The 57,509-nt window shown below is 63.7% G+C and carries 52 protein-coding genes and 1 pseudogene (1 of these 53 running past the window's edge); 31 read left to right on the top strand and 22 right to left on the bottom strand.

The window, feature by feature from the left end; translation table 11 throughout:
- A protein-coding gene (locus tag AWB79_RS27620; protein WP_061170636.1) for a LysR substrate-binding domain-containing protein crosses the window boundary here: on the top strand, positions 1–441 show its 3' end. It extends 441 nt beyond the left edge of the window; 441 of the gene's 882 nt are visible here — the last part of the coding sequence; its start codon lies beyond the left edge, outside the window; it ends in the stop codon at positions 439–441.
- Between the two features lie 230 nt (positions 442–671).
- Complete coding sequence (locus AWB79_RS27615; protein ID WP_061170635.1) at positions 672–2,942, top strand: multicopper oxidase family protein; 2,271 nt, start codon at positions 672–674, stop codon at positions 2,940–2,942.
- A gap of 57 nt (positions 2,943–2,999) precedes the next feature.
- Here AWB79_RS27615 and AWB79_RS27610 read toward each other — a convergent pair whose 3' ends face one another.
- From AWB79_RS27610 to fae (AWB79_RS27595), 4 genes are all read right to left on the bottom strand, one after another.
- A complete protein-coding gene (locus AWB79_RS27610) occupies positions 3,000–4,376 on the bottom strand; it encodes an MFS transporter (protein ID WP_232471049.1) in 1,377 nt (458 codons plus the stop codon).
- Between the two features lie 108 nt (positions 4,377–4,484).
- Entirely contained in the window at positions 4,485–5,924 is a 1,440-nt protein-coding gene (locus tag AWB79_RS27605; RefSeq protein ID WP_061170634.1) for an NAD-dependent succinate-semialdehyde dehydrogenase, read from the bottom strand.
- Entirely contained in the window at positions 5,921–6,955 is a 1,035-nt protein-coding gene (locus AWB79_RS27600) for an aldo/keto reductase (RefSeq protein ID WP_061170633.1), read from the bottom strand. Before AWB79_RS27600 ends, AWB79_RS27605 begins: the two co-directional genes overlap by 4 nt.
- A 12-nt stretch (positions 6,956–6,967) precedes the next feature.
- Positions 6,968–7,480, bottom strand: coding sequence for a formaldehyde-activating enzyme (fae, locus tag AWB79_RS27595; RefSeq protein WP_061170632.1), 513 nt, complete (start codon positions 7,478–7,480; stop codon positions 6,968–6,970).
- A 271-nt stretch (positions 7,481–7,751) separates the two neighbouring features.
- Here fae (AWB79_RS27595) and AWB79_RS27590 point away from each other — a divergent pair, with 271 nt between their 5' ends.
- Genes AWB79_RS27590 through AWB79_RS27580 form a run of 3 tightly spaced genes read left to right on the top strand, consistent with a single transcriptional unit; the run spans position 7,752 to position 9,635 of the window.
- Positions 7,752–8,444: a hypothetical protein gene (locus AWB79_RS27590; RefSeq protein ID WP_232471048.1), complete on the top strand. Its 693-nt coding sequence runs from the start codon at positions 7,752–7,754 to the stop codon at positions 8,442–8,444.
- A 46-nt stretch (positions 8,445–8,490) separates the two neighbouring features.
- Entirely contained in the window at positions 8,491–9,252 is a 762-nt protein-coding gene (locus AWB79_RS27585; RefSeq protein WP_061170630.1) for a phosphatase PAP2 family protein, read from the top strand.
- Positions 9,253–9,311: 59 nt separating this feature from the next.
- Positions 9,312–9,635, top strand: coding sequence for a hypothetical protein (locus tag AWB79_RS27580; protein WP_061170629.1), 324 nt, complete (start codon positions 9,312–9,314; stop codon positions 9,633–9,635).
- A gap of 66 nt (positions 9,636–9,701) precedes the next feature.
- Here the strand turns inward: AWB79_RS27580 and AWB79_RS27575 are convergent, their stop codons facing one another.
- The 3 genes from AWB79_RS27575 to AWB79_RS27565 are packed head-to-tail and all read right to left on the bottom strand — an operon-like array spanning position 9,702 to position 12,406.
- Entirely contained in the window at positions 9,702–10,562 is an 861-nt protein-coding gene (locus AWB79_RS27575; RefSeq protein ID WP_061170628.1) for an ABC transporter permease, read from the bottom strand.
- 22 nt (positions 10,563–10,584) lie between these two features.
- A complete protein-coding gene (locus AWB79_RS27570; protein WP_061170627.1) occupies positions 10,585–11,379 on the bottom strand; it encodes an ABC transporter ATP-binding protein in 795 nt (264 codons plus the stop codon).
- A 10-nt stretch (positions 11,380–11,389) separates the two neighbouring features.
- On the bottom strand, positions 11,390–12,406 hold the full coding sequence (locus AWB79_RS27565; RefSeq protein WP_061170626.1) for an ABC transporter substrate-binding protein: 1,017 nt from the start codon (positions 12,404–12,406) through the stop codon (positions 11,390–11,392).
- Positions 12,407–12,574: 168 nt separating this feature from the next.
- On the opposite strand from AWB79_RS27565, the gene AWB79_RS27560 reads away from it, so the two are divergent.
- The 3 genes from AWB79_RS27560 to AWB79_RS27550 all read left to right on the top strand — a co-directional run bounded on the left by AWB79_RS27560 (position 12,575) and on the right by AWB79_RS27550 (position 16,514).
- Positions 12,575–13,252 carry a response regulator gene (locus AWB79_RS27560; protein ID WP_061170625.1) on the top strand — a complete coding sequence of 226 codons (678 nt, stop codon included), beginning with the start codon at positions 12,575–12,577 and terminating at the stop codon, positions 13,250–13,252.
- The gene (locus AWB79_RS27555) at positions 13,242–14,615 is read left to right on the top strand and encodes a sensor histidine kinase (protein ID WP_061170624.1); all 1,374 of its coding nucleotides are present in this window, start codon (positions 13,242–13,244) and stop codon (positions 14,613–14,615) included. Before AWB79_RS27560 ends, AWB79_RS27555 begins: the two co-directional genes overlap by 11 nt.
- A gap of 171 nt (positions 14,616–14,786) precedes the next feature.
- Positions 14,787–16,514: an ATPase gene (locus AWB79_RS27550; protein ID WP_082862489.1), complete on the top strand. Its 1,728-nt coding sequence runs from the start codon at positions 14,787–14,789 to the stop codon at positions 16,512–16,514.
- Between the two features lie 135 nt (positions 16,515–16,649).
- On the opposite strand, the gene AWB79_RS39730 is transcribed toward AWB79_RS27550, so the two are convergent.
- A complete protein-coding gene (locus tag AWB79_RS39730; RefSeq protein ID WP_157695868.1) occupies positions 16,650–17,027 on the bottom strand; it encodes a hypothetical protein in 378 nt (125 codons plus the stop codon).
- A gap of 259 nt (positions 17,028–17,286) precedes the next feature.
- Between AWB79_RS39730 and AWB79_RS27540 the strand changes: the two genes are divergently transcribed.
- Genes AWB79_RS27540 through AWB79_RS27515 form a run of 6 tightly spaced genes read left to right on the top strand, consistent with a single transcriptional unit; the run spans position 17,287 to position 23,766 of the window.
- Entirely contained in the window at positions 17,287–18,597 is a 1,311-nt protein-coding gene (locus AWB79_RS27540; RefSeq protein ID WP_061170622.1) for an MFS transporter, read from the top strand.
- Entirely contained in the window at positions 18,594–19,838 is a 1,245-nt protein-coding gene (locus tag AWB79_RS27535; RefSeq protein ID WP_232471047.1) for an NAD(P)/FAD-dependent oxidoreductase, read from the top strand. Before AWB79_RS27540 ends, AWB79_RS27535 begins: the two co-directional genes overlap by 4 nt.
- 19 nt (positions 19,839–19,857) lie before the next feature.
- Entirely contained in the window at positions 19,858–20,760 is a 903-nt protein-coding gene (locus AWB79_RS27530; RefSeq protein WP_061170621.1) for a dihydrodipicolinate synthase family protein, read from the top strand.
- Positions 20,757–21,755: a 4-hydroxyproline epimerase gene (locus tag AWB79_RS27525; RefSeq protein ID WP_061170620.1), complete on the top strand. Its 999-nt coding sequence runs from the start codon at positions 20,757–20,759 to the stop codon at positions 21,753–21,755. Before AWB79_RS27530 ends, AWB79_RS27525 begins: the two co-directional genes overlap by 4 nt.
- A gap of 16 nt (positions 21,756–21,771) precedes the next feature.
- Positions 21,772–23,007: a metal-dependent hydrolase family protein gene (locus tag AWB79_RS27520; RefSeq protein ID WP_061170619.1), complete on the top strand. Its 1,236-nt coding sequence runs from the start codon at positions 21,772–21,774 to the stop codon at positions 23,005–23,007.
- A 48-nt stretch (positions 23,008–23,055) separates the two neighbouring features.
- A complete protein-coding gene (locus AWB79_RS27515; RefSeq protein ID WP_061170618.1) occupies positions 23,056–23,766 on the top strand; it encodes a GntR family transcriptional regulator in 711 nt (236 codons plus the stop codon).
- Here AWB79_RS27515 and AWB79_RS27510 read toward each other — a convergent pair.
- The 4 genes from AWB79_RS27510 to AWB79_RS27495 all read right to left on the bottom strand — a co-directional run bounded on the left by AWB79_RS27510 (position 23,753) and on the right by AWB79_RS27495 (position 28,396).
- Positions 23,753–24,187, bottom strand: coding sequence for an aconitase X swivel domain-containing protein (locus tag AWB79_RS27510; protein ID WP_061170617.1), 435 nt, complete (start codon positions 24,185–24,187; stop codon positions 23,753–23,755). The genes AWB79_RS27515 and AWB79_RS27510 overlap by 14 nt on opposite strands.
- Entirely contained in the window at positions 24,174–25,427 is a 1,254-nt protein-coding gene (locus AWB79_RS27505) for an aconitase X (protein WP_061170616.1), read from the bottom strand. Before AWB79_RS27505 ends, AWB79_RS27510 begins: the two co-directional genes overlap by 14 nt.
- A 65-nt stretch (positions 25,428–25,492) precedes the next feature.
- Entirely contained in the window at positions 25,493–27,082 is a 1,590-nt protein-coding gene (locus AWB79_RS27500) for a D-alanyl-D-alanine carboxypeptidase/D-alanyl-D-alanine-endopeptidase (protein ID WP_198399111.1), read from the bottom strand.
- A 138-nt stretch (positions 27,083–27,220) separates the two neighbouring features.
- On the bottom strand, positions 27,221–28,396 hold the full coding sequence (locus tag AWB79_RS27495) for a GNAT family N-acetyltransferase (RefSeq protein WP_061170614.1): 1,176 nt from the start codon (positions 28,394–28,396) through the stop codon (positions 27,221–27,223).
- Positions 28,397–28,773: 377 nt separating this feature from the next.
- Here AWB79_RS27495 and fae (AWB79_RS27490) point away from each other — a divergent pair, with 377 nt between their 5' ends.
- Both fae (AWB79_RS27490) and AWB79_RS27485 read left to right on the top strand, forming a co-directional pair.
- Positions 28,774–29,307: a formaldehyde-activating enzyme gene (fae, locus tag AWB79_RS27490; RefSeq protein WP_061170613.1), complete on the top strand. Its 534-nt coding sequence runs from the start codon at positions 28,774–28,776 to the stop codon at positions 29,305–29,307.
- Positions 29,308–29,313: 6 nt separating this feature from the next.
- On the top strand, positions 29,314–29,703 hold the full coding sequence (locus AWB79_RS27485; protein WP_061170612.1) for an SRPBCC family protein: 390 nt from the start codon (positions 29,314–29,316) through the stop codon (positions 29,701–29,703).
- On the opposite strand, the gene AWB79_RS27480 is transcribed toward AWB79_RS27485, so the two are convergent.
- Positions 29,612–30,094: an HVO_A0114 family putative DNA-binding protein gene (locus AWB79_RS27480; protein WP_232471046.1), complete on the bottom strand. Its 483-nt coding sequence runs from the start codon at positions 30,092–30,094 to the stop codon at positions 29,612–29,614. The genes AWB79_RS27485 and AWB79_RS27480 overlap by 92 nt on opposite strands.
- Positions 30,091–30,432 carry a toxin-antitoxin system TumE family protein gene (locus AWB79_RS38520; RefSeq protein WP_198399110.1) on the bottom strand — a complete coding sequence of 114 codons (342 nt, stop codon included), beginning with the start codon at positions 30,430–30,432 and terminating at the stop codon, positions 30,091–30,093. Before AWB79_RS38520 ends, AWB79_RS27480 begins: the two co-directional genes overlap by 4 nt.
- 515 nt (positions 30,433–30,947) lie before the next feature.
- Between AWB79_RS38520 and katG the strand changes: the two genes are divergently transcribed.
- Positions 30,948–33,212, top strand: coding sequence for a catalase/peroxidase HPI (gene katG, locus AWB79_RS27475; RefSeq protein WP_061170610.1), 2,265 nt, complete (start codon positions 30,948–30,950; stop codon positions 33,210–33,212).
- Between the two features lie 90 nt (positions 33,213–33,302).
- Here katG and AWB79_RS38515 read toward each other — a convergent pair.
- From AWB79_RS38515 to AWB79_RS27455, 5 genes and pseudogenes are all read right to left on the bottom strand, one after another.
- A pseudogene (locus tag AWB79_RS38515) lies at positions 33,303–33,557 on the bottom strand (NAD(P)-dependent oxidoreductase); the annotation flags it as partial.
- A gap of 15 nt (positions 33,558–33,572) precedes the next feature.
- Positions 33,573–34,514, bottom strand: a complete 942-nt coding sequence (locus tag AWB79_RS27470; RefSeq protein WP_061170609.1) for a 3-hydroxyacyl-CoA dehydrogenase NAD-binding domain-containing protein — start codon at positions 34,512–34,514, stop codon at positions 33,573–33,575.
- Complete coding sequence (locus AWB79_RS27465; protein ID WP_061170608.1) at positions 34,511–35,437, bottom strand: beta-keto acid cleavage family enzyme; 927 nt, start codon at positions 35,435–35,437, stop codon at positions 34,511–34,513. The genes AWB79_RS27470 and AWB79_RS27465 overlap by 4 nt, the downstream gene beginning before the upstream one ends.
- Before the next feature lie 26 nt (positions 35,438–35,463).
- Complete coding sequence (locus AWB79_RS27460; protein WP_061170607.1) at positions 35,464–36,828, bottom strand: MFS transporter; 1,365 nt, start codon at positions 36,826–36,828, stop codon at positions 35,464–35,466.
- Positions 36,829–36,970: 142 nt separating this feature from the next.
- Positions 36,971–37,678 carry a Crp/Fnr family transcriptional regulator gene (locus AWB79_RS27455; protein ID WP_061170606.1) on the bottom strand — a complete coding sequence of 236 codons (708 nt, stop codon included), beginning with the start codon at positions 37,676–37,678 and terminating at the stop codon, positions 36,971–36,973.
- A gap of 112 nt (positions 37,679–37,790) precedes the next feature.
- On the opposite strand from AWB79_RS27455, the gene AWB79_RS27450 reads away from it, so the two are divergent.
- From AWB79_RS27450 to AWB79_RS27390, 13 genes are all read left to right on the top strand, one after another.
- Positions 37,791–38,204, top strand: coding sequence for an acyl-CoA thioesterase (locus AWB79_RS27450; protein ID WP_061170694.1), 414 nt, complete (start codon positions 37,791–37,793; stop codon positions 38,202–38,204).
- Positions 38,205–38,334: 130 nt separating this feature from the next.
- On the top strand, positions 38,335–40,236 hold the full coding sequence (locus tag AWB79_RS27445) for an FAD-binding monooxygenase (protein ID WP_061170605.1): 1,902 nt from the start codon (positions 38,335–38,337) through the stop codon (positions 40,234–40,236).
- 15 nt (positions 40,237–40,251) lie between these two features.
- Positions 40,252–40,692: a MarR family winged helix-turn-helix transcriptional regulator gene (locus AWB79_RS27440; protein ID WP_061170604.1), complete on the top strand. Its 441-nt coding sequence runs from the start codon at positions 40,252–40,254 to the stop codon at positions 40,690–40,692.
- A gap of 11 nt (positions 40,693–40,703) precedes the next feature.
- The gene (locus tag AWB79_RS27435) at positions 40,704–41,468 is read left to right on the top strand and encodes an SDR family oxidoreductase (RefSeq protein ID WP_061170693.1); all 765 of its coding nucleotides are present in this window, start codon (positions 40,704–40,706) and stop codon (positions 41,466–41,468) included.
- A gap of 133 nt (positions 41,469–41,601) precedes the next feature.
- On the top strand, positions 41,602–42,870 hold the full coding sequence (locus AWB79_RS27430; RefSeq protein ID WP_061170603.1) for a M20 family metallopeptidase: 1,269 nt from the start codon (positions 41,602–41,604) through the stop codon (positions 42,868–42,870).
- A complete protein-coding gene (locus tag AWB79_RS27425; RefSeq protein ID WP_061170602.1) occupies positions 42,867–43,511 on the top strand; it encodes a trimeric intracellular cation channel family protein in 645 nt (214 codons plus the stop codon). Before AWB79_RS27430 ends, AWB79_RS27425 begins: the two co-directional genes overlap by 4 nt.
- A gap of 214 nt (positions 43,512–43,725) precedes the next feature.
- The gene (locus tag AWB79_RS27420; protein ID WP_061170601.1) at positions 43,726–45,819 is read left to right on the top strand and encodes a hydantoinase/oxoprolinase family protein; all 2,094 of its coding nucleotides are present in this window, start codon (positions 43,726–43,728) and stop codon (positions 45,817–45,819) included.
- 13 nt (positions 45,820–45,832) lie between these two features.
- Complete coding sequence (locus AWB79_RS27415; protein ID WP_061170600.1) at positions 45,833–47,587, top strand: hydantoinase B/oxoprolinase family protein; 1,755 nt, start codon at positions 45,833–45,835, stop codon at positions 47,585–47,587.
- Positions 47,588–47,731: 144 nt separating this feature from the next.
- A complete protein-coding gene (locus tag AWB79_RS27410; RefSeq protein ID WP_061170599.1) occupies positions 47,732–49,069 on the top strand; it encodes an MFS transporter in 1,338 nt (445 codons plus the stop codon).
- 14 nt (positions 49,070–49,083) lie between these two features.
- Complete coding sequence (locus tag AWB79_RS27405) at positions 49,084–50,106, top strand: porin (protein ID WP_232471045.1); 1,023 nt, start codon at positions 49,084–49,086, stop codon at positions 50,104–50,106.
- A 199-nt stretch (positions 50,107–50,305) separates the two neighbouring features.
- Positions 50,306–50,992: an isochorismatase family protein gene (locus tag AWB79_RS27400; RefSeq protein WP_061170597.1), complete on the top strand. Its 687-nt coding sequence runs from the start codon at positions 50,306–50,308 to the stop codon at positions 50,990–50,992.
- Positions 50,993–51,110: 118 nt separating this feature from the next.
- Positions 51,111–52,028, top strand: a complete 918-nt coding sequence (locus AWB79_RS27395; protein ID WP_061170596.1) for a LysR family transcriptional regulator — start codon at positions 51,111–51,113, stop codon at positions 52,026–52,028.
- A gap of 261 nt (positions 52,029–52,289) precedes the next feature.
- Positions 52,290–53,759 carry a hypothetical protein gene (locus tag AWB79_RS27390; protein ID WP_061170595.1) on the top strand — a complete coding sequence of 490 codons (1,470 nt, stop codon included), beginning with the start codon at positions 52,290–52,292 and terminating at the stop codon, positions 53,757–53,759.
- 21 nt (positions 53,760–53,780) lie between these two features.
- Here AWB79_RS27390 and AWB79_RS27385 read toward each other — a convergent pair whose 3' ends face one another.
- Both AWB79_RS27385 and AWB79_RS27380 read right to left on the bottom strand, forming a co-directional pair.
- Positions 53,781–54,539, bottom strand: a complete 759-nt coding sequence (locus AWB79_RS27385; protein WP_061170594.1) for a YoaK family protein — start codon at positions 54,537–54,539, stop codon at positions 53,781–53,783.
- Positions 54,540–54,692: 153 nt separating this feature from the next.
- Positions 54,693–55,133 carry a hypothetical protein gene (locus AWB79_RS27380; protein WP_061170593.1) on the bottom strand — a complete coding sequence of 147 codons (441 nt, stop codon included), beginning with the start codon at positions 55,131–55,133 and terminating at the stop codon, positions 54,693–54,695.
- A gap of 199 nt (positions 55,134–55,332) precedes the next feature.
- Here AWB79_RS27380 and AWB79_RS27375 point away from each other — a divergent pair, with 199 nt between their 5' ends.
- The gene (locus tag AWB79_RS27375) at positions 55,333–55,731 is read left to right on the top strand and encodes an FKBP-type peptidyl-prolyl cis-trans isomerase (RefSeq protein WP_061170592.1); all 399 of its coding nucleotides are present in this window, start codon (positions 55,333–55,335) and stop codon (positions 55,729–55,731) included.
- Positions 55,732–55,830: 99 nt separating this feature from the next.
- Here the strand turns inward: AWB79_RS27375 and AWB79_RS27370 are convergent, their stop codons facing one another.
- Positions 55,831–57,456, bottom strand: coding sequence for an alpha-amylase family protein (locus tag AWB79_RS27370; protein WP_061170591.1), 1,626 nt, complete (start codon positions 57,454–57,456; stop codon positions 55,831–55,833).
- Positions 57,457–57,509: the final 53 nt, after the last annotated feature.

The raw sequence follows: 57,509 nt of genomic DNA, 5'->3' as shown, positions 1-57,509 counted from the left end.
GCGGATCATCGGTCGGAATTGCTGTTCATCGAACGGCACGTGCTGGTCGGCGCGACAAAATTCGCGGGGCAACCGGTCGAGGCGCTGCTCGAACGCCTGCCGACGCTGCACGTCCTGCATAACGACGCGCGCCTCACGCTATGGCCGAACTGGCTGGATGCGGCCGGATTGCCGCGCGCGCTGGCGGAAAACGGCATCGAATTCTCGACGCTCGATCAGGCGATTCACGCCGCGCGCGCGGGTTCGGGCCTGGCGGTCGTGGATCGCAACATGATCGCGGACGAACTGCACGACGGTGCGCTGGTGCAACTGTCGCCGGTGGAATCCACGGGGCCGTATGGCTACTGGCTCGACATCGCGCCTTCGTTCGCGAGCGCGGACAGCGTGCAGGCCTTCGCGGAGTGGCTGCGCGGCGAAGGCGCGAAAGCTACGCAGCCGTGAGCGTGTGGCAGCCACGAAAGGCCGTTTCCGACACGGAGTCGTTCTCATTTTGATCAGCGTTCGCGATTGGGATCGATGTTTCATTTCCATTCCTGAACGTCCGTTCGACTAGAAAAAATGTCGTGTGCGCTACCGCACAAAGGACAAAAGATTAGTCCTACGGCACGATTTCTAATCCACTAATGTCCTCTTGCAGCAGCCTTGCGCTGACCCGTGACGCAGAGGAGATCATGAAAAGAAATTTCCGTGCGATTGTCAGAAATGCCTCCTCCACGCTGTGTCTCTTCGCACTCGCGCCCGCGCTGTCTTATGCGCAAAGTACGCTGAGCGCGCGTTCCTTCGGCGACCTGAGCGATACATCGGATGCGGTCACCGAGAACGGTATTTCCAGCACGGCGGGCGGTCTCGGCTCGAAAGCCGAACGCCAGCAATGTCTCAACGGTCTGAATCCGTCGGGCAACAACGGCGCGGTCAAGCTCAAAGTGCAGATGGGCACGTATCGCATCTACAACCCGTCGACGGATACGTTCGACACCGTCTGGATGCGCTCCTACAACGGCTGCCCCACGGGACCGACGATCAGCGTCAGGCCGAATGCGAAACTCAAGGTGACGCTCGACAACCAGCTCGGCGCCGACAATCCGCCCGCGAGTTGCCCGCCGAATCCGGACCATTCGACGCCGCACTGCTTCAACGATACGAACCTTCATACGCACGGCCTGCATATCTCGCCGTCGGGCGATCAGGACAACGTGCTGGTCACAGTGAAACCGGGCGACAAGCCGCGCGTGTACAACTTCCAGATTCCGGCGAACCATCCGTCGGGCACGTTCTGGTATCACGCGCATCTGCACGGCTCGACCGCGATCAACGTCGCGAGCGGCATGGCGGGCGTGCTGATCGTGCGCGGCTCGCGGCAGGCGCGCGCCGGCGTGGCAGACGGCAGCGCGGATATCGACACGATCCTGCATCGCAAGCAGGCTTCGCAGCCGATGCGCGAGCATGTGATGCTGTTTCAGCAGATCGAGTACGGCTGCTTCGCCAACGCCACGACCGATGTGCCGGATTTCGATCCGGCGACCTATGAATGGACCTGCCCGTCCGGCAGCAGCAAGGGCGAAATTCGCGGCTACACGCACCAGCTCGCGTTTCTCGACCCGAACCCGACCCGCATCCCCCCTCAGCTCAATTCGTCATGGATCTGGTCCGGGCGCTACACGCAGATCAACGGTGTCGTGCAGCCGGTGTTCCCGAGCGCCACGACCTTCATGCCGGCGGGGGAAATCCGGCGTTTTCGCATGGTGCACGGCGGCAATCGCGACACCATCAACGTGAAGTTCGTGCGCGCGAACCTTTCCGCGCTGGGCCTCGCGGATTCGCAAGCGCTGTCGGCGGCGCAGGTCGATGCGGCCACGAACGCGGCCGCGACGAAGCTCGCGGGCAATCACTCGAAGGCATCGCAGGTGGTCGCGCTGAACGCGATCTGCAACGGTGAAATCGTCAAGCAACTGGAGTTCGCGGAAGACGGCATCACCATGCGGACAATGGTCGAAAAGGACGTCAACTCGATGAACCCGGGTTATCGCAGTGACGTGCTCGTGGCGTTTCCGTCGCCGGGGCTGTACTGCATGCTGGACGAAGCCAGCGACTTGTCCTCGACGATCAACTTCCGCGTCGGTTCGATGAAGGGCAAGGACCGGCGGCTGCTCGCGTTCGCGCGCGTGGGCCCGGGCGTGAACATTCCGAACACGACGGTGGGCGACCACTCGAAATACTGGCAGTACATTCGCGATCAGCTCGTCGCCGGGAACACGAATCTGCCGGACCCGGCGAAGTCCGATCTGACGTCGCTCTCATTGCGCGCGTTCGCGCCGACGATTCCCGTCGACGGACCGATCGCGAAAGTGGTGCCCGCCGTATTCGACATCACGTTCCCCGGACCGCAGTTCGTCGTCAACGGCAAGACCTACGACCCGGATCCGACGAAGCCCACCTTTACGGGCACGCTCGGCACCATCGATCAATGGAACGTCTCGGCGGGTGCGCTCGCCACGCATGTGTTCCACATCCACACGAATCCGTTCAGGATCATGGACATCCTGAACGGCGCGAAGGAATCGATCTTCAACGGCTCGGGCGGATGCACCGACGCGGAACTCAGGAGCGGCAACGGCGACACGGAGTACTGCAATCTGCAGGGCGTGGTGCGCGACACGCTGTTCCTCAAGGCGGGCTACACGCTGCAGATGCGCACGATCTATCAGGACTTCACGGGCGACTTCGTGATGCACTGTCATATCCTCGACCACGAGGATCGCGGCATGATGGCGGGCGTGCACATCGATTCGGCGAAGACGGCGTTTCTGCAGAACGTGACCGCGCCGTTCACCGCCATGACGAAGGACGCGACGCGCTGGTTCGCGCGCCTGAGCGGGAAAGACGAGGCGCAACTGGCGCTGGCCGGATCGCTTTGCACCGCGCGGGATTATACGAAGAGGTGAAGGTCGAGCGAATCGGCGGGGCTTGCTCAATGCGCCCCGCCGTGCGCGTGAAGCGCGTCAGGCGCCGCTTGCCTGATTCAACGTCAGATGCTTCGTTTCCGGCGCCCACGCGATCGACACGAGCATGCCGACCAGCAACACGCCGGCAAGCGCGAGCATCGTCATCTGAATGCCGGCCTGCGCGATGCCGACAGGCAGCAGGAACGTCCCCACCGCCGAGCCGAGCCGGCTGCACGCAATCGAGAGCCCGACGCCGCACGCGCGCGCTTCGGTCGGAAAGCACTCGGGCGGAAACACGCCGACGAGATTGGAGAATGCCGACATCGTCAGCGTGAAGAGGCCGAACGCGGCGATCATTGCGATGTTCGCCGATGGCGGCAGCACCGCCAGCGCGAGCAGCGACACGCAGCACACCGCAAACGAGCCGATCAGAAACGAGCGGCGCGACAGCCTGATCGTGAGCCAGATTCCGATGAGCGCGCCCAGCACGAGAAACGCGTTGAGCAGCAGATCGGCGCCCGAGCCTTCGGGTACGCGGATCGCCGTGAGAATGCTCGGCAGGAACGTGTAGATCGCGAAATACGGAATCACGAGACACACGAAGAACGCGCAGTTGAAAAGCGTGCGGCGGATCAGGTCCGGCTTGAACAGGCGCGCGAAACCGCCCTGGCCGGCGAAGTGCTCGCCCGTGTCCGACTCGAGCGTCACGTTCGGGCCGAAGTGCTTGCGCACGATGCGCATCGCTTCATCGACGCGGCCCCGGCCGAGCAGCCAGCGCGGCGACTCCGGCGTGCCCATGCGCAGAATCAGCACGAGGAACGCGGGCACGCCGGCGGAGGCGAGCAGCCAGCGCCACGCATCGGGCGAGGCGTCGGCGTAATGCATGCCGAGCACGTTCGCGATCACATAGCCGATCGTCCAGATCACGCTGAACGAGCCGAGCAGCGTGCCGCGATGCTTGCGCGGCGAGAACTCCGCGAGAATCGCGTGACCGACGGCGAAATCGCCGCCCATGCCGAAGCCGATCAGCACGCGCAGGCCGACCAGCATCGCCGGCGTGGTCGCGTAGAACTGCGCGAACGCGGCTGCCGTGATGATGACGAAACTGAGCAAAAAGATCTTCTGCCGGCCGAGCCTGTCGGAGAGCCAGCCGAACACGAGACTGCCGAGAAAGATTCCGATCAGCGCGGAGGAACCGAGCAGGCCCATCCAGAACGCGTCGAGCGGAATCTGCCGGTTCAGTGACGACAACGCGTAACCGATCGAGCCGATCGCATAACCTTCCGTGAAATGCGCGCCGAACGTGAGACCGGCGATCTTCACGTGGAAGCTGTTGAGCGGCACATCGTCGAGCGCGATGCGCTCATGCGTCGTATGAGCGGGCGCGGCGGCGCCGGGGGCGAGCGCTTGCGGGCTGAAGCTTCGAGTATCCAAAAGTATCTCCTCCACATGCGGGGAGCGGCGCGTCGGACGCCGCATTAAAGCCGCGCACGCAATGGCGCTATCGTTCGTATGTTCGTGCGTGCGCGGCTGAGCGATGAATCAGCGGCCGAGTCCGGCCATCATCATGTACTTGAGCTCCATGTATTCATCGAGCCCGTACTTCGAGCCTTCGCGGCCCAGTCCGGATTGCTTGACGCCGCCGAAGGGCGCGACTTCCGTCGAGATGATTCCTTCGTTGATGCCGACCATGCCGCTCTCCAGCGCCTCCGCGACCCGCCACGCGCGGCCCAGATCGCGCGTGTAGAAGTACGCGGACAGGCCGAAGGGCGTGTCGTTCGACGCGGCGATCACCTCTTCTTCCGTGTCGAAGCGGAAGCACGCGGCGACCGGGCCGAAGGTCTCTTCATCGGCGATCAGCATCGAAGGCGTCGCGTCCGCGAGCACCGTCGGCTGATAGAACGTGCCGCCGAGCGCGTGCGCCTTGCCGCCGGTCAGCACTCTCGCGCCTTTTGCGACGGCATCGGCGACGTGCATTTCGACCTTCTTCAGCGCGGCGTCGTTGATGAGCGGACCCTGATCGAACGCGCCTTCGAGGCCGTTACCCACGCGCAGCTTGTGCACCGCGCGCGTCAATGCCTGCGTGAACGCGTCGTAGACGCCGTCCTGCACGTAGAAGCGATTCACGCACACGCAGGTCTGCCCGGTGTTGCGGAACTTCGAGGCGATCGCGCCCTGCACGGCGGCGTCGATATCGGCGTCGTCGAACACGATGAAGGGCGCGTTGCCGCCGAGTTCGAGCGAGAGCTTCTTGAGCGTATCGGCCGATTGCTTCGCGAGCAGCTTGCCGACACGCGTGGAACCGGTGAACGACAGCTTGCGCACGTCGGGCGACTCGGTCAGCACCGAGCCGATGGCGACCGCATCACCCGAGACGATGTTGAACACGCCCGCCGGAATGCCCGCTTCCTCGGCCAGCACGGCGAGTGCGAGCGCGGAAAGCGGCGTTTCCTCCGATGGCTTGAGCACCATCGTGCAGCCTGCGGCGATCGCCGGGCCGGCCTTGCGCGTGATCATCGCGAGCGGGAAGTTCCACGGCGTGATCGCGGCGACGACGCCCACCGGCTCGCGCGTCACGACGATCTTCGAATCCGGTTTCGGACTCGGGATGATGTCGCCGTAGCTGCGCTTCGCTTCTTCCGCGAACCATTCGAAGAAGCTCGCCGCGTAGCCGACTTCACCGAGCGCCTCGGCGAGCGGCTTGCCCTGCTCGCGCGTCAGCAGTTCGGCGAGCGTGTTGCGATTGGCGAGCATCAGTTCGCCCCAGCGCTTCACACGCGCGCTGCGCTCCTTCGCGGGCAACGCGCGCCAGGCGGGAAACGCGCGCTTCGCGGCATCGATGGCCGATTGCGTTTCCGCGCCGCCGCCGCGCGCGACATTCGCGATCACTTCGCGCGTTGCCGGATTGCTTACTTCGTAGCGCTCGCGGCTCTCGCACCACTTGCCGTCGATATAGTGATTCGTCTGCAAAAGCTCTTTCATGCCGCGCGCTCCAGTTGTTCGAAGACACCTTGCGCCGCACGTCCCTCGCGCGCGATGCGCCGTCCCGCGGTGTAGTCGTTGATGAGGTCGCAGGGCGTGTAGTTGCGTTCGAGCTCGTGCATCTCTTCATCGGTCAGTTTCGTTTCGAGTGCGGCGAGCGCGCTGTCGAACTGCGCGGCGGAATCCGCGCCGACCAGCATCGAAGCGATGCCCGGACGCGAAAGCACCCACGCCTGCGCGATCTGAGCCGCTGAAACACCGCGCCGCGCCGCGACACGCGCCACCGAAGCCGCGATCTCGCGCGATGCGTTATCGCCGTACATTTGCGCGGTGAAGAAGTCGGTCTGATTGCGCGTGGACTTCGCGTCGCACGTGAGCAGGCCGCGTGCGAGCGGGCTGAACACGGAAACGCCCACGCCCTGATCCATGCAGTACGGAATCATCTCGCGCTCTTCCTCGCGATACGCGAGGTTCAACTGCAACTGCATGTTGATCGGCTTGTGCCAGCCGTGACGCTCGCAGGCCTGCATGATCTTGGCGAACTGCCACGTGTACATGGTCGAGACGCCGATATAGCGCGCCTTGCCCGAGCGCACGATGTCGTCGAGCGCGTTCATGGTTTCCTCGACAGGCGTGTTCACGTCGAAGAAATGCAGCATGTAGACGTCGACGTAATCCATGCCCAGACGCTTCAGGGAACCGTCGATGCCGTCCATGATGTGCTTGCGGGAATGGCCGCCCGCGTTCGGGTGACTCGCCATGTCGTAGCCGACCTTGGTCGTGACGACGACTTCATCGCGCTTGACGAGCCGCTTCAGAATGCGGCCGACGACTTCCTCGCCCACGCCGGTCGAATAGAAATCCGCCAGATCGATGAAGTTCACGCCCGCGTCGAGCGCGTGCTTCACGATCGGCTCGCTTTGCGCTTCGTCGAAAATCCACGGTTTCCATTGCGGCGTGCCCATGTTCATCGTGCCCAGGCACAGACGCGAAACCTTCAGGCCGGACTGGCCGAGACGTACGTATTCCATCGACTGAACTCCTTAGCGCGACTTCGGCGTATAGAACGGATTCGAGACTTCGCGCGCCGCCTTGAACACGGCCTCCTTGCGCGGCAGACCTTCCATCGCGGCGATGATCGCGTTCTTGCACGCGCGATAGTTGTTCTCGAATACAGCGTCGAGATCGTCGGTGTTCGGATTGACCCAGTTCGCGGACACGACGACCCAGTCGTTTTCCGCTTCGGGCGGCAGCGTGCCGTTTTCGAGCGATTCGGCCACCGCCTTCGCGATGCCAGCCTGCGACGCGCCCCAGGTGGCGTTGCCGTGGAAGTCGCTGCCGATCTGCGCCTTGTTGACGTAGAGCGTGAGCGGTTTGGTCGGCACGCCCGGCTGCGCGATGACGACGAAAGGCGCGTGCCCCGCCGACGGCGTCGCGAGCGCGGTGGCGAACGCCTGTCCGGCCGGGCCGTTGCGCGGGCCGACCAGCACGTTGATATGGGCGAGATTGACGCCGGGGCCTTCGAAGCCTTCGCCGATGAAGAGGTTCTTTTCCATTGACTCGTTCCTATGCGCTAGTTGTGTCCATTCACGCCACCGTCGCGGTGGATGTGGGGCATTCTGCGGCGGACGTCGCGCGAGGAGGAATCGAGGATTTTTGAGGGTGGCGTTGAAGAAAGCTCAACTCGGGGTTGACCCGTAGGCGGGACATTGACGCGAATGCGGTGTGGCTTTCAGTTTCCTAAGCGTCTCATAAGGTTCGATTCCGACAATGACGGTTTCTCCCTGAATGCGGAGCGTTTCGCAACGCCGCGCTCCCCACACGCGCATGTCCGTCACCGACCTGAGCCCAATGCATCCCGCAGGCGACGCACCCTGGCAGCACTTCGATCTCGCCAAGGCCCGCGTGCAGATTCACGAACCGCCCGCGCCCGGCGAAGTCTGCCTGTGGCTCGTGCCGAGCGAATTCCGCTTCGCGTCGGCGTCGAATATCGGCAACTGGCTGAACGCAGCCGAGCGCAAGCGCGCGCGGCTGCATCCGAACTCCGCGCTGGGCCGGCGCTTCAGCGTCGCGCGCGCCACCTTGCGTCTCGTGCTTTCGCACATGTTCAAGTGCGAGCCGCACGAAGTCGGCGTCGACGACGAGCCCGGAGAGCGCATCGTCGTCACGCATCCGCATGACGCGGGCACGCTCACGGTCGATGTCGCCTGGTCGGGCATCTGGATCGTGGTGGCGGTGGCATCGGCGAGAATAGGGCTTGGCCTGACGGTCGAGCCGGCCGGTCCACACGACGAGACCGCCCGCCGCGTGCTGTGGGCCGAGGCGGCGCGCACCGGCAAGACGCGCGCCGAACGCGCCGAAGCACGCGACGGCGACCGTCCGGCCGACTGGCGCGGCCTCACGCTGCCGATGCCCGGCGGCATCTGCGGCGTGCTCGCCGTCGACCGGCCGGTCACGCGCGTGCTGGCATTCGGCTGGGAACGGCCGCTCGAAGCAGAGGCGCGCGCGGTCGCATCCTGAGCCCGCGCGAGCGCCGGGCAAGACTGGACTGGAGAACCATCGAATCATGGATTGGACCGCGCTCGCGCAACGCCACGCGGTGGCGCTCATCGCCATCGTGCTTTTCGCCGTGCCCGTGCTCGCGGCCTGCGTCTACGCCTGGGCCGCGCGCCAACGGCGCATGTCGGCATCGAACGGCCTTATCGCCGCGCTCGTGCCGGCGGCGTTCGGCGCCGCCGTGTTCGTCGCGATCGCGATGCGCATCGCGCGCGGCACGGCGTTCTCGTCGGCGGATCAATTGCTGCTCGATGCTGTGCGCGACGGCACGCCCGCCGTGGCCGCGCAAGGCCTCGCCGCGATCACGCATCTCGGCGATCCGTGGTTTCTCATCGTGCTGTGCGTGTTCGTGTGCGCGGCGCTGCTGCTCGCGCGCCGCTTCGGCCTGGCCTTGCATTTCGCGGCCGTCACGGGTGCGGGCGGGCTGCTCAATCAGGCGCTCAAGGCAATGATGCGCCGCGAACGCCCGACCGGATCGACCGTGCCGATTCCCGAGAGCTTCTCGTTTCCGAGCGGCCACACCTTCGGGTCGATCGTCTGCTACGGCATGTGCGCGTATGTGCTGCTGCGCCTCGCGCCGACCCGGCGCGATCCGTTCATCGTCGCGCTGGCGTGCTTCATCGTGCTGACGATCGGCGCGAGCCGCGTCGTTATCGGTGTGCATTTTCCCGGCGACGTGGTCGGCGGATTCGCCTCGGGCGGCGCGTGGCTCGCGGCGGGCATCGGCGTGGCGGAGTGGATGCGGCGTCGCGCAGGAGCGGTTTCGGAATAGGTCGATTGTCAGGAGCGTCGCGCGCCGATAGTTTTTGACCTTTTTCGAGCGCTGAAGCGATGTTCAAATCGAAAGTCTATGGCCTGGTCGGCCTTGCCTGCGTGCTGGCCGGATTGAGCGCCTGCGCGGCCTTTATTCCCGAGCCGGATCCGACCGAGTTCATGAGCCGCGTCAAAGTTGGCATGACGCGGGCTGATGTCGAGGACAGACTCGGACCGCCCGATGGCAACTGGGGGCCATGGCACTCGCTCTGCACCGAATACGGCTTCGGCAAGCATGGCGCGGATCGCTACTCCGTCTACTACAACAACCAGACCCGCGTCGTATATACGGAACACGCGGCGTGCAACGTGACGCGTGCCAAGGAAGTCGGACTGCGCTGAGCGCCCGAAAAGCAAAAAACCCCACGCAGGCGTGGGGTTCTTCGTTGATCAGACCGCGCAGCCGTATCAGTTCGCCGTCGGCCGCCATTTGAGCAGACGATGTTCGACCGCCGTGAGCAGATAGTCCGCCGCGAGCGCGACCACCGCGAGCACGATCATCGCCGCGAACACGCCGCTCGCGTTGAACGCGCCTTGCGCGGTGGAGATCAGCAGGCCGATGCCCTGCTTCGAACCGAGAAACTCGCCGACCACCGCGCCGACCAGCGCGAAGCCGAAGCTCACGTGCAGGCTCGCGAGAATCCACGACAGCGCCGACGGAATCACCACCGAAGTCGTCACCTGACGGCGCGACGCGCCGAGAATCTGCGCATTCGCGATCATGTAACGGTCCGCCTCGCGCACGCCCTGGAATGCATTGGCGAACACGACGAAGAACACCATCACCACGGCCAGCGCGACCTTCGAGGCCATGCCGAGGCCCAGCGCGATCACGAACACCGAGCCCAGCACGACGCGCGGAATCGAGTTGGCGATCTTGATGTAGAGGCTGAACACATCCGACAGCAGCTTGTTGCGGCCGAGCACGATGCCGCAGACCACCCCGCCCACGGAACCGATCAGAAAGCCGAGGATCGTCTCTTCGAGCGTCACCCAGACTTGCGTGAGCAGCGGCCCTTGCGAGGTGCCTTCGATGAACCATTCGACGATCTGATCGAAGATCGCGGTCGGCATCGAGAAGAAGAACGGATCGATCCAGTGCAGCCGCGCCGCCAGTTCCCAGCCGCCGAGCACGAACACGAGCACCGCGATGCGCAGTCCGATCACGAGCGCGTGACGCTGCCTGATGCGCTTTTGCGCTTCACGTTCGACGCGGGCGAGCGTGCCGGGATCGATGCCCGAGGGCATCGCTTGTTGAGGTGTTGACATGTCTTGTTCCTTGAAGGCAGGTTCAACCGATCTGGACTTCTTCGCGCAGGTCGCGCCAGATGTCGCGCGAAATTTCGATGAAGTGCGGGTGATAGCGAATTTCCGACGTGATGCGCGGACGCGGCAGGTCGATCTCGTAGACCTTCTTGAGCGTCGCCGGACGCGCCGTCAGCACGAACACGCGGTCCGCGAGCGCGATCGCCTCCTCCAGATCGTGCGTGACGAACACCACCGAACCCGCATTCGCCGACCACAGTTGCAGCAGCTCGTCCTGCATCAGCGTGCGCGTCTGCATGTCGAGCGCCGAGAAGGGCTCGTCCATCAGCAGGATTTCAGGCTTGTTGATGAAGGTCTGCGCGAGCGCGACGCGCTTTCTCATGCCGCCCGACAACTGATGCGGATAGTGCTTGCCGAACTTTTCCAGTCCGACGCGGCGCAGCCATTCGTTGGCTTCGTCGTAGGCGGCGGACTTCGAGCGGCCGCGATACATGGGACCCGCCGCGACGTTGTCCAGCACCGAGCGCCACGGGAACACGGCGTCGGCCTGAAACACGAAGCCGATGCGCGGATCGATGCCGTCGACCGGCTGGCCCATCACGCGCACTTCGCCGGTCGTCGGCTTGAGCAGGCCCGTGATCATGCTGAGCGTGGTGGACTTGCCGCACCCCGTCGGGCCGACCACCGCGACGAATTCACCCTTGGCCACCGACATGCTGAAGTCGCGCAGCGCGACCGTCGCCTTGCCGTCCGGCGAGATGAAGCGGCACGAGACGTTGCGCAATTCGATTGCAGGCGTGCCTTTGCTGGTTGGAGTCATTGCGTGAGTCTCACTTGGATGCGGTCGCCGTGCCCGCCAGGTATTCGTTCGAATACGTGCGCGCCAGATCGATATGCTTGCCCTTCACCGAAGGATTGAACGCGGAGAGCACCTTCAGCACGGTCTCGGGACCGTCGGCGGGCATCTTGCCGTCCTTCGTGAACATCGGCAGCGAAGCCTTCAGCGCGGCCACGTACAGGTCCTTGTTCTTCGCGTAATAGTCCTTCGGCATCTTCTCGGTGATCTCCTCGGCGCTGTGCGTCGCGATGAAGTTCAGCGTCTTCGCGAACGCGCGCGAGAGCTTCGCGGCATCGGCCTTGTGCGATTCGGCCCAAGCGCGCTGCACGTAGAAGCTCGATGCCGGATACGTGCCGCCGAGCGCGGCGCGCGTGCCTTCGAGGGTGCGCATGTCGACCAGCACCTTCGCGTCGCCGGTCTTGAGCAGTTGCGAGACGGTCGGCTCGGTGGTCATGCCCGCGTCGATGCGTTCCTGCTTGATCGCCGCAATGAAGCTGTTGTCCGCGCCCACCGGCAGCAGCGTGTACTCCTTCGAGGAGACGCCCGCGCGCTGCGCGAGGTACTGCGTGAGAAAGCTCGTCGATGAACCGAGGCCCGTCACGCCGAGCGTCTTGCCCTTGGCGTCGGCCATGCTCTTGAACTTGTCGGCGGCCTTGGTCGAGACCATTTCGACTTCGCCCGGCACCTGCCCGAAGATCACCAGCGCCTGAACTTCCTTGCCCTTGCTCTGCAGGTCGATAGTGTGATCGTAGAAACCGACCACGCCCTGCACCGCGCCCGCGAGCAGTTCGTTTTCGGCATCGACGCCGGCGGGCTGCGAGAGGACCTCGACATCGAGACCTTCATCCTTGAAGTAGCCGAGCTGCTCGGTCAGCTTCGCGGGCAGGTAGATGATCTTGGCGGCGCCGCCGACCATGATGGAAATCTTTTCGGCATGAGCCGTGACCGAAGTCGCGGCGAGCGCGAAAGCAATACCGGACACAGCGGCGATCTGGCGCAGAGTACGCATCGGGAGTCTCCTTGATGAGGGCCGTTGACGGTGAAGGCCCGTTTATTCGAATGTGTGCGGCGATTATAGAAAGGCGAAACCTTCTGCCAGCTTTCTGGACCGATGGCAAACCATGGGTGTTAACCCGATGCGACGCGCGCCGCGCCGACGCCCTACAATCGCGCCACCATGAAGCTGCTTCTCATCGAAGACAACCCGACGCTGTCGCTCTGGCTCGCGAAGATGCTGGAGCAGGAGGCGTTCGCGCTGGAAACCGTGCAGGATGGCGAGTCCGCCGATCATCTCTTGCGCACGAATCAATACGATGTCGTGCTGCTGGACCTGAACCTGCCGCGCCTGTCAGGCAAGAACGTGCTGCGCCGCATGCGTCAGCGCGGCGACGCCACGCCGGTGATGATCCTCACGGCGAGCGGGTCCATCGACGAAAAAGTGGAGCTGCTCGGCGCCGGCGCGGACGATTACCTGGTGAAGCCTTTCGAAGTGCGCGAACTGGTCGCGCGCGTGAAGGTGATGATCCGGCGGCGCACGTCATCGACGGCGAACGAGGTGTCGTGCGGCGATCTCGTGTTCGATATCGACACCCGCCAGTTCACGCTGAAGGGCGCGCCGCTCAACGTGACGCCGCGCGAGCGCAGCGTGCTCGAAGCGTTGACCTTGCGCATGGGCAAGACCGTTTCGAAGGCGGCGCTGCTCGATGCGATCTTCACGCACGAGGATCAGCCCAGCGAAGACGCGCTCGAAATCTACGTGTCGCGGCTGCGCAAGAAGCTCGACGGCAGTTCGGCCGCGATCGTCACCTTGCGCGGACTCGGCTATCTGCTGCGCAAGAAGGACGATGACCAATAGCCTGCGCGTTCGCCTGTTGTGGTGGCTGCTCGTGCCGCTCGCGATCTACGTGTTCGTGACGGGCAAGGCCGCATACGACAACGCGCGGCATACGGCCGATCTGGTGCAGGAGAACATCCTGCTTGCTTCCGCCCGGATGATCGCGGGCGAAGTGGAGTGGTCGGACGGGCGCCTGCTGGTCGATGTGCCGCCTGCCGCGCTCGAAGTGTTCGCGTCGCCTTACGGCGATCAGGTGTTCTACAACGTGAGCGTCGACGACGGCCGCCTGCTCGCCGGCGTACCCGATTTCCCGACGCGTCAGACACCGGGCCACGACGCGCCCAATTACTACGACGCCGATCTCCACGGCAACGCGATACGCGCGGTCGGCTTCGTGCGCCAGATGTACGACAACGGCGCGATCCGCCGCGTGCTGGTATCGGTCGGCAAGACTCAGGCTTCGCGCGATGCGATGCTCCGCGAGATCTGGCGTCCACAGCTCGTGCGCATGATCGAGATGGTGCTGCTCGCGGTGGCGCTCGCGTGCATCGGTCTGACGTTCGAATTGCGGCCGCTGCTGAAGGTGAAGGAAGAAGTGATGGACCGCGATCCGATGCAGCTCGAACCGTTGCGCGTCGAGCGCCTGCATACGGAGTTGCGGCCGATCGTCGAGGCGATCAATCAGTGCATCGCGCGGCTCGGGCTTCAGGTAGCGGCGCAGCGACGCTTCATCGCGGATGCGGCGCATCAGCTGCGCACGCCGCTCACGCTGCTGGAGACGCAATTGCAGTTCGCGCGGCAGCATCGCGACATGGAGCCGACGCTTTCCGAAGCGCTGGCCGCGATGCAGCGAAGCAATCGTTCGATGGTCGGTCTCACCAACAAGCTCTTGCTGCTCGCCCAGGCCGAAGCGGCCGATTACACGCAGCTCGCGAAGCAGAAGGTCGATCTGGCGGCGATCGCGCAGGACGTCATCGAGGATCTGGCGATGTTCGCGCAGAAGCGCGATATCGATCTCGGCGCGGAACTGGTCGAATCGGCGACGATCATCGGGCACGAAGGGCTGCTGTCCGCGCTGGTCCACAACATCACCGAGAACGCGATCCGGTATACGCAGCCGGGCGGACACGTGACCGTGGCCGTCACGCGCGATGCGCAGCGCGTCACGCTCACCGTCACCGACGACGGCCCCGGCATTCCCGCCGAAGCGCGCAGCCGCGTGTTCGAGCCGTTCTATCGCGCGTCGGCGGATACCGAAGGAACCGGGCTCGGGCTCGCCATCGCGAAGGAAATCGTGCACGCGCATCGGGGAGAGATTGCGCTCGGGACGAGGGAGCAACCGGCGCGCGGGCTGGTGGTCGCGGTGGGGTTTGCGGCGCTGTAACGTGACCCAGCTCGTTTTGTTGTTGATGGGCAGTTAAACGTGCGGCCCACCGAAAAATGAAAGCGATGTGAAATATTAAGTAATGGATATTGAAATTTAATGGCGTTTTGAAAATATACTTCTTCGGGAATGCGTGCGAGGGCGGATGGCGTCGTCAAAAAGGAGAAGAAGATGAAAAGACTCAGAGGCTTGGTATTGGTGCTTTTATCAGGATTGCTGATAAGTGGATGCGGAGGCGGTGACAGCGGTGGCGGCGCCCCGAGTTCGACAGTGAAGAGCGCGGTCGAGGAATCGAGCGCAATGGACAAGACCACGATCAAGGGATATGCGCTGTCTACCGTGATCTGGAAGCAGGTTCCCATCGGTGTTTGCTGGGACATGAGCAACACTGACTTCGCGCTGTATTCGAACGAGCGCAACTGGAGTCGACAGGCGGTGCAGGACAGTTGGGAAGAAAACTCCGGCGTCGAGTTCACTGGCTGGCAGCAGTGCACCAATGATCCCAACTACTACGGCATTCGAATTACCGTTGAGGATGTTGTCGGCTCGGGCCCGCACACGATGGGCCTGGGCACGATGTTGAACAACAAGGTGGGGGGCATGGCCCTCAATTTTACGTTCAAGAACTGGAGCCCGGACTGTCAGCGGAATAAGGAATACTGCATTCGCAATGTCGCGGCGCATGAATTCGGCCATGCGCTGGGGTTCGCGCATGAGCAGAATCGGGTCGATACGCCATCTTCATGCAAGGAGCCTGCACAAGGCACCAGTGGCGACACGATGATCGGCGCGTGGGATCTCGCTTCGATCATGAACTACTGCAATCCGGAGTGGAACGGCAACGGCAAGCTGAGCGCTACGGATACTGCGATGGCGCAGAAGTTCTACGGGCTGCGCAAAGTCAACGGAACCGTCTACGCGTTGTCGAGCGGCGTCGCTCCGATCAAGGTTACTGCCTACGATATCGCTACTCGCGCCGCGAAAGCTTCGATGGATCTCAAGCCATTGTTTTCGACTGAGCGTGTCGAGCACTTGTTCGCGAGCGTCGATGGGCGACGCGTGCACGTGGACGTGTCGGAGAAGGCCGGGCCGCACCATGTCTTGACCATTGACACCGCGACCAACTCGGTTTTGAGCACCACTGATTTGATGCGGGCGACCACCTATCCCTATTCGGTTCAACCGGCGCTGGATGGAAGGCTGATCTACCAGACCGCAAGTAACACGATCGGAATTTTCGATACCGACTCCGGGCAGATGACGAAGAAGATCGTTTTGCCAGCCAAATACGATCTGATCAAACTTGCGACAACAAAAGGTGACTCAGGCGGCGTCTACGTTCTGACGAACACCGGATACGCGGCAACCGACAATCAGGAGATCATCCGGGTCGATCCTGCCACCGGCGCCATCACGCGAACCTATACGCTGGGCTTGCGTCCGAACAGCCGAATTGCGCAACTTGCCGTCACCTCCGACGCGAAGAGGGCCTATTTCTTCAACTTCACGTCGACGACGGCGGGCAATATGTCGGAGCTGGATTTGACGACCGGCAACATACGCGCGCTGACGGATCTTTCCGAGCAGAAGCCAACTTTCCTGGCCGCAGTCACCGACCAGCAAATCCTCTACGCCGACGACAACTATACGAGCGCGAATCCGATCATTCTCTATGACGCAGTCGGCCGGAAGAAGACGATTCCGTTGGCGACGGCGATCTTGCTGGAGCAGGTGCAGTACGAGCCGAAAACCGGATCGATTTTCCACGCTCGAGGCACGAGTGACTCTGTGAAGCAGTTGCAGCCTCAGACGGACGGAACATATAAGAACATCGACCTCGACATGAGGACTTCCGGCACGCAGGGCGGTGTGGCTCCATTCGTGTTCGTCCCGCGCTGAGCACGATTTGAGGAGGCGGAGTTCGATAACAAACTCCGCCGCGGGCGGCGCCTCCGATGTCTGCTCTTCGGAAGGCCGCTGCCTGCGCCCGGACCGTGTTCTTCGAATGACGAGCGGGTCCGAGCGCCGTAGTGGTCAGAAAAAGTTTTGGCCGAAGCAAGGGATGACCGTGGTAGCCACGGAGTCGCTGCTTTCGGGCGAGCCCTCGCTGAAGGCCGTGATCCTCGCTTCAGAGTTGGAGGATGTGCAATAGACGTCGGCCGTCTTCAGAAACGTATTGGAAATCGTTGCGTTCGTGCCGGCCCAGTTGTACCGCTCGATCGTTGAGCCAGTTCTTTCCCCGGCCACGGAGCACGCCATGATCGGCGTGCCGCTGGGCGCGTCTCGACCGGTCGGATTGCAGGTGAGCGAGACGGAGTTCGCAGACCGCGGAGACTTCGCTAGTGCAGGCGGGACGAGAGATACAAATGTACCGATCGCAAGCGCCACGATGGCAATGCCTTTCCTGTTCATTTTATTTCCTCTGGAGTTCGAATCAATCGTGTCGTCCCGTAAGGGACCGATCAATCCTAGGCTTACGGCGTCGAAAGTAGAACCGCGAATTGTCTGAATTCCGGCGTGTCGCCATGGGGAACATCTGTCATGCGTTGATCCGAAGCACGCCACGAACAAGATCGTCCGTTCGCCAATTTTGGATCCAAAATCCTTGATTCAATTTTAAAATGAGCGCACAATCGACCCACTCTGGACCCACGCCACCGAGGGAGCCACCATGCCCGATCGTGCCCAGGCCGTTGCGAATCCCTATGCCACGGCAGAAAGCCCGCGCATCTCGTCCCAGTCCAGCCGCGCCGTCACGGCCGCCGTGGTCGGCAATATTCTCGAATGGTTCGATTTCGGCACTTACGCGTTTCTCGCGACCGTCATCGCCAAAGTGATGTTCCCCGCCGGCGACGACTTCGCCGCCATGCTGGGCACCTTCGGCGCGTTCGGCCTTGGTTTCGCGGCGCGCCCGCTCGGCGCGATCATCTTCGGCTGGCTCGGCGACACGAAAGGCCGCAAGTGGACGCTCACTTTCGTGATGCCGCTGATGGCCGCCGCCACGCTGTTCATGGCGCTGCTGCCCACTTACGCGTCCATCGGCATATGGGCGCCGATCCTGCTCGTCGCCGCGCGCATGCTGCAGGGCATTTCCGTGGGCGGCGAGCTGGGCAACGCGGTCGCGTTTCTCGTCGAATGGGCGCCGCAGAACAGGCGCGGCTTCTACGGCAGCTTCCAGCAGTGCAGCACGCTCGGCGGCATGCTGCTCGGCTCGGGCGCCGCCGCGCTGATGACGACGCTGCTCTCCCCGCAAGCGATGCTCGACTGGGGCTGGCGCGTGCCGTTCATCATCGGCGCGGTGGTGATCGGACCGATCGGCTGGATCATCCGCAAGCGCAGCGAAGAGACGCCCGTCTATCAGAGCGCATCCGACCAGACGCCGAAGGCGAAAGGCCGCGCGCCCGCGCTGCTCGGCCTGCAAGCGTGCGGTCTCGTGATCGTCTGGACGGTTTCCCTGTACGTGCTGCTCAACTATCTGCCGTCGTTCACGACGAAGTACGTCGGCGTCAGTCCATCCACGGCGCTGTGGCTCAACACGGCGGGCCTGATCGTGATGACGGCATCGATTCCGTTCTGGGGCGCGGCCTCCGACCGCTTCGGCCGCAAGCCGATCTACGCCATCGGCTGCGTCGCGTTTCTGGTGCTGCCGTATCCGATCTTCCATCTGATGCTCGCGTATAAATCCGCGGCCATCGTCGGCGCGGTGCAGGTTCTGGGCGGCGTGATCATCGGCATCTTCTCGGGCGTCGGTCCCGCCGTACTCTCCGAGCTTTTCCCGACGAAAATCCGCACGACGTGGATGTCGATCGGCTACGGCATTGCCAATGCGGTGTTCGGCGGTTTCGCGCCGATGATCTCCATCGCGCTGATCAAGACCACGGGCTCGCCGCTTTCGCCCGCGTACTTCGTGATGCTCGCCGCGCTGCTTTCGACCCTCACCGTCATGACGATCCGCGAAACCGCTCACGATCCGCTGCAATGAACGAAGAAATGAATGATGTCGTGGTGATCGGCGCGGGCATCGTCGGACTCGCATGCGCGTGGGCCACGCTGCGCGATGGCGCACGCGTGACGATCGTCGATCGCGACTTCGAAGGCGACCGCGCGTCGCACGGTAACGCGGGCGGCATCGCGGTGACCGAGAGCACGCCGATTGCCGTGCACGGCATGTTCACGAAGGCCGCGAAATGGCTGATGGACCCGCTCGGACCGCTCGCGCTCGACTGGAAACATGTGCCGAAGGCGCTGCCGTGGTTCATGGCGTTTCGCCGCGCGACCGAGCCGTCGCGCTATCAGGCGATCTCGCACGCGCTCGCGCTTTTGAACAACCGCGTCTACGACGACATCCTGCCGATGTTCGACGACATCGGCGCGGCGTCGATGCATTATCGCCAGGGCGCGCTCACCGTCTACGAAACCGACGAAGCCTTCGCCGCCGACCAGGCCGAATGGTCCTTCAAGCGCGAACTCGGCGTGCGCTGGCGCGCGCTGAACGCGGCGCAAGTGCGCGAATGCGAACCGGCGCTTGCGCCCGTGTTCAGGCATGGCGTGTTTCTCGATGACTGGTCGCACATCGGCGATCCGCGCCGCATCGTCGAGTTGCTGCGCGAGCGCGTGCGTGCGCTGGGCGCGCGCTTCGTGACGGGCGTCGCGCGCGCGATCGAAGCGCCCGATACGGTTTCGCTCGATGACGGCACGCATCTGAAAGGACGACGCATCGTCGTCTCGGCGGGCGCGTGGTCGGCGGCGCTGGCGAAAAGCATCGGCGATAACGTATTGCTCGAAAGCGAGCGCGGCTATAACGCGACCTTGCCGCGCCACGGCGTCAGCATGACGCGCGAGGTGATCTTCGCGGAGCGCAAGTTCGTCGCGACGCCGCTCGATGTGGGCTTGCGCATCGGCGGCGCGGCGGAGTTCGCGGGCATCGAGGCGCCGCCGAACTACCGCCGCAGCGACGCGTTGCTCGCGCTCGGCAAGCGCTTCATTCCCGGCATCGACGATAGCGGCGCGAAGAAGTGGATGGGCCATCGTCCCGCGACGCCCGACTCGTTGCCGGTGATCGGCGCGTCGCCGCGCCTGCCCTCGGTGGTCTATGCGTTCGGTCACGGGCATCTCGGCCTGACGCAATCGGCGACCACGGCGGCGCTCGTCGCCGATGTGCTCGCGGGCCGCACGCCGCGTGTGCCGCTCGCCCCGTATTCCATCGCAAGATTCGACCACTGACATTCATTGGAGAGACGACATGCAAGTGAACTGGAAAGGCGTGTTCCCCGCCGTCACGACGAAGCTCAAGCAAGACGGCTCACTCGATCGCGACGCCATCGTGAGCGGCCTGAACCGGCTGATCGAGAACGGCGTCGGCGGCATCGTGATGATGGGCATGGTCGGCGAGAACGCGCAGCTCACGGCCGAGGAAAAGCGCACGGTGCTCAAGATCGCCGTAGAGACGGTGAAGGGCCGCGTGCCGGTCATCTCGGGTCTCGCGGAGCTGAACACGGCCAACGCGACGCAGTTCGCGAAGGACGCGGAAGCCATCGGCGTGCAAGGGCTGATGGTGTTTCCGGGTTTGACCTATCGCTCGGACGATCGCGAGACGGTCGAATACTATCGGTCGATTGCGCGCTCGACGAAGCTCGCGCTGATGCTCTACAACAATCCGCGCGGCTATGGCGTGGACCTGCGTCCCGATCTGCTCGCGCAACTCGCCGATGAACCGAACATCGTCGCGATCAAGGAAGAGACCTACGACACGACGCGCGTCACCGATCTCTTCGCGCGTTTTGGCGAGCGCTTCGTCGTGTTGTGCGGTGTCGACGATCTGATCGTGGAATCGGTCGCGCTCGGCGTGACGGGCTGGGTCTCGGGCATGGCGAACGCGATGCCGAAGGAATCCGTCGACTTGCTGAACCACGCGGTGAACGGCGAGTACGACAAGGCGCGCGCGCTTTATCGCGCGCTGATCGACCTGTTCCATCTCGACACGCACGTGAAGCTCGTGCAGTACATCAAGCTCGCGGAGAACATCACGGCGGGTTATCCGGAATACGTGAAGGCGCCGCGCCTGATGCTCGAAGGCGAGGAGCGGCAGCGCACCATCGAGATCGTCGAAAAGGCCATTGCCAACGTGAAGGCGCTCGCGCGATGAAGTCCACGTTCTTCTGCATCGACGGCCACACGTGCGGCAATCCGGTGCGCGTCGTCGCGGGCGGCGCGCCGCCGCTGCAAGGCGCGAACATGATCGAGCGCCGCGCCCATTTTCAGCGCGAGTTCGACTGGATTCGCACCGCGCTGATGTTCGAGCCGCGCGGACACGAAGTCATGTCCGGCAGCATTCTTTATCCGCCGACGCGCGCCGACTGCGATCTCGCGATTCTCTTCATCGAAGTGAGCGGCTGCCTGCCGATGTGCGGGCACGGCACCATCGGCACGGTGACGACGGCCATCGAAAACGGCCTCGTGCGACCGCGCGAGCCGGGCGTGCTGCGGCTCGATACGCCGGCGGGTCTCGTCGTCGCGCGCTATCGGATGAACGGCGAGCACGTGGATTCGGTGCAACTCGTCAACGTGCCTTCGTTCCTGCATTCGCGCGACTTGTCCGTCGATGTCGATGGCATCGGCGAGATTCGTTTCGATGTCGCCTATGGCGGCAACTTCTATGCGATCGTCGAGCCACAGCGAAACTATGAAGACCTGCGGGCGCTTACGCCTTCCGACATTCAGCGACTGAGCCCGGTGCTGCGCGCGAAGGCGAACGAGAAGTACAGCTTCGTGCATCCGGAAAACGAAGCGATACGCGGTCTGAGCCACGTGATGTGGACCGGCGATCCGACCGTGGAAGGGGCGAGCGCGCGCAATGCGGTGTTTTACGGCGACCGCGCCATCGACCGCTCGCCGTGCGGCACGGGCACGTCGGCGCGCATGGCGCAGCGCGTCGCGAAAGGGCAGTTGAAGATCGGCGAGCGCTTCGTGCATGAGAGCATCATCGGCACCTTGTTCGAAGGCGTGCCGCTGGAAGCGGCGCGCGTCGGCGAGTTCGCTGCGATCGTGCCCGCCATCGAAGGCTGGGCGCGCGTGACGGGCCACAACACGATCTTCGTCGACGACCGCGATCCGCTCGCGCACGGATTCCTGCTGAAGTAACGGGAGATTTGAAGCCATGCTGATTCTGAAAAACGCCCGCGTGCTGGATGTCGATCACGAACGCGACGACGGCCGCTATTCGATCGTGATCGATGGCAATACGATTCGCGAAGTCACGCGCGAGCCGGTCGATGCCGGCGGCGCACAAGTCATCGACGTGGGCGGCAAAACGGTGATGCCCGGCATGGTCGACTGCCATGTGCATGTGATCGCGTCCGTCGCGCATCTCGGCAACAACAGCCGTCTGCCGAACACGTTCGCGGTGCTGCGCGCCGTGCCGATTCTCGCGGGCATGCTCAATCGCGGTTTCACCACCGTGCGCGATGCAGGCGGCGCGGACTATGCGCTCTCGCGCGCTGTCGAGGAAGGCGTGATCGCCGGGCCGCGCCTGTTCGTCGCGGGCAAGGCGTTGTCGCAGACCGGCGGTCATGGAGATTTCCGCGAGCGCTTCGATAACTCCGATCCCGACCCGTGCGGTTGCAATCGCAACATGGGCGCGATCGGGCGCGTGGTCGACGGCGTCGATGAAATGCGCAAGGCCGTGCGCGAGGAAATGCGCGCGGGCGCGAATCACATCAAGATCATGGCGTCGGGCGGCGTGGCGTCGCCGACCGATCCGATCGGCAACCTGCAATTCTCAGTCGATGAAGTGAAGGCCGCCGTCGAGGAAGCGGAGTCGCATCAGACGTATGTGATGGCGCACGCGTACACGGCGAAGGCGATCGCGCGCGTCGTGAAGCTCGGCGTGCGCACCATCGAGCACGGCAATCTGATCGATGAAGAAGCCGCGAGCATCATGGCGGAACACGGCGCGTATGCGGTGCCGACGCTCGTCACGTATGACGCGATGTCGAAAGTGGGCGCGCAAATGGGGCTCGCGCGGGACACGCTCGACAAGAACGAATCGGTGCGCAAACGCGGCCTCGAAGCACTCGCCATGCTGCACAAGCGCGGCGTGAAAATCGCGCTAGGCAGCGATCTGCTCGGCGACATGCATCAGTATCAAAGCGACGAGCTGTCGATCCGCGCGGATATCGTCGGTGCGTTCGAGGCGATTCGCCAGGCGACTGCGATCGGCGCCGAAGTCGTGAACATGAAGGGCAAACTGGGTGTTGTCGCGGCGGGCGCGCTCGCGGATTTGCTGGTCGTGGACGGTGATCCGCTGAAGGATATTCGCGTGCTGACGGGACAGGGCGAACGCATCGTTGGCGTGATGAAAAACGGAGTGTGGGTGCGCGAGACGCTGGGCTAGCGCGTGCTACGATGCCGCAAATTAATCCATAAGAAAGCGTAGAACGACATGCCTCCGGTCGCCCTCAAAACCCGCCGTGCCGATGACGCTCCAGTCGCGAGCGAATCGACTCACAAGATCGTGCGCACGACCACGGTCGAGCTCGTCACGACGGCGATCCGGCAGCGCATTCTTTCGGGCGATCTCGCGCCCGGCGAAGTGTTGCGGCAGGAAGCGCTCGCCGACGAACTCGGTGTGAGCCGCGTGCCGATCCGCGAGGCGATCACGCGCCTGACCGGCGAGGGCCTGTTGACGAAGGTGCCGCACAAGGGCGCGTATGTCGCGGAGCTTTCCATCGAGGAAGTGCAGGAGACGTTCGAGATTCGCCTGCGTCTGGAGCCCTGGCTGTTTTCGCAGGCGATTCCGCATATCACCGATGCCGAAATCGCGAAGGCCGCGAAGCTGGTCGAAGAAATGGATCAGACTGAATCCGGCATGTGGGGGCAACTGAACTGGCGCCTTCACGAAACGCTCTATCTGCCCGCGCGGCGCGACATCACCTTGCAGATGCTGCGCGTGCTGCACGATCGCAGCGACCGCTACTTCCGCTTTCAGGTCGTGCAGGTGCCGATCCGCGAGCAATCCCACGACGAGCACATGAGTCTGATCGACGCATGCCGAAAGCGCGACGCGAAGCTCGGCGCGAAGCTGCTCGAACATCACGTGAAGACCGCCGCGCAGCAGATCATCGCGGTGGTCGAAACGATCATGGCGCGATGACGCGCACGCTCGCGGGGCGCGTGGCGTCGCGCGCATCGATTTCGATGTGATCGTTCGCCGCGGCGATCTGCGCGAACGCGGATTCATCGACCATCACGACCGGCACGTTCGACGCGTACAGTTCGTTCGCGACGATCGCACCGATCGAGAGAATCAAATCACGCTCGGTAAGCACGATGCCGGATGGTCCCGTGCCGTTGCGCAACGCTTCGGCCAACACGCTGCTGCTCGAACTCGATCCGCGCGCACGCGGCATCACCAGGATGCGCGATGCGAGCGACTGGCCATGACCGGCATGCGTCGCATCGACGATCACGCCGCGCTGCGCGTCGTAGCCGCCCCAGAGGCTGAGCGGCGGCAGCGCGATTCCCTTGGCGCGCGCGTGTCCCGGCACGAGTGCGACGGCTTCAAACGTTTTCATCGATGCACACCTTTCCTTCGAATGCCGAACGCACGCATTCGCGCATGCTGCCGAACGCGACCGTCACGCCGATATTCGCGGGCGCGTAATGCGCCCACTTGCCCGAGTTGGTCATGACGAGCCCGCTCATCTGCTTCATGACCGGCGTGATGTACGTGCATGTATCGACGACGATCTGCACGCCGCGCGCAGCGAGCTTCTGCGCGATGCCTTCCTCTTCGAGTTGCCAGAGCACGAAGCGGCTCGTGTTCACGTAAAAATCGCAGCGCGGCGCGCCATCATGCTGCTCGAAGAGCGCGGCAAGCGCGCGGAATTCATCGACGGAAAAATGCGGCGTGCCGAGACTCACGGCGGCGAGCGCGTCGCCCGGTTTCGCGTGGCTCCAGCGACGGCGTATCGCGACGAGATCGGCGGCGCTCACCTTCAGCGTGCGTTCGGGCGCGCGCCCTTGCAACGCGGCGTCGAGGGTCGGCGCTTCGGGCGTGATGCCGACGGCATGAAAAAGCGCCACCGAGCCGCTCGATGCCGCCGCCGCGCCGAGCGCCTTCAGTTCGTCCTCGGTGGTGTCGTCCGGCAGACCCGTGATGGCGGCGACCGTCGCGCCGACCTCGCCGCCGAGCAGAAAGCCGAGCGCGGCGAAGTCGGCATCGCGATGCGTCGATACGCGCAAGTCCGGCGCTTCGATCACGACGCGCGCGGCGCGATGCGCCGTTACATGCAGGCCCGCGTTCGGCACGCGGCCGGTGATGGCGGCGGCGAGATCGAGGAAATCGCCGTAACGGCTCGTGCGCGCGCCGAGCACGGAGTTGGCGAACACGATGGCGTTCGATTCCGCCCACGCGATCTGATCGCCCAGCTTCGGCCGATGCTTCAACTGATAAGGCGCGCACGTGAAGCTCGCCTCGCAGCCGAGTTCGAGATGCGCCTGCATGAGCCGCTTGCCCGCGCTCGCGATGTGCGCGTCGCCGTGAAACAGTTCGGGATGGATGAGATCGAGCGAGCCGACATTGAGCGTGGTCGGCACGGCGACGCGCGCGCCGCTCGCGACGAAGCGCTCGACGAAATCGAGGCTCGCGGCGCCGTGATAGAGACAGCCGTCGATATGCGCCGACGAAACATCGATAAGCGTGTCGGCGTGCATGACATGCGCCGTCGCCGCGACGATGCGCATGGCGAGCGCGAGCCCGTCGCCGAGATCGCCGTTGAGCATCGCGGTGTCGCGTGGGGAGAGTGTGAGCATCCGGTCCGGTATCGAGCGATGAGGAACGTCAGCGCAGGATAACGGATCGGCGCACGAGGCTCAAATCAATATCGCGCGTAGACGATCCCCAGGATCGTCGCTTCGTCGTCGAAGACTTCGAGCGTGTCGGTCAGCGCCGTCACCGGTCCGGCGTGGTTCACGAAGAGCGCATACGCGAGCCGCCGCCCGCTCTTCGCGTCCATGTAGCCGGCCATGTTCATCGCGATCATCTGGCCGCCGGAGACGGTCGCGCCGCTCTTCACCGCGATGTGCTCCTTGCCCGGCACGTTCTTGCCGATCGCCGCGAGCGAGCCGTCGACGCCCAGGATCGACAGCGCGTTGCGATACACCGGATAGATCGGCATGCGGCTCATCACGCTCAGGAGCGTTGCGGTCGTGCGGGCTGTCGCGCGGCTGTCGGGCGAGCCGCTGCCGTTGGTCGGAAAATCGAAGCCCGCGGCATCGAGGCCGAGCACGCCGGTCAGATACTGGCGTTCCGTGCCGAGCGCGGCGTCCACGGTTTGCGCGCCTTTCGTCAGACCCTGATACATCAGGCTCAGATTGGCGCCCGTGTTCAGGCTGACCTTGAGGATCAGCTTCGCGATCTCGGAGTAGGGCAGGGACGTGAAGCTCGCCACCTGCGTCGCGCTCGAATAGCTTTGCGTCGATGGCAGTCTGCTCGCGTCGTTCGGCTGCACCGCGGGCGCCGCGACGGTGACGCCCGCGCGCGTCAACGCGTCGATGAACGCTGTGCGGGCGAACGACGGCGGGTCTTCCACTCGCAGATTGCTCACATAGAGGTCGTTACCGACGAGCGGCGAGGTGTAGCCGAGCGGAATCGTCGCGGGCGTGGACAAACTCGCCGCGCCGGAGATCGTGCCCTTGCAGCCGGGCGAGGCGAGACAGCTCAGCGCCCCTTCATCGAGCGTGTCGCCCGATGTGACGATATCCGCCGTGGCGTTGGCGGCGCTCGTGAGCGTGACGCCCTGCATCGTCATCGCGCTGGTGCGTGGCCGCCAGTCGAGCCGGCCCGGTTGTCCGGCCGCGCCGCCGGGCGCGAGCGTCACGTCGATCACGTTCTCGTTGATGAGAATCGGCGAGATCAGCACATTGCCGTTCGGCACGCGGAAGGCATCGAAGAGCCTGGCGTCGACGATCACGTCGCCGCTCACCGACGTGATGCCCGCCGCCTTCACCTGCTGCGCGAGCTGGTTCACGGCGGTCAGCGGATCTTCGGGCGTGAGGATGGCGCCATCGAATGCGCGCGCCTCGTTGTGATCGAAGTCGGTGAAGTCGATCGTGCCATCGGCCTTCTGGCGTCCGCCGAAGGTCAGGTCGCCGGACGCCTTCAGGATCAGGTCGCCGGTGAGCTTGCCGGATGAATCGATCGCGCCGTTGCGGTACACAGGCGTCTCGAAGCGATGATCCGCGCCGATCGCATTGAGGGCGGTTCCCACCGAATAGAGCTTGCGCACGGAGCCCGTGAACGAGAGCACGTCCGGCTGCAGGGCGTAGAGCGTCTCGCCGGTGGTGGCGTCCATCACGACCATCGACCATTGGGACTTCGCGCTCGCGTAGCGCGGCTTGTTCATGACCTGCTGGATCGAATCGTCCGACGAGCCGCCACCGCAGCTCGCGGCGAGAAGGCTGGACACAAGCAACATCGGTACAGCCAGTTTTCTCGCGCGCATGGCGGATTCTTGTTGGTCGTTATGGGAGTGTGTTCAGAATAGGATGCGGTCTGGTGGAATTCAAAGCGATCGATCGACGAGGCGCGGCCGTCTCGCGCTCGATCAATCCGATGCCGCCGTCGCATCGGCCTTTCGCACGACCCGGCTCACGACTCGCATCGCACCTTCGCGTGCCTTCTTCACGAACTGTTTGCTCATGTAGCCGGTTTGTCCCCACGCCGTCGCGATCACCATGAGCGACGACGTCGCGTATTTCTCGCCCGCGCTCCACGAGGTTTTGTAGCGTTGTTCGCCCGAGCCGAAATCGAAATCGAGCCGATGCTCGAACGCCCATTTCACGCATTCGTCGACGAGGATCGTGCCGGGCGACAGCTTTTTTTGGTCGAGGTCGTAGGTGTTCGCCACGAGATAGGCGGTGTCGCTGGCGATTGCCACGATGTTCGCCGCGACAGGCTGACCGTTCAAAGTCAGCACGAACAGCCGGAACATGCCCGGCGTCGACTGGCGGCGGGCGAGCAGCGCGCTCCAGAGCTTCGGGCTTGCATCGGAGAACGTCCACTCGCTGGGCGTGGCCTTGTCTCCCGCCCATTTGCGCTTTTGCACGACGAACCATTCGATGAGCGGCAGCATGCGCTCGTCGGCCGGATCGATGACCTGAATCGCGTACTTGCCCTGTTTCGCCATACGCCGTTTCAGATACTCCGGCGCGTTTCGTTCGCGCGCCGGACGGGAGCGGCAATACGCGTCCCAGTCATGCACGTCGCGCAGCGCGGAGAAGGGTGTGTATTCCGCGATTGCACGCGCCGTCACGCCGTTGTGCGACAGGCACGCGTGCAGCAGCGATGTCTGTCGAAGGTGCCACAGCTCGAAGACATCGGCGCGGGTCGTGGCGATTGCATTGCGCCACGCCGCCTCGACGATCGCGGCGGCATCGCGTTCAGGCGCGACGAGGATGTCGCTCGGTGACTGGTTGAGCGGCGCGAGCGGCTCCGCGAACTTCCAGCAACTCCGATAAGACGCGAGCAGCGGCCACACGACGACCAGTCTTCCATCGCGCCGCCCGACGATGCAGTGAAGCTTGCGCCGTGTATCGACATGCTCCGCCATGAGGCTGCCGTGACAATACTCGAATGACTGAAAGTACTCGCCGTTCGCGCGCTCGAAGAGCTCGTCCCATTCGGCCTGCAGCGCGCGAAACTTCCCCGTGTCGCGACAGGTTTCGAAAGTTATCGGACTGCCCGCGAAGAGCGCGTCGCTTTTTCTCGGAATCCAGTTCATTTCCAGGAACCTGCAAGCTGGATGACGCCGGTCGACGTCATCGCGTTATCGAATTGCCTTTGTTGTTCTAATCATGTGACGGTGGCCGTGGTCTCGCCAGCGCGTTCAGTGTCGCGTCGTGCGGTGCGGCCGGACTATGCGTTGCGGCACATTGCTTCGTCCGCCTCGGGCTTCCACCTATGGGTCACCTCGTCGCGGGCGCACGGTCGTGCGGGTATCGGCTTGCGAGCAATGTGTCACGGCGCGCGCACACTATGTCTTGCCGCATTTGCCAGGCGCCGCGCCGGGCCTTGAATCGACGACGATGGCATCGTCCTTGCATGTGCTCGTCCCTTTGGTCTTTCGAACCCTCGTCTACATTCTTAAGGAGAGCAAGCATGAGCCTGGATCTGACGTTCCGCGCGGGAGAAGCAACCGTTCTGGCCGCGCCCGGCCAGGCCACCGACGCGATGCCGGAAATTCTGATCGGCCGCGTCGACGGACCGGTCGGTCACGCATTCGCGAACATGATGGCGCAGTCGAAAGGACATACCGCGATGTTCGCGATTCGCGCGTGCAATCAGCTCGTGCGCCCGGCGACGATGATCGTCCCGAAGGTGACGCTCAAGGACATGGCGAATATCGACCTGTTCGGCGGCGTGGTGCAGTCGGCGACGGCGGATGCCGTGGTGGATTGCCTGATCGAAGGCATCCTGCCGAAGGATCAGGCGAACGAGTTGTGCATAATCAGTCTGGTGTGGATCGATCCGCGCTGCGCGACCGACACGACCCTCGACAAGAAGGACATGTACCGCACGAATTACGAAGCGACCAAGCTCGCCATTCAGCGCGCGATGAACAACGAGCCGAGCGTGGAGGAACTGATCGCCAATCGTCACAAGATCAAGCACGACATGGACGACTGGAGCTGATCCGTCATGACGACGATCGTCCGCGAGTGCGTGCTCGACACGTCCGCCGCCGATGCCTGGGCCGTGCTGCGCGATCCGCTCGGCGCGGGGCGCGCGTTCGCGGGCGTGCTCGTCGATGTGCGGCTCGATGGCGATGTGCGCCATGTCACTTTCGCGGGCGGCAACCTCGTGCAGGAGCGCATCGTCGCGATAGACGATGCGCGGATGCGGATCGCTTATACGGTCGTGGGCGGGCGCTTCTCGCATCATCATGCGTCGATGCAAGTCGTGCCCGCCGCCGATGACCGGTGCCGCTTCGTGTGGATCAGCGACTTCCTGCCGGACGAGCTGCGCTCTTTCGCGGAGCCGCTCGTCGACGCCGGGTGCGCGGCGATAGTGCGGAATCTTCGTCGGTAGGCACGGCGCGCGTTTTGCGCAGCGCCGCGGCGGGCGGCGCGAGATCCGCCGCCTTCAAGGTGAAATTGACGTGCACGGTGTCATACGGGAACACGATGGCGCCGTGCTCGTCGTGTTCCAGCAGGCCCGCTTCGAGAAGCGCGTGGACGTCGCGATGCACGCCCTTGATGTCACGCCCGATACGCCGCGACAGTTCGCGGATGGACATGGGGCCCGCGCCAGTCATCGCGCGAATGATTTGCCAGCGCGGCGTGGTGAAAGTTCTGAAAAGCAGTTCGGGCGTGGCGTAGGAGAAGAAGTGGCCCTGGAATTTGCCGCTCTCGACGGCCGTGAGCGCGCGATTCATGACCTCGTCCAGCGACGACACCACGATCCTGGCAGTCTTGTTCATGTTGACCTCCATCTTTTCCAAATTTCCATGTCCGATCTGAAATCGGCCAGCAACTGTTTCAGCGACGAAAATGCATACGATGACTCACGGTTGACGGAGTGCCGATGGTCGCCTTTACCACGCTCGTTGTCGTATCGCAGCACGCATTCGCCGTCGACGACATAGGCAAGCCTGTACTTGTAGCAATGCCTGCTTCCCGGCACGGGTATGGGGACTTCCCAGATATTCAGGTCTACTAGCGATCCGGGCGACAGTTCATCACGCTCACCGAGGATGAGCCTTGCTTTTGTGTTGGACATTCTGACAACGCCTGTGGGTGTTGTCAAATGCTCCAACATGCGCGGCTCCTTCGCCATTTGCCGGACGGACGACTTGACTTCGCGGCGCTTCGGTCATCGCAACGGCGCGTCACGGGACGCACGTGCACTTCGTCTGCCAAGCGCGCGAGACGCTGCTAGACTGAAAAAAGCTGGCCGTCGCGCCCGGAGCGCGCAGTGCGCAGGTCCGTCGGACCTGATCGCCGGTTCCGCCGGAAGGAGCTTTCGTGACGAATCGAAGTCAGATTCATCGTCCGTCTGGCCAGCGGCGCGGCGCGTGGCATCGTGCAGCGCAGCAAGCGCAATCGGTGTGAGAACCTCTTCGCCTTATAGCTGTCATCTATCGACGGCATTGCAAAAATCGCTTTTTATTGATGGTCGCTCTCACGTATTTTTTAAGATGCGGAAGGCTGGCTCGGACGGGTGCGCTCGTCGGGATGCACGCCGCGAATGCCCTCATCGGACCGGGCTGGAGATGAAGCCCGAAGTCATGTAGTAGAACAACTAGTGGGTACGTCCTCGCAAGGAGATAGCGCATGTCAAATGAATCGAAGTGTCCGTTCACTCATGCCGCTGGCACCGGCACGAAGAACAGCGACTGGTGGCCGAGGCAGCTACGGGTGGACCTGCTGAACCAGCACTCCGGCAGATCGAATCCGCTGGGCACCGGCTTCGACTACGCCGAAGCATTCAAGAGCCTCGATCTGGCCGCGGTCAAGAAAGACCTCGCGGCGCTCATGACCGATTCGCAGGATTGGTGGCCCGCCGACTTCGGCCACTATGGGCCGCTGTTCATCCGCATGTCGTGGCACAGCGCGGGCACGTACCGGATCGGCGACGGACGGGGAGGCGGCGGACGCGGCCAGCAACGTTTCGCGCCGCTCAATAGCTGGCCGGACAATGTCAGTCTCGACAAGGCCCGTCGTCTGCTCTGGCCCGTCAAGCAGAAATACGGGCAGAAGCTGTCGTGGGGCGATCTCATCATTCTGGCCGGGAATGTTGCGCTGGAAACGATGGGCTTCAAGACCTTCGGCTTCGCAGGCGGCCGCGAGGACACGTGGGAGCCGGATCAGGACGTCTACTGGGGCAACGAAAAAACCTGGCTGGGCGGGGATGTCCGCTACGGCAAGGGCGCGGCCGGCAACGACGACGATCAGGGCGTGATCACCGCCGATGAAGAGAAACACGGCGAGGAAGTCAGCCGGACGGACAACGGCCGCAATCTGGAGAATCCGCTGGGCGCGGTGCAGATGGGCCTGATCTACGTCAATCCGGAAGGCCCGGACGGCAACCCCGATCCGCTCGCGGCGGCGCATGACATCCGCGAGACTTTCGCGCGCATGGCGATGAACGACGAGGAAACCGTCGCGCTGATCGCGGGTGGACACACCTTCGGCAAGACGCACGGCGCGGGTCCGGCCGACAACGTCGGCCCCGAACCCGAATCCGCCGATCTCGAGAACATGGGCCTCGGCTGGAAGAACGGCTTCGGCAGCGGCAAGGGCGCGGACACGATCACGAGCGGTCTGGAAGTCACGTGGTCCTCGACGCCGACGAAGTGGGGCCAGGGCTTCTGGGAAAACCTCTTCGGCTACGAGTGGGAGCTGACGAAGAGCCCGGCGGGCGCGAATCAGTGGGTCGCGAAGGATTCGGGCGAAACGATTCCGCACGCGCACGACGCATCGAAGAAGATCAAGCCGACGATGCTGACCACCGACCTTTCGTTGCGCTTCGATCCGGAATACGCGAAGATTTCGAAGCGCTTCTGGGAGAACCCCGACCAGTTCGCCGACGCCTTCGCCCGCGCGTGGTTCAAGCTGACCCACCGCGACATGGGGCCGAAGGCGCGCTATCTCGGACCGGAAGTGCCGCAGGAAGAACTTCTGTGGCAGGACCCGATTCCGGAGGTCGATCATCCGCTGGTCGGCGAGCAGGATGTCGCGGCGCTGAAGCAAAAGGTGCTGGCCTCGGGCCTGTCGATCTCGGAACTGGTGTCGACCGCGTGGGCGTCGGCATCGACCTTCCGTGGATCGGACAAGCGCGGCGGCGCCAACGGTGCGCGCGTGCGTCTCGCTCCGCAGAAGGACTGGGAAGCCAATCAGCCCGAGCAGCTGGCCAAGGTGCTCAAGACGCTGGAAGGCATCCAGGGCGAGTTCAACGGCGCGCAATCCGGCGGCAAGAAGATTTCCATGGCCGACCTGATCGTGCTCGCGGGCGGCGCGGCAATCGAGAAGGCGGCGGAAAAGGGCGGCCAGAAGGTCACGGTGCCTTTCACGCCGGGTCGCATGGACGCGACGCAGGATAAAACCGATGTGCAGTCGGTCTCGGCGCTCGAGCCGGTCGCCGACGGCTTCCGCAACTTCATCAAACCGCGCGTCGGCATTCCTCCCGAGGCGCTGCTGATCGACCGGGCGCAACTTCTGACGCTGACCGCACCGGAAATGACGGCGCTCGTCGGCGGGCTGCGCGCGCTGCACGTCTCCGGCGCGAAGAACGCTCACGGTGTGTTTACCGACCGGCCGGAAACGCTGACGAACGACTTCTTCGTCAATCTTCTCGACATGAACACGGAGTGGCAGCCGCTGTCCTCGCGCCGTGACGAGTTCGAGGGACGCGACCGCAAGACGGGGCAGCGGAAGTGGGTCGGCAGCCGCGTCGATCTGGTGTTCGGCTCGCATTCGGTGCTGCGCGCGCTGGCCGAAGTCTATGCGAGCGCCGATGCGCAGGAGAAGTTCGTCAAGGACTTCGTCGCGGCCTGGGCCAAGGTGATGGATCTGGACCGCTTCGACTTGAAGAAGTAAGCGTCGATCGAAGTACTGCGGTCTGAAGCGCGATGCGGCTCCGGTTCTTTCGGAGCCGCATTTTTTTTGGTTATTCGCGGCGAGCGCGCGCTGGTCTGCAAGCGCCTGAATCGCTTGCTCGCTTGCCCAGGCGACATGTGGCGTGAGAATGAGTGCCGGGTGGTCCAGGATTTCGCGCAGCGGATTGTCATCCTGTAGCGGCTCGCGGGTCACCACATCGAATCCCGCGCCAGAGATCGCGTGGCTCTTGATGGCGCGAACCAGTGCTGCCTCATTGACCAGTCCGCGGCGCGCCGTGTTGATGAGAAGAGGGCGCTGCTTCATGCGATGCGTTCTTCGCGCCATGCAGGATCCCGTCGCCTACGGAATCTGATCGAGATTCCGCTTTGCCTCCAGCAATTGAATCAGCAATTTATCGCGCTGCCGAAGCATTTCCGGGAAATCGTACGGCGTGAGCTCGGCATCGACGCCTTGCGCGATCGACTCGATATACGCGTCGTTCTCGGGATAGCTGCCGAGATCGCTGGCCCATTCACGCTGGGCCGGTCCCAGATGCTGCAGCACATGCGTGATCCCGCCCCGACCTCCGGAAGCGTGAAGGTTGAGGAATGGTCCCAGCAGCGCCCATCGCAAGCCCGGACCGTAGGCGATGGCCGTGTCGATCGCCTCCACCGACGCCACTCCGCGCTGCACGAGGCTGATGGCTTCCTGCCATAGCGCCACCTGCAAGCGGTTGGCGATATGACCTTTGACTTCCTTGTCGATCCTGATGGGCTTCTTGCCCGTCGCCGCGTAAAACGTCATGGCACGCGCGACGTTTTCGGGCGATGTCAGCCGGCCGCCGCCCACCTCCACCAATGGAATGACGTGGGACGGATTGAACGGATGCCCGAGGAGGATTCGTTCGGGATGTCTGGCGCCCTCCTGAATCTCGCTGACCGACAGCCCCGACGACGATGACGCAATGATCGCGTCCGCCCTGGCGGCGGATTCGATGTCCGCGATCAACGCTCGCTTGAGCGCCAGGCGTTCGGGTCCGCTCTCCTGGATGAAGTCGGCATCGCGCACGGCCGCGCCGACATCGGTCGTGAACGTCAGGTTCTGAGGCGAAGCGCCGTCTGCCAGCCCCAGTCTCTCGGCTGCCGGCCAACTGTTGTCGATCCAGTCACGCAGACGCGACTCCGCTCCGTCGCCGGGATCGGTCGCCGTGACCGCGAATCCTTGCGCGAGAAAATGGGTGGCCCAGCCCGCGCCGATCACGCCCGCGCCGACGATCGCCACATTGACGATTCGCTCGTTCATGCCTGCGTTTCCAGGCAGCCCGAGCGGGCGGCTTCGCGCAACGGCTTGAGGCCGATGATCTCGCGCGCCTCGGCGGGAGTGGCCGGTTCATAGCCCATCTCGCGGACCAGACGCACGAGCCGCTCGACCAGTTGCACGTTGGTGGCCAGTTCGCCGTGTCGGTAGTACAGGTTGTCTTCGAGGCCGACGCGCACGTGTCCCCCCAGCAGGAGCGAATTCATCGCGGCCGGCAACTGGGCCGCGCCGATGGCGCTCACGTTGAAGACAGTGTTGCGGGGCAGGTGATCGACCATGGTCTGCAACAGGCGCGGCGTGTACGGCAGTGCGCCCTGGAACGCATTGGCGCCGATGACGATATTGATGAAGTGCGGCGCGTCATCCAGCCCCTCGTTGATGGCGCGCTGGACATCCTGAACGATATCGGCGAGACCGAACACTTCCCACTCCGGCTTGATGCCGCGCTGCTTCATCATCTCGGCGATTTGCCGGATGCGCGTGGGCGGCGTCGCCACCAGAATCTCCTTGCCGCCGAAGCTCGCGATCACCGTCTGCGCATCGAGCGTGCACATCTCGACGCCGTCGCCCTGCATGCCTTTCAGGCGTTCTTCCCACTGAATCTCCCACAGGCCGTTGTCGAGTTCGCGAACCATGTCGCCGTCGACGCCGCCGCCGGTGGAGTTGTTGAGGATGATGTCGCACTTGTCGCGAATCAGCCGGTTGATGTGACTGTAAATGGCCGGATCGCAGGTGGCCTGATCGTCGGGACGCCGTGCGTGCACAGCGACCACGCTCGCGCCGGCGTTGTAGCAGCGGTAGGTGTCGTCGGCGATCTCCTGCGGCTGCGTCGGCAGGTGCGGGTTCATTTTCTTGGTGGCCATGCCGCCGGTCGGGGCGACGGTCACGATGACTTTGGGCTTGCTCATGTAATGTTCTCCAGGGAAAAGTTGGGTCAGTGGCTAGCGTCATCGGCTGAGCCGACGCGCACCGCGCTCTTCGGCAGGCCCAGCAAGATCGTCAGGCCACCGATGATGACGAGTGCGGTCAGGGCGAAGAGGCCCATCTGAATGCTGCCGGTCACGCCCTTGATCCAGCCGATCAGCGTCGGGCTGACGAAGCCGCCGAGGATGCCGAGGGAACTGATCACGGCGATGCCCGCCGCCGCCGCTTCACGGCCGAGGTACGTCGGGGGAATCGACCAGAACAGCGAGCCGCCGCCAAAGATGAAGAACGATGCGATGCAGAGCAGCACCATCACCGGAACCACGGCGGCGCCGAGAAAGGACGTCGAGGCGAGGGCTACGGCGCCGAGGGCCAGCGTTCCCCCGACGTGCCAGCGCCGCTCCTTGAAACGGTCCGAACTGCGGCTGATGATCAGAACGCCGAGCGCGCCGAAGATATAAGGCACGGCCGTATACCAGCCGATGGTGGCGATCTGTGCGATGCCGAGGCCTTTGATCATGGTCGGCAACCAGAACGTCAGCGTGTAGACCGCGCAGGCGCAGCAGAAATAAACGAAGGCGAGCACATACGTCTTGGGATCGGCCAGCGCCGCGGCGAGCTTGCCGTGATGCGCGGCCTTTGCGTCGCCGCGATGATCGGCATCGAGGACCGACTGCACCAGCGTTTTCTCGGCGTCGTCAAGCCAGGGCGCGCGCGCCGGTTTGTCCGGAAGCATGCGATACAGCAGGATTCCGAGCAGGACGGTCGGCAGACCCTCGACCAGAAAGAGCCACTGCCAGCCGTGCATGCCACCGATGCCTTCCATGCCGCTCATGATCGTTCCGGAGAGCGGACCGCCGAGGACGCCCGTAATGGGCATGCCGAAGAGAAAAAGCCCCGTGACACGACCGCGACGCTGGCTCGGATACCAGTAGGTCAGATACAGGATGATGCCCGGAAAGAATCCCGCTTCGAAGATGCCGAGCAACAGCCGGATGCCGTAGAACTGCCACGGAGCGGTGACGAAAGCCGTAGCGGCTGACGCAAGACCCCACAGCACCATGATGCGCAGAAAGGTCAGCCGCGCCCCGATCTTTTCCAGCAGCAAGTTGCTGGGCACTTCGAACAACAGATAGGTGACGAAGAAAATGCCCGCGCCGAGTCCATAGACCGCGTCCGAGAAAGCGAGGTCCTGCTTCATCTGCAACTGCGCGTATCCGATATTGATCCGATCGAGAAACGCGAAGACATAGGCGAGCAGCACCATCGGCATGATGTGCCAGGTCACCTTGCGAAAGACGGCGTCTTCCGCCATCTGGGCCGACGGGGTTGCGACGGGCGCGGCTGCGACGGGCAGCGAACGAGCGCGAATCATTGCGTGTCTCCGGGTCTTGTATGACACGCATTATTTCGGGCGACCGTACTTGGGACTGTCGCTCGCGCGACAGTTGGGGTCAGCGTAAACACCGAGCGAACGGTGAAGCCCTCGTTCGGGCTCGCGGGAAAGACCTGCGATGCTATCGGGCCAGTGCAGTCAGGCCGGGCAAATCGACGACGACGATGCCGCCATATTCGGTGCGCACGAGTCCGGCGTTCTTAAAGCGGGTCATGGCCTTGTTGCAGGTCTGGCGCGACACCGCGGCAAGGTTGGCGAGCTCTTCCTGAGAGAGCGGCAAACGTCCCGCGCCGCTTGGATTGGACAGCGGGTGCACCATGCCGACGAGCGCGCGTGCGACGAGACTGTCCGTGTCGAGCAGCCCGTGCGCGGCGACTGCGGCCATGAACCAGTGCAGACGTTCGTTCACTTGTAACAGCAGAAATTCGTTGAACGAGGGCTGATGCTCGCGAAGCCAGTTGAAGGTCGCACGCGGGATTTGCGCGACGCGGCTGTCGCGCAGCGCGATGAGATCGGACTCGCGCGGCGCGTTCCGGATCAACGTGCCTTCGCCGAACCAGCTGCCGACCGACTGTCCTCCGAGCGTGACGGTTTGTCCGTCGCGCGCGGTGATCGACCACTTGATGATTCCCTCGAGCACCCCGAACCACATGTGTTGCCGTTCGCCATGATGTCCCAGAGACTGACCGGCTGCGAGGGCGCGTTCAGATGTGTCGGCGCGTACCCGCGACCTGGCGGCTTCGTCCAGTGCAACGAACCAGGGCGACTGCGCGAGCAGACCGTCGACGGAGAGCGCGACGGTGGTGCCGACCTTTATTTGCCTGACCAATCCTTTCCCCCGAGGCCGCTCACGCTGCCGAGAACGCGAACTGTCGCCGCACCGACAGTATGGCGACGATTAAACCCGCACAATGTTTGCACTGGATACGGAGCATAAAACCGTGAGCAAAGAAACGATCTACTCTGTCGACGTTCAATTCGGCGATTGCGACCCCGCCGGTATCGTCTTCTTTCCGAACTTCTCGCGCTGGATGGACGCCGCCTCGCACGATTATTTTATACAGTGCGGCCTTCAGCCATGGCGGGAGATGGACGCATTGCCCGGCTGCGTCGGCCCGCCGCTGCTCGAATTCCACACCCGCTTCGTCACCTCCGCGACCTACGGAGAACGTCTGGAGATACATACGCGCGTCGAGGAATGGCGCGGCAAGGTTTTCATCCAGAGCCATCGCATCGTGCGCGGCGAGACGTTGATCTGCGAAGGCCGGGCGACACGCGCGCTATGCGTGAAGCAGGCCGACGGACGTCTGAAAGCCGTCCCTGTGCCCGAATTCATACGCGCGGCGTGCGAGTGAGACCGGCGCATCGCAGGTCCGCATCCTGATCTCAGGGTAAACATCAGAGTGCGCAGAAATTCTTGGAAATAGTTGGGGTACGGAGTATATTCGATACCAATGCGGTCGAGACTAAACGGAGGAAGACATCATGCAATTTCATCTCAACGGCTTTCGCACTGACGATCCGATGATCGAACCGGCTGCCGAAGGCGCTCCCCGGGTCGACATGCCCGAGGCGGTCGATGTGCTCATCGTCGGAAGCGGGCCGGCAGGGCTCGTGCTGGCCGCGCAGTTGTCGCAGTTTCCGTCGATCACGACGCGCATCGTCGAACGTCGCTCGGGGCCGTTGCTGATGGGGCAGGCAGATGGCGTCGCCTGTCGCACGGTCGAGATGTTCAACGCATTCGGGCTCAGCGAGCGTTTGCTGCGCGAAGCGTACTGGGTCAACGAGACCGCCTTCTGGAGGCCGGACGCAAACGACCGTGGCACGATCAGGCGTACCGGACGTGTTCAGGATACCGAATCAGGATTGTCGGAGTTTCCGCATGTCATCGTGAATCAGGCGCGCGTGCAGGAATACCTGCTCGATCTGATGCGCCGGTCCGCGCAACGACTCGAACCGGACTACGATCTCGAGTTCGTCGATCTGAAGCGCGACGACACCGACGAATATCCGGTGCACGTCACATTGCGCCGAACGGACGAAGCGCGGCGTGGCGAGCAAGTCTCCGTGCGCGCGCGCTATGTGGTGGGTTGCGACGGCGCCCGAAGCCCCGTGCGTACGGCGATCGGACAGACGCTGAATGGCGACGCCGCCAATCACGCATGGGGCGTGATGGATGCGCTCGCGGTCACCGATTTCCCGGACATTCGACTCAAGGTGGCGCTCCAGTCGGCGAGCAAGGGCAATCTGCTCATCATTCCGCGCGAAGGCGGCTATCTCGTGCGCTTCTACGTCGATCTCGGCGAGGTCACGCCGGAGAATCGCGACACCATCAAGCAGACCAAGGTCGAGCGCATCATCGAGACGGCGCAACGGATTCTTCATCCGTATTCGCTGGATGTCAAAGAGGTCGCGTGGTTCTCGGTATATGAAGTCGGTCAACGCCTGACCGCACGGTTCGACGACGCCGTCGCGGCTGACGGAACATCGCGTGAGCCCCGCGTGTTCATCGCGGGCGATGCCTGTCATACGCACAGCGCGAAAGCGGGCCAGGGCATGAACGTGTCGATGCAGGATGGTTTCAATCTCGGCTGGAAGCTCGGGGCGGTATTGCAAGGACGCAGCGACGCGAGCCTGTTGCGCACGTATTCCGATGAACGTCAGCCGGTCGCGCAGGAACTGATCGACTTCGACAAGGAATGGTCCGCCATGATGGCCGCTCCGCCGAAGGACCCCGAGCATCCCGAGGCCGGCGGTGTCGATCCCGCGGAGCTTCAGGCGTATTTCGTGCGTGCGGGACGATATACGGCGGGCGTGGCCACGCGTTACCGGCCGGGTGCGTTGACGGGCGAATCGACGCACCAGTCGCTCGCGAGCGGCTTCACGATCGGCACGCGCTTTCACTCGTCGCCTGTCGTTCGCATCGCCGATGCAAAGCCGATGCACCTCGGTCACGCGGCGCGCGCCGATGGCCGCTGGCGTCTGTACGCGTTCTCGGACGCGAGCGGAGTCGCGCTGGAGGCGCTTTGCGAGCATCTTGCCAAATCACCTGAATCGATCCTGCGCCTGACCACACCCGACAATGCCGATGCGGATAGTGTCTTCGATCTGCGCGCCGTGCTGCAAAAGCCGCATCGCGAAGTACAGCTCGAGGATCTGCATGCGTCGTTGTTGCCGCGCAAGGGCCGGTACGGGCTTATCGACTACGAGAAGGCATTTACGAGCGATGCATCGACTGATATCTTCGATGAGCGCGGCATCGACCGCGAACGGGGCGCGCTCGTCGTCGTCCGTCCGGACCAGTACGTCGCGCATGTGCTTCCGCTCGATGCATTCGCCGAACTGAATGCGTTCCTGCGGCCCGCTTTCCGAACCGTTTCTCTTTAGTAGAACCGCTAGCCAGTGCCGACCAAAACCGATCACCCCGATGCGCCCAGCCGGTTCACCGGCAGCCTGGTTCGCCGCGCTCAGCAGCGGCATCTGGCTGTCTGGCAGAGCGAGGTTTCCACCGAGGTCACGAGCGTCCAGTACGCGGCGCTCGAGATCCTGCAGCGAACGCCGGGCGTCAATCAGCGCCAGCTCGGGGACGAACTCGACGTGGACCGGTCGACCATCGCCGATCTCGTCGCACGCATGGTGCGCAACGAGTTGATCGAACGATCCGACGACCCCGTCGACAAGCGCAGCTATGTGCTGTTTCTCACGTCGGCGGGCAAGAAGCAGCTTTCGACGTTGCGTCCGCGTGTCGAGGAAGTGGAGCGCATCCTCACCGCGAAGCTGACTCCGGCCGAAGGACGGGAGTTGCGGCGGCTGCTGTCAGCGCTGCTCCCGCATGACGATTAATGAAGATGAACATGGATACGCAGAAAGTTCTTGTGACCGCGGGCGCCTCGGGTATCGGGCGCGAAATCGTGCGCGCCTTCGCGAACAATGGCGCGAAGGTATTCGTGATCGACGTCGATGCGAATGCATTGTCCACACTCGCCGCGGAATCTCCGAACATCGAAACCGCGGTGTGCGACATGGGCAGCCGTGCCGATATCGAGCGCGTGGTGCCGGATGCCGTTCGGGCTTTGGGCGGGCTGGACGTGCTCGTGAACAACGCGGGGATTTCAGGGCCGACGGCATCGGTTGAAAACTACGATCCCGAAGCCTGGGAAGCCGTCATGCAGATCAACCTGAACGGCACCTTCAACGTGACGCGGCTCGCCATTCCGCATCTCAAGCGGTCGCGGGCGGGCTCGATCATCGTGATGTCGTCGGTGGCGGGCCGTTTCGGTTATCCGAATCGAAGCGCGTACTCCGTCAGCAAGTGGGGCTTGATCGGATTCACGAAGACCCTTTCGCGCGAACTCGGTGAGTTCGGTGTGCGAGTCAACGCAATCCTGCCGGGCGCCGTGGCGGGCGATCGTATCGAGAAAGTTCTGTCGGGCCGCGCGCAGGTGAGCGGGCGGTCCGTGGACGAGGAACGGCGCGACGCAATGTCGATCCAGTCCTTGCAACGCTTCGTCGATCCGCGCGATATCGCGGCGTTGGCCCTCTTCCTCGCATCGGATGCGGGCAAGTCGATCTCGGGCCAGATGCTACCCGTCGATAACGACATGCAGAAGGCGTCCTGAACGTCTCAAAGCACTTCCAGACTATCCGTACCGGGACTATGGTTGTGTGGTGTCGCTGTCCCGATGCGCGGCCGTAGGCAATTCGTCGGGCAGCGTAATCTCACCGCAACGGAACGTCTCAGGGAGATCGATCATGCCGGGATTGCTGGAAACGACGACGCACACTGTCGAGCTTCTTTTGCCGGAGCTCGAAGCCATCTACAAGGATCTGCATCAGCATCCGGAACTGTCGATGCAGGAGACGCGCACCGCGGACATCGCGGCGAACTACGTTGAAAAGCTCGGGTACGACGTGACGCGCCATGTCGGCGGAACCGGGGTTGTCGCGGTGCTACGCAACGGCGACGGCCCGACCGTGATGCTGCGCGCCGACATGGATGCATTGCCGATGGCGGAAGCGACCGGGCTACCGTACACGAGCACGGTGAGGGCGAAGGACGAAGAGGGTATCGAAGTGGGCGTCGCGCACTCGTGCGGCCACGACATGCACGTGACCTGGCTGATGGGCGTGGCGCACGTGATGGCCGCGCATCGCGACGCCTGGCGCGGGACGCTGATGGCGGTGTTTCAACCCGGCGAGGAAGTCGCGCGGGGCGCCCGCAGCATGATCGACGACGGCATGTTTGACCGCTTTCCGAAGCCCGATGTGATCCTTGGCCAGCACGTCATGGTGGGCGCGGCGGGCACGGTCGGCTACCGCAGCGGCACGATACTTTCGGCCGGCGACAGTCTGAAAGTGAAGCTGTTCGGGCGCGGGTCGCACGGATCCCAGCCGCAGACATCCATCGATCCAGTCATCATGGCCGCTTCGACGACACTTCGGCTGCAGACGATCGTATCGCGCGAGATCTCGCCACGCGACAGCGCCGTATTGACCATTGGCGCACTGCAAGCGGGAACGAAAGAGAACATCATCCCCGACGACGCGACGCTCAAGCTCAATATGCGCACCTTCGACGAAGACGTGCGCGAGTACATGCTGGGCGCGATCCGCCGCATCTGCTGCGCTGAATGCGTGGCCTCCAACGCGCCGCGCGAGCCCGAGTTCACGACGCTCTCGAGCTATCCGCTCACGATCAACGACGCCGCGACGAGTGAACGCGTGCGAGAAGCATTCGAATCGCACTTCGGCGAGCACGCCTACGAAACGGACCCTGCGGCGGCGAGCGAGGACTTCAGCATTTTCGGGCGCGAATGGGCCGTGCCCTATGCGTTCTGGTTCGTCGGCGGAACGGATCCGGAGGCCTTTCGAAAGGCGCTGGAAGCAAAAAAGCTCAACGAAATTCCGAGCAACCATTCGCCCAAGTTCGCCCCTGTGATCGACCCTACGTTGCGCACGGGTCTCGAGGCCATGCTGTGCGCGGCGGGAGCGTGGCTCGAATCGCGAGATGATTCGGCGTGAACTCGCACTCGCTGTACCTCGTCCTCGACCTGATCGGGACATTCGCATTCGCCATCAGCGGGGCCGTCGCCGCTCGCCAGCGGCGGCTCGACCTGTTCGGCATCGTATCCGTCGCCTTCATGGTGGCGTGCGGCGGCGGCATCGTGCGCGACGTCTGCATTGGGGCGATACCGCCGGCAGGGCTCTCGAACTGGCGCTATCTGGCGGTATCGCTGCTCGCCTCCGCGGTTGCGATTCTCGCTTATGCGCCAGTGCGCCGCCTGCGTCAGCCGGTTCTTCTTTTCGATGCGATCGGGCTCGGCCTGTTCGCCGTGGCGGGCGCGCAAAAGACCCTGAGCTTCGGACATGGCGCGGAAGTCGCGATCCTGTTGGGCATCGTGAGCGCGGTCGGCGGCGGCGTCATGCGCGACGTCGTGCTTTCGCGGCTGCCGGCGATCCTGGATCGCGAGATCTATGCATCGGCCGCGCTCGCCGGCGCCGGCGCGCAGGTTCTTTTCTCGTATGCGCACTGGACGCAGTGGTGGACGCCGTGGTTCGCCACCTTCATATGCGTCGCGATCCGGCTCGCTTCGCTCTATTTCGGCTGGGGCCTGCCGGCGTTTCGTGGACCGCCGGCGAACGTGGTTCACGAGGAAAAATAGCCCGCCGTCGCGCTCGTCGCTCCCCTTGAATTGATACCGAAAACGCTATCAATCGAGCCGGAAATATCAATAGACATGTGAATATTGGGCAGGCCAAATTCCTATCGCCGCCTTCACTTTTTTCGCTGCGCGGCGGCACGGACGTGCGCTTCGGCTCCGACCGGAAATGGATCGGGGCGGAAGCGCTTCATCAAGGTTCGAAGAGGAAATGGCCATGGCAAGAATAGGAGTCGATGTCGGCGGCACGTTCACCGATCTGGTCCTCGAAAAGATTGACAGGAGCGATCGTGCGAGCGTGTTCGTCCACAAGGTCGCGAGCACGCCACATGACCAGTCGGTGGGCGTGCTGCGCGGCGTTCTCGAGATTTGCGAACTCGCGGGCGTGAAGCCCGCCGATGTATCGATGATCGTGCACGGCACGACCGTCGCCACCAACATCACGATCGAGCACAACGGCGCCGAAGTCGGCATGCTGACGACGCGCGGATTCCGCGACATTCTGCATATTGGCCGCCACAAGCGGCCGCACAACTTCTCGCTGCAGTTCGACGTGCCGTGGCAGTCGCATCCGCTCGTGAAGCGCCGCAACCGCATCGCGATCACCGAGCGCGTCATGCCCCCGCACGGCGAAGTCGTCGCCGAGCTGAACGAACAGGAAGTGCTCGATGCGGCGCAGGTGTTCAAGGCGCGCGGCATCGGCTCGGTGATCGTGTGTTTCCTGTACTCGTTTCTCAACGATGCGCATGAACGCCGCGCGAAGGCGCTGATCCAGTCGGTGCTGCCGGATGCCTACGTGTCGTGCTCGTCGGAAGTGGTGAACGTGATTCGCGAGTACGAGCGCTTCTCGACGACCGCGATGAACGCCTTCGTCGGTCCGAAGACTGCGCTGTACCTGAACAACCTCGAAGGCAAGCTGCGCGACGCGGGCATCCATGCGCATCTGCGCATCATGCAGTCGAACGGCGGTGTGTCCACAGTCGAGACGTGCGCGCAGCGGCCCGTGTCGATCCTCATGTCGGGGCTCGCTGGCGGCGTGATGGGCGGGCGCTGGGCGGGCGCGATGTCCGATGTGCGCGACGTGATCACGGTCGATATCGGTGGCACGTCGGCTGACTTCAGCACGATTCCCGACGGCCAGGTCAAGATCATGAATCCGCGCGATACCTACGTGGGCGCGTATCCGGTCCTCGCTCCGATGATCGACATGGCGACCATGGGCGCGGGCGGCGGCTCGATCGCGTATATCGACGAGGGCGGCGCGTTCCGCGTCGGTCCGCGCTCGGCGGGCGCGGATCCGGGGCCCGCGTGCTACGGGCGCGGCGGCGTCGAACCCACCGTCACCGATGCGCAAGTGGTCCTCGGCCGTCTCGATCCGGACCAGTTCCTCGGCGGCGGCGTGAAGATCGATCCGGAGCTTGCGCATCGGGCAATCGAGGAGAAGATCGCGCGGCCGCTCGGCATGAGCGTGAAGGAAGCGGCGCTCGGCATCATCCGCATTCTCAACTCCAACATGTCGCTCGCGATCCGCGCGAACTCGGTCGCCAAGGGCTTCGATCCACGGCGTTTCGCGCTGCTGCCGTTCGGCGGTGCGGGCCCGTTGAACGGCGTCGCGCTCGCCGAAGCGGTCAGCGCGCGCGAAGTGATCGTGCCGCCCGCGCCGGGCATCACGGCGGCCATCGGCCTGCTCGTCACCGACATGCAGTACGAATTCACGCGTTCGGTGATGACGGTGCTCGACAACGTGAAGGAAGCGGATATCGACAGGATCAACGGCGTCATCGACGAGCTCACCGCGCAATGCCGCGCGCGTCTCGAAGCGGATGGCGTGCCCGCCTATCGCCAGCAATACGTGCGCGTCGCCGAGTGCCGCTATCACGGTCAGGGCTTCGAATTGCGCGCCGACATTCCGGACGGCGCCGTGAGCCTCGCGAACGTGGACCGCATCAGGGCGAACTTTCACGCGCAGCACAAGCGCGACTACGGCTGGGCCTTCGATGACGTCGAAGTGGAAATCGTCACGGTACGCGTGATCGGCGTGGCGAAGACGCCGGCATTGCAGTGGCCGACGCTGCCGACCGGATCGACCCGTCCGGACGATCGCGCGCTCATGTTCGTGCGCCGCACGACCTTCGACGACGGCGAGACCTACGACACGCCGCGTTACGACCGCAGCGTTCTGCTCGCGGGCAACACGCTCGACGGACCCGCGATCGTCGTGCAGCGCGACTCGACCACGCTCGTGCCGCCGGGGTATCGCGCGCGCGTCGTGGCGAACGGCAACATCCATATCAACCGACAGTCGGCCTGAGGGGAGAGCAACCATGGAAAACGGACGCGTCGATCCCGTCACCTTGCAGGTGATCAGCGGGGCGCTGCATACGATCGCGGAAGAGATGGGACACGTGCTGTACCGCATGTCGTTTTCGTCGATCATTCGCGAATCGCAGGATATCGGAGCCGGGCTCTTCGATCTGGAGTTCAACACGCTGACCGAATCGGAAGGCTCGCCGCTGCATATCGGCTCGATTCCCGCGTATCTGCGCGGCATTTCGCGCTGTCTGCAAGGCGGAAAATGGGAAGAGGGCGATGTGGTCATCCACAATCACCCGTACTACGGTTCCAGTCATAGCCCGGATCTGTGCATTGTCGTGCCGGTGTTCTGGCGTGGCGAGCTCGTGGCCTTCGCGGCCAACACGGCGCATCACGTCGATATCGGCGCGGCGACGCCGGGGCTCATCATCGACATTCCGGATGTATTCGCCGAAGGCATGCTGTTCGCAGGCGTGAAGCTTTACGAGCGCGGCAGGCGCAATGACGGCCTGTGGCAGTTCATCGGCTACAACAGCCGCACCGCGCGCCAGACGAAGGACGACATCGACGCGCAGATCGCCTCGGCGCAGCTCGGCGCGCGGCGCATGCAGGAACTGCTCGAGGAGTACGGCCGCGACACCGTGTTCGGCGCGGCGAACCAACTGATGGACTACACCGAGACGATGATGCGCAATCGCATCGCCGAGATTCCCGACGGCGATTACTACGCCGAAGGCTTTCTCGACGACGACGGCCTCAATCGCGACAAGCCTCTGCCGATCAAGGTGTGCGTGAAGGTTCGCGGCGACGCCGTCGAAGTTGATCTGACCGGCTCGGCGGATCAGGTTCCGACCGGCTTCAACGTGCCGTTCGAAGGCTCGACCAAGCCGGCGTGCTACTGCGCGTTCCGCGCGCTTCTGACCGACACGGCGCTGATGGACGTGAAGCTGCCGCCGAACGAAGGCTCGTTCCGGCCGATCAGCGTGACCGCACCGGAAGGCTCGATCTTCAATCCGATCTTTCCGGCAGCGGCCGAGGCGCGCTTCACGCAGTGCAATCGCATGATCGATCTGATCATCAAGGCGCTGTCGCCGGTGTTGCCAGAACGCGTGACGGCCGGCAATTCGGCCACGTTGTCGTTCGCCGCGTACTCGGGCATCCGGTCCTCCGGCGACTACTGGGTCTTCCTCGAAGTCAACGAAGGGGCATACGGCGGGCGTCCCGCATCGGACGGGCCTGATTCGATCGACAACCTGATGGCCAACACGCGCAACAACCCGATCGAGGACCTCGGCATGCATCTGCCGATGGTGTGCGACCGTTACGAACTGCGCGATGACGTCGCGCCCGGAGCCGGCAGGTATCGCGGCGGCATCGGCGTGGTGAAGACTCAGCGACTGCTCGAAGGCGGCACCGTTACGCACGAATCGGAGCGGCATCAGGACGTGCCGTGGGGCGCGTTCGGCGGCCATGAGGGGCAGGTGGGCAAGGTCGAGATCGTCGCCCCCGACGGCAGCGTCACGCCGATGCCGGCGAAGTTCTCCAGCGTGGCGCTCAAGGCGGGCGAGGCAATGGCCTACTACGCGCCGTGCGGCGGCGGCTACGGCGATCCGCTCGAGCGGCCCGCGCCGCAGGTCCTCGACGACGTGCTCGACGACTTCTGCACGATCGAGCACGCGCGCGATGCGTATGGCGTCGTGATCACCTCCGGCATGACGCTCGATCTCGCGGCGACCGAGGCGCTGCGCGCAAAGCTTCGTCGCTGACGCGTCAAATCGCGAGCCGGACTCCGCTCCGGCTCGCATCCGAAATTCCCTTCAGCGTTTTTGTTCCGAATATTTAGCCATGCGTATCAAGGTTTATGCCTCGATGCGTGCGACGGCGCGCGCCTGCGCGTCAGGAGATCGATCATGAAACGAGAAGAAGCCGTATCGAAGACATTCTGGACACCGCCGCCCGTCGATGCGCGCGACGTCAGCCGGGCAAGCTGGACCGCATTCCTTGCGTGGGTATTCGCGGTGTACGACTTCATCCTGTTCGGGACATTGCTGCCCGAAATCGGTCTGCACTATCAATGGAGCGAAGCGCAGCAGGCGGAGATCGCGACGCTCGTCGCCATTGGCTCGGCTGTGGTGGCGTTCTTCGTCGGTCCGGTGGTCGATCGCTTCGGACGTCGCACCGGCATGATCGCGACGGTCGCGGGCGCGGCGCTTTGCTCCGGGCTCACGGCGGCGGCGGGCAACGCGGGTCAGACGGTGCTGGTGCTCGTGCGCTCGCTCGCGGGTCTCGGCTATGCGGAGCAGACCGTCAACGCGACCTATCTGAACGAGATGTACGCGGCGCTCGACGACCCGCGCATGCAACGCCGCAAAGGCTTTTTCTTCAGTCTAGTGCAGGGCGGCTGGCCGATCGGCGCGCTGGTTGCGGCGGGCCTGACGGCGGTGCTGCTGCCGCTGGTCGGCTGGCAGGGCTGCTTCATCTTCGCGGCATTTCCGGCCATCGCCATCCTGTTCATGACGCGGCGGCTCAAGGAGAGCCCGCAATTCCTGCTGCACCGGCGCATCGTGGAGACGGCGCGGGCCGGAGACAACGCGCAGGCGCGCGATCTCGCGCACGCGCACGGCATCGAACTCGAGCATGCGGGCGGCGGCATCGGCGCGGCGTTCCGCGGTCGCGAACTGCGCACGACGGTTGTGCTAGGTCTCGCCTTCATGCTGAACTGGTCGACGATTCAGGTCTTCAGCGTGCTGGGCACGACGGTCATCACCAAGGTTCATGCGCTGTCCTTCCAGAGCTCGCTCGTCGTGCTGGTGCTCTCGAATGTCGTCGGCTATGCGGGGTATGTCGTGCATGGCTTTATCGGCGACCGGCTCGGGCGGCGCAATACCATCGTCGGCGGATGGACGCTCGGCGCGCTCTCGTTTCTCGCGATGCTTTATGCGCCCAGCGACTTCGGCGTGGTGGTCGCGTTCTACAGCCTGGGCCTGTTCTTTCTGATCGGGCCGTATGCGGCTGCGCTGTTCTTCATCGGCGAAAGCTATCCGACTTCGATCCGCGCGACGGGCGGCGCGATCGTCACGGCCATGGGACCGATCGGCGCGGTCATCGCGAGCGCGGGCGTCACCGCGTTGCTCGCGCACGGTGCGTCGTGGAAGGAAGGCGCGCTGTATTTCGGCGCGCTGCCATGCTTTGCATCCGCATTGCTCATGATCTTCGCGCGCAAGGGCGGCGAGGTGGCGGAGAAATGAAGCGAACGAGCGCGATGACAAAAATATCCGCTGCGCTCGTCGTATCGTTTCAGGCGCTCGCGGCGCACGCGCAGTCGTCGGTCCAGTTGTACGGGCTCGTCGATGCATGGGCGGGTTCGTCGAAGCCGCTTGGCAGCGGGCAGGCGTGGACGGTGGGCGGCGGCGGCATGTCGACGTCCTACTGGGGCATGCGCGGCAACGAGGATCTCGGCGGCGGCTGGCGCGCGACCTTCGTGCTGGAGGACTTCTTCCGGCCGCAGAACGGCCGCGCGGGCAGCTATGACGGCGAGCCGTTCTTCGGACGCAGCGCGTATGTGGGCGTGGGCGGGCCGTATGGGACGGTGCACCTCGGCCGCATCGTCACGCCGTATTTCGTGACGGCGGTTCTGTTCAATCCGTTCATCGACTCATACACGTTCTCGCCCACGGTGCTGCATACCTATCTCGGGGTGAACGGGCAGGGGCTCGTCGGCGGATATGCGTGGAATAACGCCGTGCTGTATCGCACGCCAGTGCTCTCGGGTTTCAACGCCGACGTGATCTATGCGCTCGGCAATCAGGCGGGCGACGGCAATGCGCACAAGTGGGGCGGGTCGGCTTCCTATTCGGGCGGGCCGTTCTCGGTCAGCGTCGCGTTCCAGAGTCAGCCCTTCGATACGACACCGGGCGATCTCGAAGCGATCGCGCCGGGCTACACGCGGCAGACCGCCGTGATGGCCGCGCTGCTGTGCGATCTGAACGTGGTGCGGCTGTACGGTCAGTATCAGCGCATATCGAACGACATCAGCGGTGCGGATACGACCGTCAACGGCGTGCAGCTCGGGCTGGCGGTGCCCATCGGCGACGGCAAGGCGCTTGCGTCGTACATGCATTCGAAGTCGTCGGGGGCGTCGCAGGCCAGCCGCAGCACCTTCGCGGTCGGTTTCGACTACAACCTGTCGCGACGAACCGATGTGTACGCGGCGGTGCTCGCGGACCGGGCGAGCGCGCTGACGTCGGGCGTGACATACGGCGTGGGAATTCGCAGCCGGTTTTGAGCTTCATCGACGCATGACGTCGCGGCCCGGGCATGCCCCGGGCTTTTTTCACAGGCGCCGAAGGCATTTCCGATTAATAGCAATAGCGGTAATAAACGTGGCAAAACTGTAATTGGACTCGCAATAATGTCGAACCTATAGTTCTTCTGCCGACACACATGGCACAAGCGTCCCAGAGAAACTTTCGGAGATTGAAGAGATGAACGCAGGATTGAACGATATGTTGGCGAAAGCCTTTGCAGAAGCCACCGAACTGTATCAGCAGCGCGGCTTTCAGCGGCGCGTCGGGTTCGGCAAGAAGCCGGCGCTGGTCAACGTCGATCTCGCGAACGCGTGGACCCGGCCGGGCAACCCTTTTACGTGCGAGCACATCGACGACCAGATCATCCCCGGCGTGCAGCGCCTGCTCGCGGCGTGCCGCGAGAACGGTCATCCGGTCATTCACGTGACGACCTGCTATCAGGTCACCGATCGCAAGGACCCGCATACCGACATGGGCCTCTGGCACAACAAGATTCCCGTCGATGTGGTCGCGCAATCGGATGAGAACCTCTGGGCGATCGACTCGCGCATTGCGCCGATCGAAGGCGAGCAGGTGCTGATCAAGAAGCGCGCGAGCTCGTTCCATGGCACCTATCTCGCGGGCTTTCTGCGCGCGGCGGGCGTCGACACGATTCTCGTCACGGGCGTCACGGCTTCCGCCTGCGTGCGCACGACGCTTTGCGACGGGCTCGCCGAAGGCTTCCGCACGATCGCCGTGCGCGAGTGTATCGGCGACCGTGTGCCGGGTGCTGTCGAATGGAACCTCTTCGACATCGATGCGAAGTTCGCGGATGTCGAATCGGTCGATCGCTGCGTCGACTATCTGCAGTCGGTGAAGGGTTGAGTGCGCGCGGGCCGGTGAGCGGCTCGCGACATTCCGGGCACCGGTAAGATAGAGCACTCGCCCGGAACGCGATGACGCTGCGTCCGGTCCGCCCGACGCCAGGAGACCACGACGCGACATGCGTATCGACGTTCATCACATCCGCGCCTTTCTGGCGGTCGCGGACGCCCTCCAGTTCAGCACCGCCGCCGAGCGCCTGCACATGACGCAGCCAGCGCTGAGCCGCATCATCAAGGCGCTCGAAGAGTCGGTCGGCGCGGCGCTGCTCGCACGCACGACGCGCCGCGTCGAACTGACGAACGCGGGCCGCGTTTTCGCCGAGCATTGCCAGCTCGCGCTCACGCACATCGATCAGGCGGTCACGCTCGCGCGGCGCGCGGAGGCGGGCAACATCGGGAACCTGCGCATCGCCTACATGGACTTCGCGATCAACGGCGCATTGCCCGCCATCATCGAGGCGTTCGGCAAGAAGTTTCCGTCGATCAGTATCGATCTCGTGCACATGCCCAGCACGATGCAGAAGGAGGCGATGCTCGATTCGACCATCGACGTCGGCTTCATGATCGGACCGTTCGCCGCGCCGGGCGTCGAGACGCGGATTTTCGGCCGCGAGCCGATGGTCGCGCTGCTTCCCGCCGCGCATCCGCTGGCGGAGAAGAAGACGCTGCGGCTCGCGGATCTCGCCGACGAACGCTTCGTGCTCGGGACGCCGCATTCGTGGGAGGCGTTTCGCCATCATTTTTTCTCGATCTGCCATCGCGTGGGATTTTCGCCGTCGATTGCGCAGGAGGCGTCGACCAGCGACGGCATCATCGGGCTGGTCGCGGCGAATACCGGCGTGAGCGTCTATCCGGAATGCATCCGGAACATCCAGCGGAGCGGCTTGTGCGTGCGCCCGCTCGCGGACAAGGACACCGAGATCGAGATGATCGCCTGCTGGCGCGCGGATACCCGCAATCCTTCGGTCGAGACTTTCGTTGGCGAGTTGCATGCGGCGGTCCGCCAGCGGAGCGGGGGCCGGCAGGTGCAGCCCTGAGAACGTGTGGCTATCCTTGATGACAAGAAAACGGTCGTTCGAGATCGTAGTCGGGCCGGGACCGCGAGGTGTCAAGCGACTACGGCGTGCTTCGGAAAGCCGATCTCGCGGCGTCTTCAACCGCACCGTTATGTTGCTTTCCGAACATTGTCTGGCGAACAGCCTCGCAAACCTGGCGCGCGTTGACTAGATTCTGCAGATCAGGAGAATCGGGCGGCTGAAAGACCGCAACTCGCACATCTCTTGAATTGCGAGGCTGCCATGGATCAACAGGCTCAAGCAGGCCCGAACAACTTCGATGAACTGATATTCAAGCGCGAACTCAACGAGGTTTTTCTGCTCCTGGATTTCGTCTCCGGCAAGGCGGACACGCATATCTGGAAGCTCGATGTCGATGTTCCCGTCGAAGCGGATCTCCTGAAGCAACAGCAAGCCGGCGCCACATCGTCCCAGGTTCCGCTCCCGAAGGAAACGCCGTTCAACATCTATCTGCGCATCTCGACGATGCGCTATCCGCCGGTCCAGTCGTCCACCATCAAGGCATACGATGCAACGCTTCTTCTTTACGTGAAGGATCGGCTCAACTCGTTTGCGTTTCCCGCGCGTGGCGCGACCATCGCCTATACGTACATGTATCTCGCGGAGGGCGTGCCGCTCGAACTCGAGGAAGCCACGGGCACCAAGTCCGGCGAACCGAGACAGACGAAGTCCACGGTCGCCTCGGTGGCTTATCCGGGATTGGCGAAGAGCGCGATGCGACTCCGGAACAAGCGGATCGGGATTACCTTCGCCGGCATCGCGGCGTTTATTCTCGCGATGTGCCTGCTGTGCTGGACGGTGTATGGCTCGATGATCCTCAAGAGGTTCGAGGACGATCGTAAAAGCGCACTGGATATCGAAAAGAGCGTGTATGCGCAGGTCGCGACCGATTCGTCCGCCGCGACCGGAAACAAGAAGGTGAAGGGCGACATCGCGCTTGTCTGTTGCTGGAACTCGATCGACGATCTCACCTCGGCGGCGAGGGCGCTCTGCGGTACGTGGTCGTACTATCAATCGCGCTACGACAAGGCCATTGCCGATGCCGGCGCCTTCGCCGAGGAATCCCGATTTCTGACCGCCCCTTTCGCGACGGCGACGGTTCGCCCCTACGTCGCGAAATCCGCATGTCCCGCGCAAGCCGACGGGAAGACGAAGCAGATCGGCAATGCCTCGGGCAATACACCCGGCGCGCAATCCGCGAGCGCGGCGAACGCGGGCGCCGCTGCTGCCAATGGTACGAGTCAGACCGCGGCAGTCGCAGTCGCAGCCGCGAGCGTCACCGCGGCATCCGAAGACGTGGTGCGATTCCGGCAAGAGGACATGCAATCCATCGGGCTCGTCATTTCAGTCTATTCGACCTATGTGCTGCCGATCTGCTTCGGTTTCGTTGGAACCGTCGCTTCGTATTTGCGAAGCATCGGGAGCAAGACGCTGACGAGCACGCTCGGACCGCGAGACGAAAGTCTCGCCTATGTGCGCCTGCTGCTCGGCGCCATCGCGGGTATCGCGGTCGGACTCTTTTACGACCCGACGAACGCGGCGCAACAGATTTCGTCGGGATCGGGCGTCATGACGCTGTCCGCGTCCGGCATCGCGTTTCTGGCGGGATATGCCGCAGACGCGTTCTTCGTGTTTCTCGATGCGATCAGCGAACGCATCTTCAATCTGGGCTCGGGCGGACCGGCGAAATGAAGCGCAATTCGGGCACGCAAGTCATCGGCTGCGACGCGGGCTGCTGAACAGATCGTCGGCGACGGGTACGATCGCCAGCAAAAGCAGAAACGCAGCGAGCGGCACGGTTGCGACGAAGCCGAATTGCTTGAACGAGATTGCGCCCGCCAGGCCGCCGAGCAGAAACATCGCCAGCATGGAGGCCAGCAGGCCGAGCCGCCGGACGTCCGCGCCGATATAACCCGATTCCGTCGACGATACGCCCCGGTTCCAGTACAGCCCTTTGCCGATCTCGATACCGAGGTCCGTGACAAGTCCCGTGACATGCGTCGTGCGGATCTCGGCTTTCGAGATCTTGGTGATCATCGCGTTCTGCAGGCCCATCACGTAACAGAGCAGCGTCACCGTCGCCGGAACGAACAGCAGCCGCTGGTGCTCGAGGTTTGCGCCGAGCACACCGAAACACAGCAGCAACAGCCCTTCGACGGCGAGCGGCACGGCGTACACGCTGTGCGTGCCTCTGCGGCGACCCCAGTTGATCAGAATGGCCGAACTCGCCGCGCCGGCGAGAAACGCGAAGATCGCGCTCGCGGCCGCAAGGACGAGCGGAAGGTTGCCGAGCACGAGGCTGTCGGCCAGCGACGACACCATGCCCGACATGTGCGACGTGTACTGGCCGATCGCGAGAAAGCCGCCCGCGTTCGCCGCCCCCGCGACGCCCGCCAGGGCGATGCCGAGCCGCCGGTTGGCGGTGTCGGTGCGAGCGGCCGAAGTGAAGTCGCGAAGGTAATTGACGGGCACGTGACGTATCCGGGAAGCGGGGGATTCGCACGATGCTACAGTCAATTTCCGCTTATCTCGATATTGTCGCGCGTCGTCTGCTGCGATGATTTGTCGCAGTCACGGCGCGGTTTCCGGGTTGCGCCGGAAACCGCGCCGTGCCCGATTCATCGCTCAGTCGTGATAGTGACGCTTGTGATGCTTGCCGTGGCCGTGGTAGCCGCGACCGTAGACGTCCGCATACGAGTTGGAGCGCGAGACATTGCCGCCCAGCGCCGCACCGGCGCCGCCGCCCAGCGCCGCGCCGACCAGGCCGCCGCCGCGGCCGCCCATGGCATTGCCTGCCGCCGTGCCCGCGCCGCCGCCCAGCGCGCCGCCGATGATGGCGCCCGTGCGCTCCCGACGGTTCGACGTGACCGCGCCGCCAGCGCCGCCACCGACCGCGCCGCCGAGCACCGCGCCCGTGCTGCCGCCTACGGCACCGCCCAGCGCCGCGCCGGCGACACCGCCGAGCGCGCCGCCGAGCGCATTGTTCATGTCGCCAGCCATGGCCGGCGCCGCCGCCGCAGCCGTGAGCGCTGCGATAGCTACAAACTGAAGGATTCGCTTTGACATAGTTCGGACGATTATTTTTGAGACGGCGCGAGTATAACCGCGCGATCGAAAGGCTTTCGTAACTCCGCCCGCTGACAGCGGTAAGACGTGTAACAAAATCCGCTCCGCACGATCCCGAAACCGCCAGATCGGCGGCCGATTCCAGGGTCCGTGAAACGCGATCGATATAATCGAGGTCTCTTTCAACGAGGATCCATACATGAAAGCAGTCGTCGCTTTGCTCGCCGCTTCGGCCATCGCATCTACGGCGTTCGCCGCCAATACCATCGAGAAGCTGCCGTCGGGCGTGGTGGTCGAGCACATCAAGCAAGGCACCGGTGCCCAGCCCACCGCCGATGATGTGGTGCGCGTGAACTATCGAGGCACGCTCGCGAACGGGACGGAGTTCGATAGTTCGGACAAGCACGGCGGCCCCGCGACCTTCCCGCTGGGCCGCGTGATTCCATGCTGGACGCAAGGCGTGGCGAAGATGAAAGTTGGCGGCAAGGCGAAGCTGACGTGTCCGGCCGCCACCGCTTACGGCGATCGCGGCGTCGGCGTGATTCCGCCGAACAGCGATCTCACGTTCGAAGTCGAATTGCTCGGCATCGGCAAGTGATCGACGGCGACAGATAGCAGAATGGGGATATGAGAAAGCAGCCATATCGGCTGCTTTCGATCGAACAGCGGTGAGGTTCCGGTCCCGGTTGCACCCGGCTCATACTTCACTACGCTTCAACAGATAGTCGAGACCGCCGACTCGATACCATCGATAACCGTATGGCTCCAGCACCACCGCGTGTTGTCCGGCGGCATTGGCCTGACTGTGATCATCGGAAAGCAGATTGACGAGCAAGTCAATCTCGCCCGACACCGTTCCCACCTTGAACCTGACCGTGCATGCCGCGGCGCCGAAGTTGTGCAGGCAGACAACCGAGTTGTTGCGCCAGTCGTAGCGCAGCGCGAGGACATCCTCACGCGATGCGCGCAGGATTTCGAAATCGCCCCAGCTTATTTCCGGCACTTCCTTGCGCATGCGAATCATGCGCTCGATCCAGTTCAGCAGCGAATTCGGATCGCGGCGCTGGCTCGCGACGTTCACGCGTTCGTAGCCGTAGGGGCCGCCCGATATCACCGGGCGAACCGGACGGGAATTCTTGGTGAAACCCGCATTCGGCTCGGTGGACCACTGCATTGGCGTGCGGACGCTTTCGCGTTCGGGCAGGCGCAAGTCGTCGCCCATGCCGATTTCGTCGCCGTAACGCACGACGGGTGTTCCTGGCAGCGTCAACATCACGCTGTAGGCGAGTTCGAGCCGGCGGCGGTCGCCGTCGAGCATGGGCGCCAGGCGTCGGCGAATGCCGCGTTCATAGAGCTGCATGTCGGGCTCGGGGGCGAACGCCGCGAACACGGTTTCACGTTGTTGCGGCGAGAGCCGGCCGAGGTCGAGCTCGTCGTGATTTCTCAGAAACACGCCCCACTGTGCGGTGGCCGCGCGTGACTTCGTCGCCTTGAGCGCTTTCTTGAGCGGGTTCGTGTGGGCGCTCGCGAGCGCATAGAACGTGTTTTGATTGACCTGGAAGTTGAACATCATCTGGAGGCGTTCGCCGGCGTCGCCGAAGTACTTCATGTCCGTGTCGGGAAGCACGTTCGCCTCGGCGAGGATGATCGCGTCGCCTTCGCGCCACTGCAGGAACTCGCGGAACATGCGCAACATGTCGTACTGCTCGACGGGCTTCTTCACCTGCGCGCCCTTGGTGGCGATGACGAACGGCACCGCATCCATGCGAAACCCCGAGACGCCGAGCTGGATCCAGAAGCCCATGATCTTGAGCAACTCGGCCTGCACGTATGGGTTCGCGGTGTTCAGGTCGGGCTGGAAATCGTAGAAGCGATGGAAGTACCACATCGCCGCTTCCTTGTCGTAGGTCCATGTCGATTTCTGCACGCCGGGGAAAACGACGCCGTCCTTCGCATTGGCGGGTTTTTTCTTCGACCAGACGTACCAGTCGCGATACCTGGATTGCGGATCGCGTCGCGCTTCCCTGAACCACGGATGCTGGTCCGACGTATGGTTCACGACGAGATCGATCATCACGCGCAGTCCGCGCTGACGGCACGCATGGGTGAATTCGGTGAAATCCCCGAGCGTGCCGTAAGAGGGATCGACGTTGTAGTAGTCGGAGATGTCGTAGCCGTTGTCGCGACCCGGCGATGGCTGGAACGGCATCAGCCAGATGGTGCTGATTCCGAGCCCCTGAAGATAATCGAGCCGACGCAGCAAGCCCTGGAAGTCGCCGATGCCATCGCCGTTCGCGTCGGCGGTTTCAAGGTTGAAGCGCAACGGCGGATTTAATGTTTAGAGCCCATGAGGTTGAGCTGCGGAAGCGAGTGTGG

This window comes from Caballeronia hypogeia (assembly GCF_001544875.2).
Classification (GTDB): domain Bacteria; phylum Pseudomonadota; class Gammaproteobacteria; order Burkholderiales; family Burkholderiaceae; genus Caballeronia; species Caballeronia hypogeia.
Note: the sequence above shows the minus strand (reverse complement) of the source record. Positions and strands in the feature narration are given on the sequence as shown.

Bases quoted from the DNA above. Each gene is read 5' to 3' on its own strand.
- fae (WP_061170632.1), bottom strand. From the start codon at position 7,480: ATGGAAAAGAACCTCTTCATCGGCGAAGGCTTCGAAGGCCCCGGCGTC.
- AWB79_RS27530 (WP_061170621.1), top strand. From the start codon at position 19,858: ATGCAAGTGAACTGGAAAGGCGTGTTCCCCGCCGTCACGACGAAGCTC.
- AWB79_RS27565 (WP_061170626.1), bottom strand. From the start codon at position 12,406: ATGCGTACTCTGCGCCAGATCGCCGCTGTGTCCGGTATTGCTTTCGCG.
- AWB79_RS27445 (WP_061170605.1), top strand. From the start codon at position 38,335: ATGCAATTTCATCTCAACGGCTTTCGCACTGACGATCCGATGATCGAA.
- AWB79_RS27470 (WP_061170609.1), bottom strand. From the start codon at position 34,514: ATGAACGAGCGAATCGTCAATGTGGCGATCGTCGGCGCGGGCGTGATC.
- AWB79_RS27390 (WP_061170595.1), top strand. From the start codon at position 52,290: ATGGATCAACAGGCTCAAGCAGGCCCGAACAACTTCGATGAACTGATA.
- AWB79_RS27405 (WP_232471045.1), top strand. From the start codon at position 49,084: ATGACAAAAATATCCGCTGCGCTCGTCGTATCGTTTCAGGCGCTCGCG.
- AWB79_RS27540 (WP_061170622.1), top strand. From the start codon at position 17,287: ATGCCCGATCGTGCCCAGGCCGTTGCGAATCCCTATGCCACGGCAGAA.
- AWB79_RS27585 (WP_061170630.1), top strand. From the start codon at position 8,491: ATGGATTGGACCGCGCTCGCGCAACGCCACGCGGTGGCGCTCATCGCC.
- AWB79_RS27510 (WP_061170617.1), bottom strand. From the start codon at position 24,187: ATGAAAACGTTTGAAGCCGTCGCACTCGTGCCGGGACACGCGCGCGCC.
- AWB79_RS27485 (WP_061170612.1), top strand. From the start codon at position 29,314: ATGACGACGATCGTCCGCGAGTGCGTGCTCGACACGTCCGCCGCCGAT.
- fae (WP_061170613.1), top strand. From the start codon at position 28,774: ATGAGCCTGGATCTGACGTTCCGCGCGGGAGAAGCAACCGTTCTGGCC.
- AWB79_RS27460 (WP_061170607.1), bottom strand. From the start codon at position 36,828: ATGATTCGCGCTCGTTCGCTGCCCGTCGCAGCCGCGCCCGTCGCAACC.
- AWB79_RS27435 (WP_061170693.1), top strand. From the start codon at position 40,704: ATGGATACGCAGAAAGTTCTTGTGACCGCGGGCGCCTCGGGTATCGGG.
- AWB79_RS39730 (WP_157695868.1), bottom strand. From the start codon at position 17,027: ATGAACAGGAAAGGCATTGCCATCGTGGCGCTTGCGATCGGTACATTT.
- AWB79_RS27535 (WP_232471047.1), top strand. From the start codon at position 18,594: ATGAACGAAGAAATGAATGATGTCGTGGTGATCGGCGCGGGCATCGTC.
- AWB79_RS27560 (WP_061170625.1), top strand. From the start codon at position 12,575: ATGAAGCTGCTTCTCATCGAAGACAACCCGACGCTGTCGCTCTGGCTC.
- AWB79_RS27555 (WP_061170624.1), top strand. From the start codon at position 13,242: ATGACCAATAGCCTGCGCGTTCGCCTGTTGTGGTGGCTGCTCGTGCCG.
- katG (WP_061170610.1), top strand. From the start codon at position 30,948: ATGTCAAATGAATCGAAGTGTCCGTTCACTCATGCCGCTGGCACCGGC.
- AWB79_RS27525 (WP_061170620.1), top strand. From the start codon at position 20,757: ATGAAGTCCACGTTCTTCTGCATCGACGGCCACACGTGCGGCAATCCG.
- AWB79_RS27580 (WP_061170629.1), top strand. From the start codon at position 9,312: ATGTTCAAATCGAAAGTCTATGGCCTGGTCGGCCTTGCCTGCGTGCTG.
- AWB79_RS27400 (WP_061170597.1), top strand. From the start codon at position 50,306: ATGAACGCAGGATTGAACGATATGTTGGCGAAAGCCTTTGCAGAAGCC.
- AWB79_RS27615 (WP_061170635.1), top strand. From the start codon at position 672: ATGAAAAGAAATTTCCGTGCGATTGTCAGAAATGCCTCCTCCACGCTG.
- AWB79_RS27395 (WP_061170596.1), top strand. From the start codon at position 51,111: ATGCGTATCGACGTTCATCACATCCGCGCCTTTCTGGCGGTCGCGGAC.
- AWB79_RS27415 (WP_061170600.1), top strand. From the start codon at position 45,833: ATGGAAAACGGACGCGTCGATCCCGTCACCTTGCAGGTGATCAGCGGG.
- AWB79_RS27410 (WP_061170599.1), top strand. From the start codon at position 47,732: ATGAAACGAGAAGAAGCCGTATCGAAGACATTCTGGACACCGCCGCCC.
- AWB79_RS38520 (WP_198399110.1), bottom strand. From the start codon at position 30,432: ATGTTGGAGCATTTGACAACACCCACAGGCGTTGTCAGAATGTCCAAC.
- AWB79_RS27480 (WP_232471046.1), bottom strand. From the start codon at position 30,094: ATGAACAAGACTGCCAGGATCGTGGTGTCGTCGCTGGACGAGGTCATG.
- AWB79_RS27505 (WP_061170616.1), bottom strand. From the start codon at position 25,427: ATGCTCACACTCTCCCCACGCGACACCGCGATGCTCAACGGCGATCTC.
- AWB79_RS27570 (WP_061170627.1), bottom strand. From the start codon at position 11,379: ATGACTCCAACCAGCAAAGGCACGCCTGCAATCGAATTGCGCAACGTC.
- AWB79_RS27375 (WP_061170592.1), top strand. From the start codon at position 55,333: ATGAAAGCAGTCGTCGCTTTGCTCGCCGCTTCGGCCATCGCATCTACG.
- AWB79_RS27380 (WP_061170593.1), bottom strand. From the start codon at position 55,133: ATGTCAAAGCGAATCCTTCAGTTTGTAGCTATCGCAGCGCTCACGGCT.
- AWB79_RS27520 (WP_061170619.1), top strand. From the start codon at position 21,772: ATGCTGATTCTGAAAAACGCCCGCGTGCTGGATGTCGATCACGAACGC.
- AWB79_RS27575 (WP_061170628.1), bottom strand. From the start codon at position 10,562: ATGTCAACACCTCAACAAGCGATGCCCTCGGGCATCGATCCCGGCACG.
- AWB79_RS27515 (WP_061170618.1), top strand. From the start codon at position 23,056: ATGCCTCCGGTCGCCCTCAAAACCCGCCGTGCCGATGACGCTCCAGTC.
- AWB79_RS27430 (WP_061170603.1), top strand. From the start codon at position 41,602: ATGCCGGGATTGCTGGAAACGACGACGCACACTGTCGAGCTTCTTTTG.
- AWB79_RS27495 (WP_061170614.1), bottom strand. From the start codon at position 28,396: ATGAACTGGATTCCGAGAAAAAGCGACGCGCTCTTCGCGGGCAGTCCG.
- AWB79_RS27590 (WP_232471048.1), top strand. From the start codon at position 7,752: ATGTCCGTCACCGACCTGAGCCCAATGCATCCCGCAGGCGACGCACCC.
- AWB79_RS27605 (WP_061170634.1), bottom strand. From the start codon at position 5,924: ATGAAAGAGCTTTTGCAGACGAATCACTATATCGACGGCAAGTGGTGC.
- AWB79_RS27465 (WP_061170608.1), bottom strand. From the start codon at position 35,437: ATGAGCAAGCCCAAAGTCATCGTGACCGTCGCCCCGACCGGCGGCATG.
- AWB79_RS27550 (WP_082862489.1), top strand. From the start codon at position 14,787: ATGAAAAGACTCAGAGGCTTGGTATTGGTGCTTTTATCAGGATTGCTG.
- AWB79_RS27600 (WP_061170633.1), bottom strand. From the start codon at position 6,955: ATGGAATACGTACGTCTCGGCCAGTCCGGCCTGAAGGTTTCGCGTCTG.
- AWB79_RS27420 (WP_061170601.1), top strand. From the start codon at position 43,726: ATGGCAAGAATAGGAGTCGATGTCGGCGGCACGTTCACCGATCTGGTC.